Origin of the sequence: Pseudomonas sp. CC120222-01a (genome assembly GCF_003097235.1) — a bacterium.
In the GTDB taxonomy this organism is placed as follows: Bacteria; Pseudomonadota; Gammaproteobacteria; order Pseudomonadales; family Pseudomonadaceae; genus Aquipseudomonas.
Map to the genome: position 1 here is coordinate 114529 of NZ_QEQQ01000005.1, position 56846 is coordinate 171374.

The 56846-nt window shown below is 63.5% G+C and carries 53 protein-coding genes and 1 pseudogene (2 of these 54 only partly in view); 28 read left to right on the forward strand and 26 right to left on the reverse strand.

Annotated elements, in window-relative coordinates; translation table 11 throughout:
- Positions 1 to 54 carry the end of an MDR family MFS transporter gene (locus N430_RS08955; RefSeq protein ID WP_110636005.1) on the forward strand. 1398 nt of this gene lie to the left of the window's left edge, so only the last 54 of its 1452 coding nucleotides appear in the window; its start codon lies off the left edge, out of view; it ends in the stop codon at positions 52 to 54.
- A 79-nt stretch (positions 55 to 133) separates the two neighbouring features.
- On the opposite strand, the gene ttgR is transcribed toward N430_RS08955, so the two are convergent.
- A complete protein-coding gene (gene ttgR / locus N430_RS08960; protein WP_110636002.1) occupies positions 134 to 766 on the reverse strand; it encodes an efflux transport transcriptional regulator TtgR in 633 nt (210 codons plus the stop codon).
- 254 nt (positions 767 to 1020) lie between these two features.
- Between ttgR and ttgA the strand changes: the two genes are divergently transcribed.
- The 6 genes from ttgA to N430_RS08990 all read left to right on the forward strand — a co-directional run bounded on the left by ttgA (position 1021) and on the right by N430_RS08990 (position 9975).
- Positions 1021 to 2175: a toluene efflux RND transporter periplasmic adaptor subunit TtgA gene (gene ttgA, locus N430_RS08965; protein ID WP_110636000.1), complete on the forward strand. Its 1155-nt coding sequence runs from the start codon at positions 1021 to 1023 to the stop codon at positions 2173 to 2175.
- Between the two features lie 3 nt (positions 2176 to 2178).
- Positions 2179 to 5331 (forward strand): multidrug efflux RND transporter permease subunit TtgB, encoded by a 3153-nt coding sequence (ttgB, locus tag N430_RS08970; RefSeq protein WP_110635997.1) that lies wholly within the window; start codon positions 2179 to 2181, stop codon positions 5329 to 5331.
- Positions 5328 to 6782, forward strand: coding sequence for an AdeC/AdeK/OprM family multidrug efflux complex outer membrane factor (locus N430_RS08975; RefSeq protein WP_110635994.1), 1455 nt, complete (start codon positions 5328 to 5330; stop codon positions 6780 to 6782). Before ttgB ends, N430_RS08975 begins: the two co-directional genes overlap by 4 nt.
- Before the next feature lie 238 nt (positions 6783 to 7020).
- Positions 7021 to 8277: an OprD family porin gene (locus N430_RS08980; protein ID WP_110635991.1), complete on the forward strand. Its 1257-nt coding sequence runs from the start codon at positions 7021 to 7023 to the stop codon at positions 8275 to 8277.
- A gap of 190 nt (positions 8278 to 8467) precedes the next feature.
- Positions 8468 to 9391 carry a LysR family transcriptional regulator gene (locus tag N430_RS08985; protein ID WP_110635988.1) on the forward strand — a complete coding sequence of 308 codons (924 nt, stop codon included), beginning with the start codon at positions 8468 to 8470 and terminating at the stop codon, positions 9389 to 9391.
- A gap of 71 nt (positions 9392 to 9462) precedes the next feature.
- Positions 9463 to 9975 carry a DUF962 domain-containing protein gene (locus tag N430_RS08990; protein WP_110635984.1) on the forward strand — a complete coding sequence of 171 codons (513 nt, stop codon included), beginning with the start codon at positions 9463 to 9465 and terminating at the stop codon, positions 9973 to 9975.
- Here N430_RS08990 and pcaC read toward each other — a convergent pair.
- The 7 genes from pcaC to pcaR all read right to left on the reverse strand — a co-directional run bounded on the left by pcaC (position 9972) and on the right by pcaR (position 17880).
- Positions 9972 to 10364, reverse strand: coding sequence for a 4-carboxymuconolactone decarboxylase (gene pcaC / locus N430_RS08995; protein WP_085675148.1), 393 nt, complete (start codon positions 10362 to 10364; stop codon positions 9972 to 9974). The genes N430_RS08990 and pcaC overlap by 4 nt on opposite strands.
- Positions 10365 to 10374: 10 nt before the next feature.
- The gene (gene pcaD, locus N430_RS09000; protein WP_110635981.1) at positions 10375 to 11166 is read right to left on the reverse strand and encodes a 3-oxoadipate enol-lactonase; all 792 of its coding nucleotides are present in this window, start codon (positions 11164 to 11166) and stop codon (positions 10375 to 10377) included.
- An 11-nt stretch (positions 11167 to 11177) separates the two neighbouring features.
- Complete coding sequence (locus N430_RS09005; protein WP_110635976.1) at positions 11178 to 12530, reverse strand: 3-carboxy-cis,cis-muconate cycloisomerase; 1353 nt, start codon at positions 12528 to 12530, stop codon at positions 11178 to 11180.
- 9 nt (positions 12531 to 12539) lie between these two features.
- Positions 12540 to 13829, reverse strand: coding sequence for an MFS family transporter (locus N430_RS09010; protein ID WP_110635973.1), 1290 nt, complete (start codon positions 13827 to 13829; stop codon positions 12540 to 12542).
- Between the two features lie 181 nt (positions 13830 to 14010).
- A complete protein-coding gene (gene pcaF, locus N430_RS09015) occupies positions 14011 to 15216 on the reverse strand; it encodes a 3-oxoadipyl-CoA thiolase (RefSeq protein WP_178083378.1) in 1206 nt (401 codons plus the stop codon).
- A 152-nt stretch (positions 15217 to 15368) separates the two neighbouring features.
- Positions 15369 to 16712 carry an MFS transporter gene (locus N430_RS09020; RefSeq protein WP_110635967.1) on the reverse strand — a complete coding sequence of 448 codons (1344 nt, stop codon included), beginning with the start codon at positions 16710 to 16712 and terminating at the stop codon, positions 15369 to 15371.
- Between the two features lie 292 nt (positions 16713 to 17004).
- Entirely contained in the window at positions 17005 to 17880 is an 876-nt protein-coding gene (gene pcaR / locus N430_RS09025; protein WP_178083375.1) for a pca regulon transcriptional regulator PcaR, read from the reverse strand.
- Positions 17881 to 18339: 459 nt separating this feature from the next.
- Here pcaR and N430_RS09030 point away from each other — a divergent pair, with 459 nt between their 5' ends.
- Both N430_RS09030 and N430_RS09035 read left to right on the forward strand, forming a co-directional pair.
- The gene (locus tag N430_RS09030; protein ID WP_027917930.1) at positions 18340 to 18540 is read left to right on the forward strand and encodes a hypothetical protein; all 201 of its coding nucleotides are present in this window, start codon (positions 18340 to 18342) and stop codon (positions 18538 to 18540) included.
- A 315-nt stretch (positions 18541 to 18855) separates the two neighbouring features.
- Complete coding sequence (locus tag N430_RS09035) at positions 18856 to 20328, forward strand: inorganic phosphate transporter (RefSeq protein ID WP_079226693.1); 1473 nt, start codon at positions 18856 to 18858, stop codon at positions 20326 to 20328.
- Positions 20329 to 20485: 157 nt separating this feature from the next.
- On the opposite strand, the gene N430_RS09040 is transcribed toward N430_RS09035, so the two are convergent.
- Positions 20486 to 21961, reverse strand: coding sequence for a helicase HerA-like domain-containing protein (locus N430_RS09040; protein ID WP_110635964.1), 1476 nt, complete (start codon positions 21959 to 21961; stop codon positions 20486 to 20488).
- Between the two features lie 166 nt (positions 21962 to 22127).
- Here N430_RS09040 and N430_RS29970 point away from each other — a divergent pair.
- The 5 genes and pseudogenes from N430_RS29970 to N430_RS09060 all read left to right on the forward strand — a co-directional run.
- Positions 22128 to 23144 (forward strand): annotated as a pseudogene (locus N430_RS29970) (cache domain-containing protein); the annotation flags it as partial.
- Between the two features lie 93 nt (positions 23145 to 23237).
- The gene (locus N430_RS29975; RefSeq protein WP_371922770.1) at positions 23238 to 24002 is read left to right on the forward strand and encodes a methyl-accepting chemotaxis protein; all 765 of its coding nucleotides are present in this window, start codon (positions 23238 to 23240) and stop codon (positions 24000 to 24002) included.
- A gap of 196 nt (positions 24003 to 24198) precedes the next feature.
- Entirely contained in the window at positions 24199 to 25320 is a 1122-nt protein-coding gene (locus N430_RS09050; RefSeq protein ID WP_110635958.1) for a glycosyltransferase family 1 protein, read from the forward strand.
- A complete protein-coding gene (locus tag N430_RS09055) occupies positions 25313 to 26077 on the forward strand; it encodes a DUF2334 domain-containing protein (RefSeq protein WP_110635954.1) in 765 nt (254 codons plus the stop codon). Before N430_RS09050 ends, N430_RS09055 begins: the two co-directional genes overlap by 8 nt.
- Entirely contained in the window at positions 26074 to 27066 is a 993-nt protein-coding gene (locus N430_RS09060; RefSeq protein WP_110635951.1) for a lysylphosphatidylglycerol synthase transmembrane domain-containing protein, read from the forward strand. The genes N430_RS09055 and N430_RS09060 overlap by 4 nt, the downstream gene beginning before the upstream one ends.
- Positions 27067 to 27256: 190 nt before the next feature.
- On the opposite strand, the gene purU is transcribed toward N430_RS09060, so the two are convergent.
- A complete protein-coding gene (purU, locus tag N430_RS09070; protein WP_023378897.1) occupies positions 27257 to 28108 on the reverse strand; it encodes a formyltetrahydrofolate deformylase in 852 nt (283 codons plus the stop codon).
- Positions 28109 to 28404: 296 nt separating this feature from the next.
- Between purU and mvaT the strand changes: the two genes are divergently transcribed.
- The gene (gene mvaT / locus N430_RS09075) at positions 28405 to 28782 is read left to right on the forward strand and encodes a histone-like nucleoid-structuring protein MvaT (RefSeq protein ID WP_027917937.1); all 378 of its coding nucleotides are present in this window, start codon (positions 28405 to 28407) and stop codon (positions 28780 to 28782) included.
- Positions 28783 to 28852: 70 nt separating this feature from the next.
- Here mvaT and sbcB read toward each other — a convergent pair whose 3' ends face one another.
- The 3 genes from sbcB to N430_RS09090 all read right to left on the reverse strand — a co-directional run bounded on the left by sbcB (position 28853) and on the right by N430_RS09090 (position 31206).
- On the reverse strand, positions 28853 to 30289 hold the full coding sequence (gene sbcB / locus N430_RS09080) for an exodeoxyribonuclease I (protein ID WP_110635949.1): 1437 nt from the start codon (positions 30287 to 30289) through the stop codon (positions 28853 to 28855).
- 46 nt (positions 30290 to 30335) lie between these two features.
- Positions 30336 to 30695 carry a PilZ domain-containing protein gene (locus N430_RS09085; RefSeq protein WP_110635946.1) on the reverse strand — a complete coding sequence of 120 codons (360 nt, stop codon included), beginning with the start codon at positions 30693 to 30695 and terminating at the stop codon, positions 30336 to 30338.
- A 124-nt stretch (positions 30696 to 30819) separates the two neighbouring features.
- Entirely contained in the window at positions 30820 to 31206 is a 387-nt protein-coding gene (locus N430_RS09090; protein ID WP_110635943.1) for a tetratricopeptide repeat protein, read from the reverse strand.
- Between the two features lie 181 nt (positions 31207 to 31387).
- Between N430_RS09090 and pyk the strand changes: the two genes are divergently transcribed.
- On the forward strand, positions 31388 to 32842 hold the full coding sequence (gene pyk / locus N430_RS09095) for a pyruvate kinase (RefSeq protein WP_110635940.1): 1455 nt from the start codon (positions 31388 to 31390) through the stop codon (positions 32840 to 32842).
- 129 nt (positions 32843 to 32971) lie between these two features.
- Here pyk and N430_RS09100 read toward each other — a convergent pair whose 3' ends face one another.
- Positions 32972 to 33892: an iron-sulfur-binding ferredoxin reductase gene (locus tag N430_RS09100; RefSeq protein ID WP_110635938.1), complete on the reverse strand. Its 921-nt coding sequence runs from the start codon at positions 33890 to 33892 to the stop codon at positions 32972 to 32974.
- A gap of 250 nt (positions 33893 to 34142) precedes the next feature.
- Between N430_RS09100 and N430_RS09105 the strand changes: the two genes are divergently transcribed.
- On the forward strand, positions 34143 to 35666 hold the full coding sequence (locus tag N430_RS09105) for a fumarate hydratase (protein WP_110635935.1): 1524 nt from the start codon (positions 34143 to 34145) through the stop codon (positions 35664 to 35666).
- 104 nt (positions 35667 to 35770) lie between these two features.
- Here the strand turns inward: N430_RS09105 and N430_RS09110 are convergent, their stop codons facing one another.
- Entirely contained in the window at positions 35771 to 36643 is an 873-nt protein-coding gene (locus tag N430_RS09110) for a carbon-nitrogen hydrolase family protein (protein ID WP_110635933.1), read from the reverse strand.
- Positions 36640 to 37230, reverse strand: coding sequence for a GNAT family N-acetyltransferase (locus N430_RS09115; RefSeq protein ID WP_110635930.1), 591 nt, complete (start codon positions 37228 to 37230; stop codon positions 36640 to 36642). Before N430_RS09115 ends, N430_RS09110 begins: the two co-directional genes overlap by 4 nt.
- Positions 37231 to 37345: 115 nt before the next feature.
- On the opposite strand from N430_RS09115, the gene N430_RS09120 reads away from it, so the two are divergent.
- The gene (locus N430_RS09120) at positions 37346 to 37744 is read left to right on the forward strand and encodes a nuclear transport factor 2 family protein (RefSeq protein WP_110635927.1); all 399 of its coding nucleotides are present in this window, start codon (positions 37346 to 37348) and stop codon (positions 37742 to 37744) included.
- A gap of 142 nt (positions 37745 to 37886) precedes the next feature.
- Here the strand turns inward: N430_RS09120 and N430_RS09125 are convergent, their stop codons facing one another.
- From N430_RS09125 to N430_RS09150, 6 genes are all read right to left on the reverse strand, one after another.
- Positions 37887 to 38465 carry a DJ-1/PfpI family protein gene (locus N430_RS09125; protein ID WP_054885073.1) on the reverse strand — a complete coding sequence of 193 codons (579 nt, stop codon included), beginning with the start codon at positions 38463 to 38465 and terminating at the stop codon, positions 37887 to 37889.
- Positions 38466 to 38516: 51 nt separating this feature from the next.
- Positions 38517 to 39674: a phosphatidylserine/phosphatidylglycerophosphate/cardiolipin synthase family protein gene (locus N430_RS09130; protein ID WP_110635924.1), complete on the reverse strand. Its 1158-nt coding sequence runs from the start codon at positions 39672 to 39674 to the stop codon at positions 38517 to 38519.
- A 1-nt stretch (position 39675) separates the two neighbouring features.
- Complete coding sequence (locus tag N430_RS09135; RefSeq protein WP_110635921.1) at positions 39676 to 40257, reverse strand: YceI family protein; 582 nt, start codon at positions 40255 to 40257, stop codon at positions 39676 to 39678.
- 44 nt (positions 40258 to 40301) lie between these two features.
- On the reverse strand, positions 40302 to 40598 hold the full coding sequence (locus N430_RS09140) for an amidase (protein WP_110635916.1): 297 nt from the start codon (positions 40596 to 40598) through the stop codon (positions 40302 to 40304).
- Complete coding sequence (locus N430_RS09145; RefSeq protein ID WP_110635914.1) at positions 40595 to 41674, reverse strand: serine hydrolase; 1080 nt, start codon at positions 41672 to 41674, stop codon at positions 40595 to 40597. Before N430_RS09145 ends, N430_RS09140 begins: the two co-directional genes overlap by 4 nt.
- A gap of 171 nt (positions 41675 to 41845) precedes the next feature.
- Positions 41846 to 42733, reverse strand: coding sequence for an acyl-CoA dehydrogenase (locus N430_RS09150; protein WP_110635911.1), 888 nt, complete (start codon positions 42731 to 42733; stop codon positions 41846 to 41848).
- Positions 42734 to 42880: 147 nt separating this feature from the next.
- Here N430_RS09150 and olsB point away from each other — a divergent pair, with 147 nt between their 5' ends.
- Both olsB and N430_RS09160 read left to right on the forward strand, forming a co-directional pair.
- On the forward strand, positions 42881 to 43636 hold the full coding sequence (olsB, locus tag N430_RS09155) for an L-ornithine N(alpha)-acyltransferase (RefSeq protein WP_103449290.1): 756 nt from the start codon (positions 42881 to 42883) through the stop codon (positions 43634 to 43636).
- On the forward strand, positions 43636 to 44424 hold the full coding sequence (locus N430_RS09160; RefSeq protein ID WP_110635908.1) for a lysophospholipid acyltransferase family protein: 789 nt from the start codon (positions 43636 to 43638) through the stop codon (positions 44422 to 44424). The genes olsB and N430_RS09160 overlap by 1 nt, the downstream gene beginning before the upstream one ends.
- A 70-nt stretch (positions 44425 to 44494) precedes the next feature.
- Here N430_RS09160 and N430_RS09165 read toward each other — a convergent pair whose 3' ends face one another.
- Complete coding sequence (locus N430_RS09165; RefSeq protein ID WP_110635905.1) at positions 44495 to 45079, reverse strand: ACP phosphodiesterase; 585 nt, start codon at positions 45077 to 45079, stop codon at positions 44495 to 44497.
- Positions 45080 to 45231: 152 nt separating this feature from the next.
- Between N430_RS09165 and N430_RS09170 the strand changes: the two genes are divergently transcribed.
- Positions 45232 to 45534, forward strand: a complete 303-nt coding sequence (locus N430_RS09170) for a helix-turn-helix transcriptional regulator (protein WP_054885082.1) — start codon at positions 45232 to 45234, stop codon at positions 45532 to 45534.
- A 17-nt stretch (positions 45535 to 45551) separates the two neighbouring features.
- Complete coding sequence (locus N430_RS09175; protein WP_110635902.1) at positions 45552 to 46601, forward strand: alkene reductase; 1050 nt, start codon at positions 45552 to 45554, stop codon at positions 46599 to 46601.
- Positions 46602 to 46640: 39 nt separating this feature from the next.
- Here N430_RS09175 and N430_RS09180 read toward each other — a convergent pair whose 3' ends face one another.
- From N430_RS09180 to N430_RS09190, 3 genes are all read right to left on the reverse strand, one after another.
- Positions 46641 to 47462 (reverse strand): ATPase, encoded by an 822-nt coding sequence (locus tag N430_RS09180; protein ID WP_110635899.1) that lies wholly within the window; start codon positions 47460 to 47462, stop codon positions 46641 to 46643.
- 87 nt (positions 47463 to 47549) lie between these two features.
- Complete coding sequence (locus N430_RS09185; RefSeq protein ID WP_110635896.1) at positions 47550 to 48545, reverse strand: NAD(P)-dependent oxidoreductase; 996 nt, start codon at positions 48543 to 48545, stop codon at positions 47550 to 47552.
- Between the two features lie 45 nt (positions 48546 to 48590).
- The gene (locus tag N430_RS09190) at positions 48591 to 49481 is read right to left on the reverse strand and encodes a LysR family transcriptional regulator ArgP (protein ID WP_110635893.1); all 891 of its coding nucleotides are present in this window, start codon (positions 49479 to 49481) and stop codon (positions 48591 to 48593) included.
- 90 nt (positions 49482 to 49571) lie between these two features.
- Between N430_RS09190 and N430_RS09195 the strand changes: the two genes are divergently transcribed.
- The 6 genes from N430_RS09195 to N430_RS09220 all read left to right on the forward strand — a co-directional run.
- Positions 49572 to 50171, forward strand: coding sequence for a LysE/ArgO family amino acid transporter (locus N430_RS09195; RefSeq protein WP_110635890.1), 600 nt, complete (start codon positions 49572 to 49574; stop codon positions 50169 to 50171).
- 191 nt (positions 50172 to 50362) lie between these two features.
- On the forward strand, positions 50363 to 50959 hold the full coding sequence (locus N430_RS09200) for a superoxide dismutase (RefSeq protein ID WP_103449282.1): 597 nt from the start codon (positions 50363 to 50365) through the stop codon (positions 50957 to 50959).
- A gap of 237 nt (positions 50960 to 51196) precedes the next feature.
- Positions 51197 to 53248 carry a bifunctional diguanylate cyclase/phosphodiesterase gene (locus N430_RS09205; protein ID WP_110635887.1) on the forward strand — a complete coding sequence of 684 codons (2052 nt, stop codon included), beginning with the start codon at positions 51197 to 51199 and terminating at the stop codon, positions 53246 to 53248.
- A 159-nt stretch (positions 53249 to 53407) separates the two neighbouring features.
- Positions 53408 to 54745, forward strand: coding sequence for an imelysin family protein (locus N430_RS09210; protein ID WP_110635884.1), 1338 nt, complete (start codon positions 53408 to 53410; stop codon positions 54743 to 54745).
- A 278-nt stretch (positions 54746 to 55023) separates the two neighbouring features.
- Positions 55024 to 56451, forward strand: coding sequence for a di-heme oxidoredictase family protein (locus N430_RS09215; RefSeq protein ID WP_110635882.1), 1428 nt, complete (start codon positions 55024 to 55026; stop codon positions 56449 to 56451).
- A 19-nt stretch (positions 56452 to 56470) separates the two neighbouring features.
- A protein-coding gene (locus tag N430_RS09220; RefSeq protein WP_110635879.1) for an imelysin family protein crosses the window boundary here: on the forward strand, positions 56471 to 56846 show its 5' end (the start). It continues 689 nt past the right edge of the window; the window shows 376 of its 1065 coding nt (coding positions 1–376); the start codon lies at positions 56471 to 56473; the stop codon falls past the right edge of the window.

A 56846-nucleotide genomic window follows, 5' to 3' on the forward strand; every position in this document is an offset into this window, starting at 1 on the left:
CTGGGGCTGCTGGCGGCCTTGGCGCTGCCGGACCGGCAATTGCGCGGCCGTTAAGGGCTGCGCAATTGCCGTAAGGCATTAATACTCACTTAATACATGAGGGAAACACTCCCTCACAATCCTTAACAAAGTGTCATTTGCGTAGCGCGGGGCTCAAGCGCAGCATATCCAGCCCTGTGTCGACCCATTTTTCCGCGTCGCGCAGCAGATCGAAGCTGTCCGGTAGCAGCAACCAGCGCCCGATCAAGCCGTCAACATAGGCGAACAAGGCGACAGAAGCGCGCCCGACATCCAGCTCCGCCGGCAACTGACCACGGCGAACGGCATTGGCCAGCGCCAGGTCGATGCCCACATGGCAGTCCAGCACCGCGCCTTGGCGCTGCTGGCGAATTTCACACATGTCATCGGTGAACTCGCACTTGTGATGCAGGATTTCATTGATACGCCGGGTACGGGCGTCCAGTACCAGCTCGTTGAGCACCTGCAGCAACAGCTTGCGCATGCAGCCGAGCGGGTCCAGTTCGTCTTCGCTTTCACTGGCCCGCGCCAGGTGGTCATGGGTTTCATGCAGGCTGTCGAGCAACGCCTGCACCAGCTCCGCCTTGTTGTTGAAGTGCCAGTAGATCGCGCCCCGGGTCACGCCCGCCAGCTCGGCGATGTCGGCCAGTGTGGTTCGCGCAACCCCGCGCTTGTAGAAGGCCTTTTCCGCTGCCTCTATGATCTGGGCACGGGTCTCCTGGGCTTCTTCTTTGGTTCGACGGACCATGGCAGTACAACCTCATCTGGGCCCGCTACGCTTCGCGCACGGGGAATCCGCCGGGGTCACCTCTGCAGGGTGCCTTCCGGATGGGCTAATCAAGGGCTGTGGTAGTAGCCAAGTACTACCCAGCGGTATTTACAAACAACCATGAATGTAAGTATATTCCTTAGCAAGCTATTTATCCACCGGATAGTTTTTTTCTGACAAGACTCTTCCATTACTCTTGAGCGTCTCCCTGCTCTTGCGACCCGAGGATCCTCATGCAATTCAAGCCAGCCGTTACCGCTCTGGTTTCCGCCGTCGCCCTGGCAACCCTGCTAAGTGGCTGTAAGAAAGAAGAAGCCGCGCCCGCAGCGCAGGCTCCTCAGGTCGGCGTCGTGACCATCCAACCGCAATCCTTCACCCTGACCTCGGAACTGCCAGGGCGTACCACTGCCTTCCGCGTCGCCGAAGTGCGCCCGCAGGTCAATGGCATCATCCTCAAGCGCCTGTTCAAGGAAGGCAGCGACGTCAAGGAAGGCCAGCAGCTGTACCAGATCGACCCTGCCGTGTATGAAGCGACCCTGGCCAACGCCCAGGCGAACCTGCAATCCACCAAGTCGCTGGCCGAGCGCTACAAGCAGCTGGTCAACGAGCAGGCGGTATCGAAGCAGGAGTACGACGATGCCAGTGCCAAACGATTGCAGGCCGAAGCTTCGCTGAAAAGCGCACAGATCGACCTGCGCTACACCAAGGTCCTCGCCCCGATCAGCGGTCGCATCGGCCGCTCCTCGTTCACCGAAGGCGCCCTGGTGAGCAATGGCCAGACCAACGCCATGGCCACCATCCAGCAGCTCGACCCGATCTACGTCGACGTCACCCAGTCCACCGCCGAGCTGCTCAAGCTGCGCCGTGACCTGGAAAGCGGCCAACTGCAGAAGGCCGGCGAAAACGCCGCCTCGGTGCAGCTGGTGCTGGAAGACGGCAGCCTGTTCAAGCAGGAAGGCCGCCTGGAGTTCTCCGAAGTCGCGGTCGACGAGACCACTGGCTCGGTGACCCTGCGTGCGCTCTTCCCCAACCCTGACCACACCCTGCTGCCTGGCATGTTCGTGCATGCGCGGCTCAAGGCCGGGGTCAACGCCAACGCCATCCTGGCCCCGCAACAGGGCGTGACCCGCGACCTCAAGGGCGCGCCGACCGCGCTGGTGGTCAACCAGGAGAACAAGGTCGAACTGCGCCAGCTCAAGGCCAGCCGTACCCTGGGCAGCGACTGGCTGATCGAGGACGGCTTGAACCCGGGCGACCGCCTGATCACCGAAGGCCTGCAGTACGTGCGCCCTGGCGTCGAGGTCAAGGTCAGCGACGCCACCAACGTCAAGAAGCCAGGCAGCCCTGATCAGGCCAACGCGGCCAAAGCAGACGCCAAAGCGGAGTAAACCATGTCGAAGTTCTTTATCGATCGCCCGATCTTCGCCTGGGTGATCGCCTTGGTGATCATGCTGGTCGGCGCCCTGTCGATCCTGAAGCTGCCGATCAACCAGTACCCGAGCATCGCGCCGCCGGCCATCGCCATCGCCGTGACCTACCCGGGCGCCTCGGCGCAGACCGTGCAGGACACCGTGGTGCAGGTCATCGAGCAGCAGCTCAACGGTATCGACAACCTGCGTTATGTGTCGTCGGAAAGCAACTCCGACGGCAGCATGACCATTACCGCCACCTTCGAGCAGGGTACCAACCCTGACACCGCCCAGGTCCAGGTGCAGAACAAGCTGAACCTGGCCACCCCACTGCTGCCGCAGGAAGTGCAGCAGCAAGGTATCCGTGTCACCAAGGCAGTGAAGAACTTCCTGCTGGTGATCGGCCTGGTGTCCGAAGACGGCAGCATGACCAAGGACGACCTGGCCAACTATATCGTCTCCAACATGCAGGACCCGATTTCGCGGACTGCCGGTGTGGGTGACTTCCAGGTGTTCGGTGCGCAGTACGCCATGCGTATCTGGCTCGATCCGGCCAAGCTGAACAAGTTCCAGCTGACCCCGGTCGACGTCAAGACCGCGGTTGCCGCGCAGAACGTGCAGGTGTCCTCCGGCCAGCTCGGCGGCCTGCCCGCCATGCCGGGTACCCAGCTGAACGCCACCATCATCGGCAAGACCCGCCTGCAGACCGCCGAGCAGTTCGAGAAGATCCTGCTCAAGGTCAACACCGACGGTTCGCAGGTGCGTCTGGGCGATGTCGCCCAGGTCGGCCTGGGCGGCGAAAACTACGCGGTCAGCGCACAGTTCAACGGCAAGCCGGCTTCCGGCCTGGCCGTAAAACTGGCCACCGGCGCCAACGCCCTGGACACCGCCAAGGCCCTGCGCAAGACCATTTCCGACCTGGAACCGTTCTTCCCGCCTGGGGTGAAAGCGGTATTCCCGTATGACACCACCCCGGTGGTCACCGAGTCGATCAGCGGCGTGATCCACACCCTGATCGAAGCCGTGGTCCTGGTGTTCCTGGTGATGTACCTGTTCCTGCAGAACTTCCGCGCCACCATCATCACCACCATGACTGTCCCGGTGGTGTTGCTGGGTACCTTCGGCATCCTTGCCGCTGCGGGCTTCAGCATCAACACCCTGACCATGTTCGCCATGGTCCTGGCCATCGGCTTGCTGGTGGACGACGCCATCGTCGTGGTGGAGAACGTCGAGCGGGTGATGTCCGAAGAGGGCCTGCCGCCCAAGGAGGCGACCAAGCGCTCCATGGAGCAGATCCAGGGCGCCCTGGTGGGTATCGCCCTGGTGCTGTCGGCGGTACTGCTACCCATGGCGTTCTTCGGCGGCTCCACCGGTGTGATCTACCGGCAGTTCTCCATCACCATCGTCTCGGCCATGGGCCTGTCGGTGCTGGTGGCGCTGATCTTCACCCCGGCACTCTGCGCAACCATGCTCAAGCCGCTGAAGAAAGGCGAGCACCACACCGCCAAAGGTGGCTTCTTCGGCTGGTTCAACCGCAACTTTGACCGCAGCGTAAACGGTTACGAGCGTAGCGTTGGCGCAATCCTGCGCAACAAGGTGCCGTTCCTGCTGGCCTATGCGCTGATCGTCGTCGGCATGATCTGGCTGTTCGCTCGCATCCCGACCGCGTTCCTGCCTGAAGAAGACCAGGGTGTACTGTTCGCCCAGGTGCAGACGCCAGCCGGCTCCAGTGCCGAGCGCACCCAGGTGGTGGTCGACCAGATGCGTGAGTACCTGCTCAAGGATGAAGCCGACACTGTGTCGTCGGTATTCACCGTCAACGGCTTCAACTTCGCCGGCCGTGGCCAGAGCTCCGGTATGGCGTTCATCATGCTCAAGCCGTGGGGTGAGCGTTCGGCCGAGAACAGCGTGTTCAACCTCGCCCAGCGCGCCCAGCAGCACTTCTTCACCTTCCGCGATGCGATGGTGTTCGCCTTCGCCCCGCCTGCGGTACTGGAGCTGGGTAACGCCACCGGCTTCGACGTGTTCCTGCAGGACCGCGGCGGTGTCGGCCATGCCAAGCTGATGGAAGCACGCAACCAGTTCCTGGCCAAGGCCGCGCAAAGCAAGATCCTCAGCGCCGTGCGCCCGAACGGCCTGAACGATGAACCGCAATACCAGCTGACCATCGATGACGAACGTGCCAGCGCCCTGGGCGTGACCATTGCCGACATCAACAACACCCTGTCGATTGCCCTGGGTGCCAGCTACGTCAACGACTTCATCGACCGTGGCCGGGTCAAGAAAGTGTACATCCAGGGTGAACCCAACTCGCGGATGAGCCCGGAAGACCTGCAGAAGTGGTACGTGCGCAACGGCGCTGGCGAGATGGTACCGTTCTCTTCCTTCGCCAAGGGCGAATGGACCTACGGTTCGCCGAAGCTGTCGCGTTACAACGGCGTCGAAGCGATGGAAATCCTCGGTGCCCCGGCGCCGGGCTACAGTACTGGTGAGGCCATGGCCGAAGTCGAGCGCATTGCCGGCGAATTGCCAGCCGGTGTCGGCTTCTCCTGGACCGGCATGTCCTACGAGGAAAAACTCTCCGGCTCGCAGATGCCGGCACTGTTCGCCCTCTCGGTCCTGTTCGTGTTCCTCTGCCTGGCAGCACTGTACGAAAGCTGGTCGATCCCGATCGCCGTCGTGCTGGTCGTACCGCTGGGTATCATCGGTGCACTGATCGCCACCAGCCTGCGCGGGTTGTCCAACGACGTTTACTTCCTGGTCGGCCTGTTGACCACCATCGGCCTGGCGGCGAAGAACGCGATCCTGATCGTCGAATTCGCCAAGGAACTGCACGAGCAGGGCCGCAGCCTGTACGACTCGGCCATCGAAGCCTGCCGCATGCGTCTGCGCCCGATCATCATGACCTCGCTGGCGTTCATCCTCGGCGTGGTACCGTTGACCATCGCCAGCGGCGCTGGCGCCGGCAGCCAGCATGCCATCGGCACCGGGGTGATCGGCGGCATGATCAGTGCGACCGTGTTGGCAATCTTCTGGGTACCGCTATTCTTCGTCGCAGTGTCGTCGCTGTTCGGCAGCAAAGAGCCGGAAAAAGACGCCACCCCTGAAACTCCACGTTATGAGGCTGGGCAATGACCAAGTCTTTGTTGTCCCTGGCGGTAACCGCTTTCATTCTCGGCGGCTGCTCGCTGATCCCTGACTACCAGACCCCGGAATCGCCGGTGGCCGCGCAGTGGCCGCAAGGCCCTGCGTACTCGCCGACCCAGTCGGCCGACGTGGCCGCCGCCGAACAGGGCTGGCGCCAGTTCTTCCATGACCCGGCACTGCAGCAGCTGATCCAGACCTCGCTGGTGAACAACCGTGACCTGCGTGTGGCGGCGTTGAACATCGACGCCTACCGCGCCCAGTACCGCATCCAGCGTGCCGACCTGTTCCCGGCGGTTTCGGCCACCGGCAGCGGCAGCCGCCAGCGCGTGCCGGCAAACATGTCGACCACTGGTGAATCCAGCATCACCAGCCAGTACTCGGCCACCCTGGGCGTCAGCGCCTATGAGCTGGACCTGTTCGGCCGCGTCCGCAGCCTGACCGAGCAGGCCCTGGAAACCTACCTGTCCAGCGAGCAGGCGCGCCGCTCCACGCAGATCGCCCTGGTGGCCAGCGTGGCCAACGCCTACTACACCTGGCAGGCCGACCAGGCGCTGTTCAAGCTGACCGAAGAGACGCTCAAGACCTACGAGGAAAGCTACAACCTGACCCGTCGCAGCAACGAAGTCGGTGTGGCTTCGGCGCTCGACGTCAGCCAGTCGCGTACCGCGGTGGAAGGCGCACGGGTCAAGTACTCGCAGTACCAGCGCCTGGTCGCCCAGGACGTCAATAGCCTGACCGTGCTGCTGGGCACCGGCATTCCGGCCGACATGGCCAAGCCGCTGGAGCTCAATGCCGACCAGCTGGCCGAAGTGCCGGCCGGCCTGCCGTCCGACATCCTCCAGCGTCGCCCGGACATCCAGGAAGCCGAACACCTCCTCAAGGCCGCCAATGCCAACATCGGTGCAGCCCGCGCAGCGTTCTTCCCGAGCATCAGCCTGACCGCCAACGCCGGCAGCCTGAGCCCCGACATGGGCCACCTGTTCGCGGGCGGCCAGGGCACCTGGCTGTTCCAGCCGCAGATCAATCTGCCGATCTTCAACGCCGGCAGCCTGAAGGCCAGCCTGGACTACTCGAAGATCCAGAAGGACATCAACGTCGCCAAGTACGAAAAGACCATCCAGACTGCCTTCCAGGAAGTCTCCGATGGCCTGGCGGCGCGCAAGACCTTCGAAGAGCAGCTGCAGGCGCAACGCGACCTGGTGCAGGCGAACCAGGACTACTACCGCCTGGCCGAACGCCGCTACCGCATCGGGATCGACAGCAACCTGACCTTCCTCGATGCCCAGCGCAACCTGTACTCGTCGCAACAGTCGCTGATCACCGACCGCCTCTCGCAGCTGACCAGCGAGGTCAACCTGTACAAGGCGCTCGGCGGTGGCTGGTACGAGCAGTCTGGCCAGGCCAACCAGCAAGCTTCGGTGGACACACCGAAGAGCTGATCGACCGGCAACAGCCTCAAGCCCAGCCTCGCGCTGGGCTTTTTGTTGGGCAAAATTAACCAGGCGGAACATAGCGTTCGATTATCGCCCAATACCGTTTGCGGCGAATTGCCTCACCCCCGCCCAGCCCCGCACCATCCTCCACGCAACGCTTCGCAAGTTCATCAAAAGACCCGCGCCTGCAGGCCGCATCCTGCAGCGCAGCGGTTCGCCCATAAAAACAAGAGATTTACGACAGATGAGCACTTCGCAACCCGCACGCCAGCTGCTGCCCGGCCTGTTGGCCATTTCCTGCGCCCTGCCTGTATACGCCGCCGACAATGGCGGGTTCATGGAGGACGCCAAAGCCAGCCTCAACCTGCGCAACTTCTACATCAACCGCAACTTCGTCGACCCGGCCTACCCGCAAGGCAAGGGCGAAGAATGGACCCAGAGCTTCATCCTCGATGCCCGCTCCGGCTTCACCCAAGGCACTGTCGGCTTCGGCGTGGACGTGCTGGGCCTGTATTCGATCAAGCTCGATGGCGGCAAAGGCACCGCCAATACCCAGCTGCTGCCGGTGCATGACGACGGCCGCCCCGCCGACGACTTCGGCCGCCTGGGCGTGGCATTGAAAGCCAAGGTGTCCGAGACCGAACTGAAAGTCGGTGAATGGATGCCGGTATTGCCGATCCTGCGCTCGGATGACGGCCGTTCGCTGCCGCAGACCTTCCGTGGTGGCCAGCTCACCTCGAAAGAGATCGAAGGCCTGACCCTGTATGCCGGCCAGTTCCGCGGCAACAGCCCGCGCAACGACGCCAGCATGGAAGACATGTCGCTCAACGGCCGCGCGGCCTTCACCTCCGACCGTTTCAACTTCGGCGGCGGTGAATACACCTTCAACGACAAACGCACCATGATCGGCCTGTGGGACGCCCAGCTCAAAGACATCTACCGCCAGCAGTACCTCAACCTGGTGCACAGCCAGCCGTTGGGCGAATGGACCCTGGGCGCCAACCTGGGCTACTTCTGGGGCAAGGAAGATGGCGCAGAACGTGCCGGCCAGCTGGACAACAAGACCGCCTCGGCGATGCTGTCGGCGCGCTACAAAGGCAACACCTTCTACGTCGGCCTGCAGAAAGTCAGCGGTGACAATGCCTGGCTGCGGGTCAACGGCACCAGTGGCGGCACCCTGGCCAACGACAGCTACAACTCGAGCTTCGACAATGCCAAGGAGCGCTCCTGGCAGGTCCGCCACGACTTCAACTTCGTCAGCGTCGGCATTCCCGGCCTGACCCTGATGAACCGCTACATCAAGGGCGACAATGTCACCGCCAGTGGCGTAACCGACGGCAAGGAATGGGCGCGGGAGAGCGAGCTGGCGTATGTGATCCAGTCCGGCACCTTCAAGGACCTGTCGGTGAAGTGGCGCAACTCCACCATGCGCCGGGACTTCAGCACCAACTCGTTCGACGAGAACCGGTTGATCGTGAGCTATCCGCTGAATCTGCTTTGAATCCACTGGCCTCTTCGCGGCTAAAGCCGCTCCCACAGCTACTGCGTCAGACCTGTGGGAGCGGCTTTAGCCGCGAAGAGGCCAGCTGCCTTTTAAATAATTAAAAGACATAACCAAATCAATAAACCTTCTTTGACGACATATGAAGTAACCGCTTAAATCGAGCCCTGTTCCACCGCAGAGCCTCGACATGGACCTTCGCCAGCTGCGCTACTTCATCGCCCTCACCGAATACCGCAGTTTCGTCCGTGCCGCCGAAGCCATGGGCATCACCCAACCCGCCTTCAGCCGGGCCATCCAGGGCCTCGAACACACCTTCGGTTGCCCCCTGGTCGACCGCGCCAGCAAAGCCCTGCCCCCTACCCCCGAGGGCCTGGTAGTGCTGCAGCACGCCCGCCGCCTGGTGCAAGGCGCTACTCAGCTGAGCAACGAAGTGCTGCAGATGACCAAGCTCGACGCTGGCGAGCTGCATTTCGGCAGCGGCCCGGCCCTGGCCGTGCGCCTGGTCCCGCAAGCGCTGCAACATTTCCTCGCCAGCCACCCCGGCATCCGCACGGCGCTGGTGGTGGACAATGCCGAGCGCTTGGGCCAGGCCCTGCGCCGCGAGCAGATCGAGTTCTTCGTCGATGACATCCGCCCCTTCGAAGCCGACCCCAACTTCCACACCGAACCGCTCACGCCACGCCCCGGGCTGTTCTTCTGCCGTCCCGGCCACCCGCTGCTGGCCAAGGACAGCCTGTCGACCAACGACCTGTTCGCCTACCCTTTGGCCAGTGCCCTGCTCGCCCCCGGCGTGCGCAAGCGCCTGGCCAACCTGAGCGGGCGCAGCGATTTCATCCCGCACTTGCAGACCGAGCACCTGGCGGTGTTGCGCAGCGTGGTGCTGGCCAGCGATGCCGTGGGCACGGCCAGCGAAGAAGCCGTGGCCGACGACCTCGCCAGCGGGCGCCTGGTGCGCCTGCACTGGCGCAACCTGCCACCGGCCCTGGAGGTGCTGAGCGTGAGATGTGGGGTGGTCAGCCGCAGCGGCTACCGGTTGTCACCGGCGGCACGGGCCATGATCGAGACCCTGGTGAGGCTGGATGCACCAATGCGCGCTGCTGCCATTCGCTGAACTGATGATGGTGGTGACCGCGGGCTATTCTCAGCTATATCGAGACATCGGCCACCCAGGGAGGAACAACAATGAAAAACCTCGTCGAACACCTGAGCCAATACGCCAACTACCACCGCGACCCACGCAACATCGCCACCCACTTCGTCGGCATTCCGCTGATCGTCGTAGCAGTGACTGTGCTGCTGTCACGCCCCGGCTGGGACGTTGCAGGCATCTGGCTATCCCCCGCCCTGCTCGCCGCAGCCGCTGCCGTGCGATTCTACCTGCGCCTGGACCTGCGCTTCGGCCTGGTCATGGGCCTGCTGCTGGGCCTGTGCCTGTGGATCGGCCAGGCACTGGCCACGCAATCCACCGGCCTGTGGCTCAGCGCCGGCCTGGGTGCGTTCGTGGTGGGCTGGATCATCCAGTTCGTCGGGCATCATTACGAAGGCCGCAAGCCGGCGTTCGTCGACGATATCAGCGGGCTGATCATCGGCCCGCTGTTCGTTGTGGCTGAAGCGGCATTCATGCTGGGCCTGTGCCCGGCATTGAAACAGGCCGTGGAAGCCAATGCCGGGCCAGTAGCCGTGCGCGGGGTTTAACCCCGCGACTCTACGCCCAGTTCATCCCACACCGACTCGGCCATGTGGAAGGTGGCATTGGCTGCCGGGATGCCGCAGTAGATCGCGCTCTGCATCAGCACTTCCTTGATCTCGTCGCGGGTCACGCCGTTGTTGGCTGCCGCACGCAGGTGCAGCTTGAGCTCGTCGTTGCGGTTCATGCCGATCAGCATGGCGATGGTGATCAGGCTGCGGGTGTGACGCGGCAGGCCTGGGCGGGTCCAGATGTCACCCCAGGCATGGCGGGTGATCATTTCCTGGAACTCGCCGTTGAAGTCGTTGAGCTTCTCCAGGCTGCGGTCCACGTGGGCATCGCCCAGCACTGCGCGGCGAACCTGCATGCCGGCGTCGTAACGTTGTTTCTCGTCCATGGCCAATTCCTCAGCGAGCCAGCAGGAAGTCGAGCACGCGGCGGCTGAAGGCCTCGCCAATCTCGACGTTGGACAGGTGCGCCGCCGGGAACTCGGCGTAGGTGGCACCGATGATACCGGCCTGCATGAAGCGGCCATGCTCCGGCGTGGTGACCACGTCTTCGGTGCCGGCGACGATCAGCGTCGCCACCTGGATGCGGCCCAGTTGCTCACGGAAATCGGCGTCACGCACGGCCGCGCAGTTGGCGGCATACCCTTGCGGGCTGGTTTGCGCCAGCATCTGGCAGATGCGCTGGGCTTCTTGTGGCTGCTGCTGGGCAAACGCCGGGGTGAACCAGCGGGCGATGGAGGCATCGCGCAGGTCGACCATGGCCTGCTGGCCGCCCTTGAGCACGGTGTCGATACGGGTGTTCCACACTTCGTCGTTGGCGATCTTGGCGGCGGTGTTGCACAGGGTCAGGCTGTGCAGGCGCGCCCCGGCATGAATACCCAGCCACTGGCCGATCAGGCCGCCCATGGACAGGCCGACGAAGTGCGCGTGCTGAATGTCCAGCGCGTCGAGCAGCGCCAGTACATCCTGGCCCAGTTGCTCGATGCTGTAGGGGCCATCGCTTACCAGCGAAGCGCCATGGCCACGGGTGTCGTAGCGCAGCACCCGGAAGTGTTCGCTCCACAGCGGAATCTGGCTGTCCCACATGCCCAGGTCAGTACCCAGCGAGTTGGACAGGACCAGCACCGGCGCATCGGCCGGGCCGTCGAGTTGGTAGTTCAATACGCCATCGGCCAGTTGCAAGTGCGCCACAGCGGTCTCCTTCAGGCAGTCAAACGTTGATGTTCAGCCACGGCGCGCGCCACCCAGACGCGGGCCTGGCCGAGGTAATGAGCAGGGTCGAGCAGGCGGTCGAGTTCTTCCGCGCTCAGCTCGGCACTGACCTGCGGCTCTTCACCCAGCACGGCGCGCAAATGGCGCTGTTCGGCCACGGCCCGCTGGCAGCATTGCTCCAGCAAGTGGTGGGCACGGTCACGGCCCAGGCGCTGGGCGAGCACGATGCTGACTGCTTCGGCCAGCACCAGGCCTTGTGTCAGGTCGAGGTTGCGGCGCATGCGTTCGGCATCCACTTCCATGCCTTCGGCGATCACCTGGGCCTGGCGCAGGGCGCCAGAGACCAGGCAGCAGATGTCCGGCAAGGTTTCCCATTCGGCATGCCACAGGCCGAGGCTGCGCTCGTGTTCCTGGGGCATGGCGGCGAACAGTGTCGAAAGCAGGCCCGGCACGCGGGTTGCGGCGCCGATCAGCACAGCAGCACCCACCGGGTTGCGCTTGTGCGGCATGGTCGAGGAACCGCCCTTGCCCGGCGCGGAAGGCTCGAACACCTCTCCGGCTTCGGTCTGCATCAGCAGGCTGACATCACGGCCGAACTTGCCCAGGCTGCCGGCCACCAGGCCAAGCACCGAGGCGAACTCCACCAGGCGATCACGCTGGGTGTGCCACGGCTGCTCGGGCAAGGTCAGCTTGAGTTGTTCGGCCAGCGCTTCAGCCACCGGCAGGGCTTTGCTGCCCAGGGCTGCCAGGCTCCCGGAGGCACCGCCGAACTGCAGCACCAGCAGACGCGGGCGCAGCTCCTGCAGACGCTGGCGATGGCGGGTCAAGGCACCGAGCACACCCGCCAGCTTCATACCCAGGGTCACTGGCGTGGCATGTTGCAGCCAGGTGCGGCCAACCAGCGGCGTGTCGGCATGCTGCAAGGCTTGCCGTGCCAGGGTCTCGGCGAGCTTGCCGAGATCGGCTTCGATCAGCGCCAGTGCATCGCGCAACTGCAAGACCAGCCCGGTATCCATCGCATCCTGGCTGGTGGCGCCCAGGTGCACGTAGCGTTCGGCTTCGGGCACACCACTGGCGATCACCTTGCCCAGCGCCTTGACCAGCGGGATCGCCGAGTTGCCGGCGGTGGCGATGGCATCGGCCAGCGCCCTCACGTCATAGCGTTCGGCCTGGCAGGCCGCCTCGATGGCCGCCACGGCACTGTGCGGCACCAGGCCGGCAGCGGCCTCGGCACGGGCCAGCGCGGCCTCGAAGTCGAGCATGCCCTGCAGGCGGCCACGGTCGGAGAACACGTCGCGCATGGCCGGCGCGGTGAAGTAGGCGTCGAACAGTTGGTTGCTCATGCAACGTCCTTAATCATCGTGGTGCAGGTATTCCGCCTGCTTCGGCAGGCGCAGGCTGAACAGGAAGGCAATCGCCATCATGGCCGTCACGTACCAGTAGAAGGTGTTTTCCATGCCCATGGTCTTCAGCCCCAGGGCCACATACTCGGCCGAGCCACCAAACGCTGCGTTGGCCACTGCGTAAGCCAGGCCCACGCCCAGCGCACGGACCTGTGGCGGGAACATCTCGGCTTTCACCAGGCCACTGATCGAGGTGTAGAAACTGACGATGCACAGGGCCAGGGTGATCAGTACGAACGCCATGAACGGGCTGCTCACGGTCTTCAGCGCCATCAGCAGCGGTACGGTAAAGATCGTGCCCAACGCGCCGAACAGCAGCATCGAGTTACGCCGGCCGATGCGGTCGGAGAGCATGCCGAAGAACGGCTGCATCACCATGTACAGGAACAGCGCGCCGGTCATCACGAAACTGGCGGTCTTCGCCGGCATGCCTGCCGTGTTGACCAGGTACTTCTGCATGTAGGTGGTGAAGGTGTAGAAGATCAGCGAGCCACCGGCGGTGTAGCCCAGCACGGTAATGAACGCTGCGGTGTGGTGGCGGAACAGCCCCTTGATGGTGCCGGCTTCCTTGTCCTTGCGGGTTTCGGCGCTGCTGGTCTCGTGCAGCGAGCGACGCAGCATCAGCGAGATCAGCGCGGCAATGGCACCGACCACGAACGGAATGCGCCAGCCCCAGGCGCGCAGTTCTTCCTCGGTCAGCAGCTGTTGCATGATCACCACCACCAGTACTGCCAGCAACTGGCCACCGATCAGGGTCACGTACTGGAACGACGCGAAGAAGCCGCGCTGACCGCGCAGGGCCACTTCACTCATGTAAGTCGCGGTGGTGCCGTACTCGCCCCCCACCGACAGGCCCTGGATCAGCCGCGCCAGCAACAGCAGCGCCGGTGCCCAGGCACCGATGCTCGAATAGGTCGGCAGGCAGGCGATCATCAGCGAGCCGAAGCACATCATCAGCACCGAGATCATCAGGGAATTCTTGCGGCCATGGCGGTCGGCCAGGCGGCCGAAGATCCAGCCACCGATCGGGCGCATCAGAAAGCCCGCAGCAAATACGCCGGCCGTGTTGAGCAGCTGCACGGTAGGGTCGTCGGAGGGGAAGAAGGACGCAGCGAAGTAGATCGCGCTGAAGGCATAGACGTAGAAGTCGAACCATTCCACCAGGTTGCCCGAAGAGGCACCGACGATGGCGAAGATGCGCTTACTGCGCTCTTCACCGGTGTAATAGGTTGAGGTCATGGCGGTTTTACTCCTGGAGGGGTCCTAGGTAAGTCTAGACATACCTAGTAACACACTCGTTCCGCTTGGGGACTGGCAATTGGCCTCTTCGCGGGCAAGCCCGCTCCCACAGGTTCGCGTTGTGCAGTGGGCAACGACAATCCTGTGGGAGCGGGCTTGCCCGCGAAGAGGCCGGTACAGGTCAAACCCGCTCGATGGCCAGCGCCAACCCTTGCCCAACGCCCACACACATGGTCGCCAGGCCCTTGCGCCCGCCGCTCTTCTCCAGCTGGTGAAGCGCAGTCAGCACCAGGCGCGCACCGCTCATGCCCAGCGGGTGGCCCAGGGCGATCGCGCCGCCGTTGGGGTTCACCTGCGGCGCATCGTCGGCCACACCCAGCTCACGCAGCACCGCCAGGCCTTGGCTGGCGAAGGCTTCGTTGAGCTCGATCACATCGAAATCATTCACTGCCACACCCAGACGCTCGGTCAGCTTGCGCACCGCCGGTACTGGACCGATGCCCATGACACGCGGGGCAACACCGGCGCTGGCCATGCCCAGTACGCGGGCACGTGGGGTCAGGCCGTGTTTCTTCACCGCCTCGGCCGAGGCCAGGATCAATGCCGCAGCGCCATCGTTGACGCCCGAAGCGTTGCCCGCAGTGACGGTCTTGTCCGGGCCGTTGACCGGCTTGAGCTTGGTCAGCGCTTCGAGGGTGGTCTCAGGACGCAGGTGTTCGTCGCGCTCGACGATGGTTTCGCCCTTCTTGTGAGCGATACGCACGGGCACGATCTCTTCAGCGAAGAAACCGGCAGCCTGGGCCGCAGCAGCCTTCTGCTGGCTGCGCAGGGCAAAGGCGTCCTGGTCAGCACGGGAAACCTTGTAATCGTCAGCCACGTTGTCGGCGGTCTCTGGCATCGCATCAACGCCATACTGGCTCTTCATCAGCGGGTTGATGAAACGCCAGCCGATGGTGGTGTCTTCCAGCTTCATGTTGCGCGAGTAGCCGCTTTCGGCCTTGCCCATGACGAACGGCGCACGCGACATCGACTCGACGCCGCCGGCAATCACGAACTCCATCTCGCCACTGGCAATGGCGCGGAAGGCCGTGCCGATTGCATCCATGCCCGAGGCGCACAGTCGGTTCAGGGTCACACCCGGGACGCTCTCTGGCAGGCCAGCCAGCAGCAGGGCCATGCGCGCGACGTTGCGGTTGTCTTCACCGGCCTGGTTGGCGCAGCCGAAGAACACTTCGTCGAGCTGGTCCCACTGTACCGAGGGGTTGCGTTCGATCAGTGCCTTCAGCGGAACGGCTGCCAGGTCGTCGGCACGCACGCCGGCCAGGGCGCCGCCGAAGCGGCCGATCGGGGTGCGGATGGCGTCACAGATAAATACTTCACGCATCAGGCTTCTCCTGCCAGGGGTGCTACGTTGAGCCCAGATTAAGGAGACTGAGGGGTCGCTACAATTCGATAATCGACTAAATGTGCGGTTATCGAACCAAATGTTGCCCTGCTATTCATCTCCGATGAAGGGGCCGCAATGCAGCCCCCACCTGATCAGGTCGCGTCGGCGTGGCTCACCAACCCTTTGACGATCACGCCCACCGTCGCCAGCGCCGCCGGCACCAGCAAGGCGGTCAGTACCTGCTCGAAGTTCCAGCCCAGGCCCAGCAGCGTCGCTCCGCTCCAGGCCCCGAGGATCGCGCCGAAGCGGCCGATGCCCAGCATCCACGATACGCCTGTGGCGCGACCTTGGGTCGGGTAGAAGCGTGCGGCCAGCGATGGCATGGCCGACTGTGCACCGTTGACACACATGCCGGCCACCAGCACCAGGGTGGCGAGCACGGTGATGTTGCCCAGGCTCTGGCCCACGGCGTAGGCAAACACCCCGGCCAGCAGGTAGAAAATGCCGATGACCTTGTGCGGGTTGAAGCGGTCCATGGCCCAGCCTACCCCTACGGCACTGAGCACACCGCCGAACTGGAACAGCGCACCGATGAACGCGGCCTGCTCCATGCTGGCGCCGCTGTCGCGCATCAGCGTCGGCAGCCAGCTGGTCAGCAGGTAGACGATCACCAGGCCCATGAAGTAGGTCAGCCACAGCAATACCGTGCCCAGGCCGTAGGTCCCTGAGAAGATCACCGCAAACACGTTGCGCGCAGCCACGGCCTTCTGCTCCGGCACACTGAAGCTGGCCGCTTGTGCCACCACCGCTGGCGCGATCGGCGCCAGGGTCTTGCGCACCTTGTCGTTACCGCGGTTGCGCACCACCAGGAAGCGCGCCGATTCCGGCAGCCAGACCATCAGCACCACGGCCAGCAGCAGCGGCAGCACGCCACCGATCACCAGCAGGCTGTGCCAACCGTAGGCCGGGATCATCTTCGCCGAGATGAAACCACCACCGGCCATGCCCAGGTTGAAGCCGCAGAACATGCTGGTCACCAGCAGCGACTTGAGGCGCTCCGGGGTGTATTCGGACAGCAGCGTGGTGGCATTGGGCATCCCCGCCCCCAGCCCCAGGCCCGTCAGGAAGCGCAGCACCAGCAGTTGGTCGACATTACTGGCATAGGCCGAGGCCAGGCTGAAACCACCGAACACCAACACCGCACCGACCAGCACGCCCTTGCGCCCGAAACGATCGGCCAGCGGCCCGGAGCCCAGGGCACCGAACACCATGCCGATCAACGCGGCACTCATCACAGGGCCAAGGCTGGCACGGTCGATGCCCCACTCCTGCGACAAGGCAGGCGCGATAAAGCCCATGGCCGCAGTATCGAGGCCATCGAGGAAAACGATCAGGAAGCACAGGATCACCACGCGCCACTGATAGCGCGACAGCGGTTGTTCATTGATGAACGACTGGACGTCGAGATTATTCCCGACAGCGTGAGGTTGGTTCATTGTTGTTATCCAGAAAGGGGGCACGGTCGGGCCACTGCACTTGGGTCAAGAGCACAGGGCTTGAATATCGAATAAGTGCGGCCTGAATCAGCCTGGATACAACGGTACTGCGAACGGGTGCGGCCGCGGCAGTCGAGTGACAGTGGTCATGGGATGCGCCTCTTATGTTTTTCTTGTATCGGTCGGCAGAGCCGACCGTTGCGAGAGACATTAATCAGCGATGGCGGGTGGCGCAATTCACCCGGAGCGACACTGTGCGTTTATCGAACAGGAAACAGTGTCGCCAACACCGTCAACCGAACAACTGGTGACAAAGGTCGCGGCTGGCCGCCAGCAGAATTGGCAGGAAGCGCTGCTCCAGCTCGCTGCGCGTCACCCGCCCGACGTGGGTGCTCACGTTCAGCGCTGCCAGCACCTGCCCGGACGCATCATAGATAGGCACGGCGATCGAGCGCAGCCCCTGCTCCAGTTCCTGGTCGACCACGCACCAGCCCTGCTCCCGCACCTGCTGGATGCAGGCGAACAATGACTCGGGGTCATTCAGGGTACGGCTGGTGCGCGCCTTGAGGTCGGCGCGGTCGAGGTATTCGCGCAGGCTGGTGTCGTCCATCGCTGCCAACAGGATGCGGCCCATGGACGTGCAATAGGCCGGCAACCGCCCACCAACCGACAGGTCGACCGAAATCAGCCGCTCCACCGTGGCCGAGCGGGCTATATAAAGAATGTCGTCGCCTTCGAGGGTGGCCATGTTGGCGGCCTCGTGCAACTGGTCGCTGATGCGGTCCAGATAAGGCTGGGCCGACACCGCCAGCGGCGTCGACGACAGGTAGGCATGGCCCAGGGTCAGCACTTTCGGCAACAGCGAATAGGTGCGCCCATCGGTGGTGGCGTAACCGAGCTTGATCAGTGTGTGCAGGCAGCGGCGCACGGCAGCCCTGGGGATTTCGGTGCGATGGCTGATCTGGGCGATGGTCAGGTGGCGCTTGCGCTCCTGGAAGGCCTGGATCACCGCCAGGCCACGCGCCAGGGAGGTCATGAAGTCAGGGTCACCGGTAAACGCCTGAATGCGCTTGGCCGGCGAGGCCACGATCGGCGGTGCCAGAGCGGGTGCGCTCGGGCGTATCGCCTCTGGGTTGGCAGATTCGTTGGCCGTACTTTCGTCGTTCATCGCTCACCTCAAAAAAATCGCTGGCTCGTGCGATTATCGAACGAACGGCCGATAATCGCAATTGACCGCCGACAAATTTACTTATACCTTTCTCCTGCCACATGTGGCTTCTTTGGAGAGACTGGTCAGGTACCCACCGTAGAAGTCCCCAGGCAACGGCCTCGCCTCGTGCGGGGCCGTTTTATTTCTGCTTTGCGGCAAAAATGTCAGCGAACTATTCAAGGTGTTGGTTGCTCAAAGTTTGTACAGGCCACCTGTGGCCTTGAAACTTTGCACGCTATTACATAAATATCCCTGTTTGGCGATTTACCGATTGCTATAATCGATTCCGCTGGCCCGGATCGACACTCCGGCAATGGAATACTGGCCCGGCTTTCATCCGCCAACCAGCACGTCGTGTGCATGGGCAACTTGCACCTGCATGCAACATCAGCCACTTCTACTCATTCAGGTATTACTGTGACGAAAGATGAACTGCGCGCGGAACTCGAGCGCCAGGCAGAACGTTACAAGGAAGTTTACGGTGGTGAAGTCACCACCTATGCCGCGCAACCGGAACCGGAACGCAAGCCTTGGCGCAAACGTGCCACCGTCCAGGACCAGGCCTTCAGCCAGGAACTGGAAAAAATGGAAAAGGAACTGCGCAGCGAGCAACCCTGAGCTGCCCGCTGCACCGCCCTCTCGTCGCAGGCCTTGCGCCCTCGACGCGGCCGATCTTTACCGAATGGCCGAGGATGAAATGGAATTACACAAATTTCATACGACCGTTTGAAGCCTTGCGGCGCCGAGCTTTTTCCAGAAATTTAACGAATTTTTGGCGATTTCTTGCTTTTTAACGGAACTTTTTCCGCCAGATCACGTCACCTGCTGGGCTGAGAGGGCGCTCACAAAGCTGCCATCGGTCAGCAGTGGGTGCATCGATTGCCAAGGTTTTCTGGCATAATCCCGCCCCCCTATGACCGCCAGACAACCTTCATGATCGATTTATTCAGCGGACTGGATGCCTGGGTATTGGTGAGCCTGCTGCTCGCCCTGACCTTCGTGCTCGCATTCGAGTTCATCAATGGCTTTCATGACACCGCAAACGCGGTAGCCACCGTCATCTATACCAAAGCCATGCCACCACACCTGGCCGTGTTCTTCTCCGGGGTGTTCAACTTCCTCGGCGTTCTGCTCGGTGGTGTCGGGGTGGCCTACGCCATCGTGCACCTGCTGCCGGTCGAGCTGCTGATCAATGTGAATACCGGGCATGGCCTGGCCATGGTCTTCTCGCTGCTGGCCGCTGCCATCACCTGGAACCTCGGGACCTGGTACTTCGGCATCCCCGCTTCCAGCTCGCACACCCTGATCGGCTCTATCCTCGGCGTGGGCCTGGCCAACGCACTGATCAACGACATCCCGCTGGGCGATGGCGTCAACTGGCAGAAAGCGATCGACATTGCCATGTCGCTGGTGGTCTCGCCGATTGCCGGCTTCGCTGTCGCCGCCCTGGTGCTGGTCGGCCTGAAATGGTGGCGCCCGCTGTCGAAGATGCACAAGACCCCGGACCAGCGCCGCAAGCTCGACGACAAGAAGCACCCGCCGTTCTGGAACCGCCTTGTCCTGGTGATCTCGGCCATGGGCGTGAGCTTCGTGCACGGTTCCAACGATGGCCAGAAAGGCATCGGCCTGATCATGCTGGTGCTGATCGGTATCGTCCCGGCCAAGTTCGTCCTCGACCTGAACAGCACCACCTACCAGATCGAGCGCACCCGCGACGCTACCCTGCACATGAGCCAGTTCTACCAGCGCAACGCCGCCACCCTGGGCGAGTTCCTGGCACTGGGCAAGGCCAAGTCGACCGACCTGCCGGAGCAGTTCAGCTGCAACCCGCAGCAGACCGAACCGACCATCGCCGCCCTGCAATCCTCCCTGCAAGGGGTGACCGACTACCACGCACTGGATGCCGAGAAGCGTGTCGAAGTGCGCCGCTATCTGCTGTGCCTGGACGACACCGCGAAGAAGGTCGGCAAGCTGCCTGGCCTGGACGCCCGTGAAAAGGCCGACCTCGAGAAGCTGCGCAAGGACCTGACCGCCACCACCGAGTACGCCCCGTTCTGGGTGATCGTGGCCGTCGCCCTGGCCCTTGGCCTGGGTACCATGGTCGGCTGGAAGCGTGTGGTGCTGACCGTCGGTGAGAAGATCGGCAAGCAGGGTATGACCTATGCCCAGGGCATGTCGGCGCAGATCACCGCGGCCTGCGCCATCGGCATGGCCAACGTGTTCGCCCTGCCGGTGTCGACCACCCACGTGCTGTCGTCCGGCGTTGCCGGCACCATGGTCGCCAACAAGAGCGGCCTGCAAGGCGGCACTGTGAAGACCATCCTGCTGGCCTGGGTCCTGACCCTGCCGGCCTCGATGGGCCTGGCGGCCGGCCTGTTCTGGCTGGCGTCCAAGGCACTGGCCTGAGCGATTCCGCTGCACTGAAAAAGGCCCTGTGGGATCGGCCTTGTGTCGCGATAGGGGTGCGAAGCGGCCCCAGGATCTATGCAAAAGCACAGATTGCTGGGGCCGCTAGGCGGCCCTTTCGCGACACAAGGCCGCTCCCACAAAGGCCGCGCTGCCTTCACTTCTTCTTGCCACCCAGCAACGACCCCATCAATCCACGCACCAGCTGTCGCCCCAACTGATTGGCCGCCTGGCGCACCGCCGACTTGATCGCCTGCCCCGCCGCACTCTGCAAAAACTCACCCGCCTTGTCAGTGAAACTCTCTTCGTCCGCCTTTGGCACTGGCGCCGGCTCCACCGCCTCACCTTTGCGCTGACTCAGCATTTCATAGGCCGACTCCCGGTCGATTGCCTTGTCATACCGCCCCAGCAAGGGTGACGCCGCAATCAAGGCACTGCGCTCTGCCGCACTCAACGGCCCGATACGCGATTGCGGGGGGGCGATCAGCACCCGCTGGACCATCGCTGGCGTGCCCTTGTCTTCCAGGGTGCCGACTAACGCTTCGCCAATCCCCAGTTCGGTCAGCACCGCCAGGCTGTCGAACGCCGGGTTCGGGCGGAAGCCATCCGCCACGGCCCGGAGCGACTTTTGCTCTTTGGCGGTGAACGCGCGCAGACCGTGCTGGATACGCAAGCCCAATTGGGCCAATACGCTATCGGGGAGATCGCCCGGCGACTGGGTGACGAAATACACGCCAACGCCCTTGGAGCGGATCAGACGAACCACCTGCTCCAGGCGGTCCTGCAGCGCTTTGGGCGTGCCGTTGAACAACAGATGTGCCTCATCGAAGAACAGCGCCAGCACCGGCTTGTCGGCATCACCACGTTCCGGCAACTGCTCGAACAGTTCAGCAAGCAGCCACAGCAAGAAGGTCGCGTACACCTTCGGTGCCTCATGCACCAGTCGGCTGGCATCAAGCAGGTGGATACGCCCACGGCCATCGGCATCCGGCCGCAACAGGTCCTCCAGTTGCAGCGCCGGTTCGCCAAACAACGCCTCGGCGCCCTGCTGCTCCAAGGTTGCCAGCCGGCGCAGCAAAGCCTGGGTCGAGCCAGTGGTCATCAACGCGCTGTCTTCGCCGAGCAGTTGCGGGTTGTCCTTCAGGTGCGCCAACAAGGCCTTGAGGTCTTTCAGGTCAAGCAGCAGCAAACCTTCGCGATCCGCCACCTTGAACGCCGCATACAGCGCGGCCTGCTGGCTGTCGGTCAACTCCAACAGATTGCCGAGCAGCAACGGGCCCATTTCACTGAGCGTGGTACGCAACGGATGGCCAGACTGCCCCGCCACATCCCAGAGCGTTACCGGATAGGCTTTTGGCGTGTGTCCCAGCCAAGGCATGCCAACGATCCGCTCGGCCACTTTGCCTTGTGGCGCACCGGCCGCACCCAAACCGCAGAGGTCGCCTTTGACGTCTGCTGCGAACACCGCCACGCCAGCATCGCTGAACACCTCCGCCAGGTGCTGCAAGGTCACGGTCTTGCCGGTACCGGTGGCACCGGCGACCAAGCCATGGCGATTGGCCAGGCGCATGGCTTGCTGAACTGGCTGACCGTTCGGGTCAGCGCCTACAACTATGGTCGAAGTATCCGACATCTCTCTAATCCCCCGCTCAAGCTTTGGCTTAATTCGGCCGATACCTTTGGGTGATATTCGCCTTAATAGACAGGAGCAACCGAAAAAGGACTTTTCGGGATGTTGCACTGTTTGCAGCGACACCGTGCGAACGCCCGATAAAAACCTTAGCGGAACCGATTACGCCATGAACAAAAACCTGCGTTTCAGCCACAAGATCCTTTTGGCTGCGTCATTGATCGTGATACTCGCCTTCAGCCTGTTCACCCTTTACAACGATTACCTCCAGCGTAATGCGATCCGCGAGAATCTGGAGAATTATCTGGCTGAAATGGGCGAATCTACTTCGACCAACATCCGCAACCTGTTCGATGGCCGTATCAAGCTGGTGGAAAACCTGGCGCAGAACATTGCCCAGCAACCGGCCAACGCCGAAACGCTGATGGGCCAGAATGCCCTGATTTCGAGCTTCCTCACGGTCTACCTGGGCAAGGTCGATGGTGGTTTCAGCGTACGACCGGACGCCAAGATGCCCGATGGCTATGACCCGCGCACCCGGCCTTGGTACAAGGACGGCATGAACGCCCAGGGTGCGATTCTTACCGAGCCCTACATCGACCTGACCACCAACAAGATGGTCATCGGCATCCTCAGCAAGGTTTCCAGCAGCGTCGGTGTGGTCGGTGGCGACCTCGCCCTCGATGGCCTGGTGCAGATCATCAACTCGCTGAACTTCGGCGGCATGGGTTACGCCTTCCTGGTCAACGACCAGGGCAAGATCCTGGTCCATCCGGACAAGGAACTGGTAATGAAGTCGCTGTCGGACCTGTTCCCGCAGCACACGCCGAAACTGTCCGGCGAGCTGACCGAAGTCGACGCCAACGGCAAGGCTCGCCTGCTGACCTTCACCCCGATCAAGGGCCTGCCCTCGGCCAACTGGTACATCGGCCTGTCGGTGGACAAGGACAAGGCCTTTGCCATGCTCAGCACCTTCCGCACCTCGGCGGTGATCGCCACCCTGGTAGCAGTGGTGATCATCATCGGCCTGCTCGGCCTGCTGATCCGCGTGCTGATGCAGCCACTGCACACCATGACCCGCGCCATGGAAGACATCGCCGAAGGTGAAGGCGATCTGACCAAGCGCCTGAGCATCCATAACCACGACGAGTTCGGCATTCTCGGCAAGGCCTTCAACCGCTTCGTCGAACGTATCCACGGCTCGATCCGCGAAGTGTCGTCGGCGACCGAGCAGGTCAACGAAGTGGCCTTGCGCGTGATCAGCGCCTCGAACTCGTCGATGGCCAATTCCGACGAGCAATCCAACCGCACCAACAGTGTCGCTGCGGCCATCAACGAGCTCGGCGCCGCCGCCCAGGAAATCGCCGGCAATGCCGCCCAGGCCTCGCAGCACGCCAGCTCCGCGCGCCTGCTGGCCGAGGAAGGCCAACAGGTGGTGGAGCGCAACATCGCCGCGATGAACCGCCTGTCCGACCTGATCGTCACCTCGAGCGCGCACATCGAGACGCTCAACAGCAAGACCGTGAACATCGGCCAGATCCTCGAAGTGATCACCAGCATTTCCCAGCAGACCAACTTGCTGGCGCTCAATGCCGCGATCGAAGCGGCCCGCGCCGGTGAGGCCGGGCGTGGTTTTGCCGTGGTCGCCGACGAAGTCCGCAACCTGGCGCATCGCACCCAGGAGTCGGCGCAGCAGGTGCAGACCATGATCGAAGAGCTGCAGGTCGGTGCCCGCGAGTCGGTCGACACCATGGGCCAGAGCCAGCGTCACAGCCAGGACAGCATGCAGATCGCCAACCAGGCCGGCGAGCGCCTGGACAGCGTGACCGTGCGCATCGGCGAGATCGACGGCATGAACCAGTCGGTGGCCACCGCCACCGAAGAGCAGACCGCCGTGGTTGACTCGATCAACATGGACATCAACGAGATCAACATGCTCAACCAGGAAGGTGTCGAGAACCTGCAGGCCACCCTGCGCGCCTGCTCGGACCTGGAACAGCAGGCCTCCCGCCTGAAGCACCTGGTCGGCAGCTTCCGCATCTGACCGTCAGACCGCGTCGCCTGCTTCGCGGCTGAAGCCGCTCCTACAGGATTGTGGAAATCCCTGTGGGAGCGGCTCCAGCCGCGAAGAATCCAGCACTGCCCTCCCGCCCAACCCGATCGAACAAACTATCCTTCAGGTAGGTCAACCTTTAGGCGCGTCATCGCCAGATGACACACCCGAAGACGATCCCGGAGGGATGCTGATCGTGCACATCGCCGACATCACCATGTTCTACGCCCCGGCCAGCGGCGGCGTGCGGACTTACCTCGACGCCAAACACCATCGCCTCGACGCGCTTCCAGGCGTACGCCACAGCCTCCTCATCCCCGGCCCCAGCGCCAGCCATGCCGATGGCATCTACCAGGTCCCTGCACCGCCCCTGCCGTTTGGCAAAGGCTACCGCTTCCCGGTTCGCCTGGCGCCCTGGTGCAACGTGCTACGCCGCCTCAAGCCCGACCTGATCGAAGTCGGCGACCCGTACCTCACCGCCTGGGCCGCCCTGGAAGCCCGGCGCAAGCTCGACGTGCCGGTGATCGGCTTCTACCACTCCGACCTGCCGCTGCTGGTGAGCAACCGCATGGGTAACTGGTTCACGCCCAATGTCGAGGCCTATGTCAGCAAGTTGTATGGCAATTTCGACCGGGTACTGGCGCCCAGCCTGGTGATGGCCGACAAGCTACGCCGCCTGGATGTACGTGACGTGCATGTGCAACGCCTGGGTGTCGACCTGCAGACCTTCCATCCTGGCCATTGCGACCCGCATCTGCGCGCCCAGTTGGGCATAGCCGATACCAGCCGCCTGCTTATCTATGCCGGGCGCGGTTCACGGGAAAAGAACTTGCCGGTGCTGCTCGAATGCATGCAACACCTCGGGCAGCCCTATCACCTGTTGCTGGTTGGTTCCAACATGCCAGCCAGCGTGCCCGGGAACGTCAGCGTCATCGACCAGTTCCGCCCGCCGCAGGAAGTTGCCCGCCTGATGGCCAGCGCCGACCTGCTGGTGCACGCCGGCGATCAGGAAACCTTCGGCCTGGTCATCCTCGAAGCCATGGCCAGCGCCACACCGGTGGTCGCGGTACGCGCCGGGGCCTTCGGCGAGATCGTCAACGAACATTGCGGGCGCTTGTGCCGGCCCAACGATAGCCAGGCCATGGCCCTGGCCGTACGCGAAGCGTTCGAAACAGGGGTACGCAAGCTCGGCGCCCAGGCCCGCCTGCATGTGGAGCAGCACTATTCGTGGGACAACGTGGTGGCTGGCCTGCTGCAACACTACCAGGCGGTACTTGGCCACCAACCCCAGGTACGCGCCCATGGCTGAGCCTGCAGGGGCCTCGGGCAGCCTGATGCTGGTGCTGCACGATATCGCGCCCGAAACCTGGCCGGACTACCAGCCGTTCGTGCAGGCCGTGGACGAAATGGGCAATGTGCCGATGACCTGGCTGGTGGTGCCAGACTTTCATCACCGCAACCCGCTGACCCGCTCACCAACCTTCTGCCGCCTGCTCGAACGGCGCCTGGCCCGGGGTGACGAACTGGCGTTGCACGGCTTCTACCACGCCGACGACGGGCCCACGCCGCGCAGCCTCGGCGAGTACTTCATGCGCCGTATCTACACCCACGAAGGCGAGTTCTATGCCCTTGACCAGGCGCAAGCCCTGCAGCGCCTGGAACAAGGCCTGGCCCTGTTCGCCGGGCAAGGCTGGCCGGTGGCCGGTTTCGTCGCTCCGGGCTGGCTGATGAGCCAAGGCACCCGGCAGGCCCTGAGCCAACTGCCGCTGCGCTACACCAGCACGCCCCAGCACCTGTATCGCTTGCCGGACTTCACCGCGTTCGAGGCCCCGGGGCTGGTATGGAGCGCACGCAGCGCGTGGCGCCGGGGGCTGTCGAGGGTGGTCTGCGACTGGCAGTGCCGGCACTGGCGCACCGCTGAAACCCTGCGACTTGGCTTGCACCCGGTGGACATGCGCCACCGCTCAGCGCGCAACTATTGGCTGCGCACCCTCGACAACCTGCTGCTGCAAGGCCGTGAGCCGCTGACCAAGTTGGCCTGGCTGGAGCGCCAGGTGATCGCATGAACCGCTTCGGCTGGCTGGCCCTGGCACTGGCTGGCGCCTTGCTGGTGCCAGCGCTGCTCGGCGGCAACGAGCTGCTGCCCAGGCTGGCGACCTTCGACACCACGCTGCTGATGACCCTGCTCGGCATGATCCTGCTGTGCTGGGTGATCAATGCCATGCGCTTGCGCCTGCTGCTCGGCGAGCAAGCGACGCAGCTTGGCCGTGTGCGCAGCCTCGGCGTGGTGATGGCCACCGAGTTCGCGATCTGTACCACGCCTGGCGGCAGCGGCGGCCCGATCACCCTCATGGCCCTGCTCGCCCGTGACCGCATCGGGCCGGCCCGCAGTGGTGCGGTATTTGCCATGGATCAGTTGAACGACCTGCTGTTCTTCTTCTGCGCGATGCTGGCGATTGCCGGTTATGCCCTGTTCCACAGCCTTGGGCGCAGCCAGCAAAGCATGCTGCTGGGCAGCGCGCTGCTGCTGTGCGTTGCGCTGGCCACGATCGTCGTGCTGCTGCGTTATCGGCGGGCGCTGATGCGCTTCAACGGGCGGGTGCTGCAGCGCCTGGGCATGCCTGGCAAGCGCAGACGTCGCTGGGCGCGCAAGGTCCTGCATTTCATCGACGCCCTGGCACAGACCTGGCAGCTGCCAAAACGCACCCTGGCGATGGTGTTCACCCTCACCTGCCTGCACTGGAGCCTGCGCTACAGCGTGCTGTACCTGGTACTGCAGGGCTTGGGGGTAGAGCTGTCGTGGATCCCGAGCTTCCTGGTGCAGATGCTGTCACTCAGCGCCGGGCAATTCAGCCTGCTGCCAGGTGGCGCCGGTGCCGCCGAGCTGACCTCGGCCAGCCTGCTGTCACCGCTGGTGGGCAGTTCGACAGCCGCAGCGGCGATCCTGATCTGGCGGGCGATCACTTACTACTTTTATCTGCTGGCGGGTGGGCCGGTGTTTGTCTGCCTGCTGGCGCGTCCTTTGCTGGAGCGCTGGCGGCGTCAGGCGGGTTGAGCTGGCGCCACAATTCGGCGGCATCGGGGAAGTCGGTGCCGTCGTCGTCGCTCAGGGCTTCGGGGTCGTAGCGGGCCAGGCAGCCTTCGCCGAGGGTGGGGGGAGCTGAGGCAGTGGGTTTGTTGCGTGAGATTGCCATCTTGTTCTCCGCAAAAGCATTGGGGGCCGCCATGCAGCCCCCGCAGTGGTATCAATCGAATACCACGGTCTTGTTGCCATGCACCAGCACGCGGTCTTCCAGGTGATAGCGCAGGCCACGGGCCAGCACCATCTTCTCGACGTCACGGCCGAAGCGGACCATGTCTTCGATGCTGTCGGCGTGGCTCACACGCACCACGTCCTGCTCGATGATCGGGCCGGCATCCAGCTCTTCGGTCACGTAGTGGCAGGTCGCACCGATCAGCTTCACGCCACGCAGGGCGGCCTGGTGATACGGCTTGGCGCCGACGAACGACGGCAGGAAGCTGTGGTGGATGTTGATGACCTTCTCGGCATAGTCCTGGCACAGTTGCGGCGGCAGGATCTGCATGTAACGCGCCAGCACCACCACGTCAGCCGCATGCTCCTGGACCAGGCGCGACACTTCGGCAAAGGCCGGAGCCTTGTCTTTCGGATCGACCGGCACGTGGAAGAATGGAATGCCGTGCCACTCGACCATGCTGCGCAGGTCGTTGTGGTTGGAAATCACACACGGGATCTCGCAATCCAGCTCATCCGTGTGCCAGCGGTGCAGCAGGTCGGCCAGGCAGTGCGATTCGCGGCTGGCCATCAGTACCACGCGCTTCTTCTGCGCCGAGTCGGTGATACGCCAAGTCATGGAGAACTCTTCGGCGATCGGCGCGAAGGCTTCGCGGAACGCCTCGATACCGAATGGCAGCGATTCGGCGCGGATTTCATGGCGCATGAAGAACCAACCGCTCTGCTCATCAGAGTGGTGGCTGGCTTCGTTGATCCAGCCATTGTACAAGGCCAGGAAATTACTGACTTTCGCCACGATGCCAACACGGTCGGGGCAGGCGATCACCAGACGATAGGTGCGCATGAATTAAGACTCCAGAACTTCGCAAAGGCGCTCATTCTAGCGGCACGACCAGAAAAACGCAGTAATCATTACGCCGGCCGGTAGCGACATGCCCGGCAGACCTGGCGGTAACCCCGGCTACTACAGCCTGATGACAATCAGGACGAAGCGCAGGGCCATATGTAAATTTTTCTTAATCTTGAGATAATTTGTCACAGGGCTAATAACAGTTAAGTGTCGAATAATAGGTTTACTTGAGAGTATCGCCTGTCTATTATTGCCTCACACATTTCTGAACACGCATTAAGGAACACTCCATGTCCCTGATCAACGAATACCGCGCTACCGAAGAAGCCATCAAGGAACTTCAGGCCCGCCTGGCCAACCTGTCGCAGGATGACAAGCTGAAGAAAGAACTGGAGTTCGAAGGCAAACTGCGCACCCTGATGGGCGAGTACTCCAAGTCGCTGCGCGACGTCATCGCCCTGCTCGACCCAGAGTCGAAACTGAGCAAAGCCCCACGCGGTGCAGCGAAACCAGTTGCTACCAAGCGTGCGCGCAAGGTCAAGCAATACAAGAACCCGCACAACGGTGAAGTGATCGAAACCAAAGGCGGCAACCACAAGACCCTGAAAGAATGGAAAGCCAAATGGGGTGGTGACGTGGTTGAAAGCTGGGCGACCCTGCTGGACTGATTGTCCACAGCAACGCTTTGTATATACAAACAAGAACGCCGGCATGATGCCGGCGTTTTTGTTTGCTCATTCAAAGGCTGATAGCAAACTGCTCACTCAAGTTGCGAGCATGCACCTGCCAGGCGTCCAGCACCCGCCGCCCGGCCTCGTCGGCGTTGGCCCAGGCGCTCTGCCTGGCCTGCTCGAAATCACCCAGCGTGTTCGGTGCACCCCATTGCGGGTCACTCAGACGCTGCTGGCAGAAGCCATACCAGCGCTGGCGCTCTTCGCTGTTCAAGGTTTCCGGGAAGTTACGCGCGCGGTAGCGGAACAACAACTCCGGCAGGCGCGGATCATCGAACATCCAGTGGCCATGCCCTAATTGCGCAGGGTCCAGCGTGCGAACTTGCTCGCACAGGCGGCGGTCACGGTCACCGATGAATCCGTCATACAACTGCTGTTCCGGGTCTTCAACCGCAGCAAAGTCCTCCTTGCCGTAGATAAGCTCAAGCTTGTCCTGCCATTCAGCCTGTTGATTAGCCAACTGTTCAGCGCGTGATTGCATCAGTGCCAGATCGATGCCCAGTCGCTGCTGATCGGCAGGGCGCAATACCGAAAGCGGAGCGACTACCGGGCAGCGATTGATCTGTACCAACTTGAGCGGCACCGGTAATTGTCCTTCAGATAATTCCTCATGCCGCGTGTACAAACGCTCGCGCAGTACCTCGGCACTTTCCCTTATCAACGGTAGGGTTTCCTGATGCAGGTCGCACACAATCAGTGCATTGCGATTACGCGGGTGCCAGGCCAATGGCAGGACCACCCCCAGATAATTACGCGCCGCAGAAAAGCGCCCGGATATATGTACCAGAGGCTGCAACAGACGGATCTGTTCCATCACTTTGTGCTTGCTGCGCAACTGGAACAGCCACTCGTACAACTTCGGTTGTTTCTGCCTTATCAGGCGTGCCAGAGCAATCGTGGCCCGTACGTCGGAAAGCGCTTCATGGGCATGCCCGTGGTCGATGCCATTGGCCTGGCTGAGCAACTCCAGACGCAGGCTGGTGCGCCCATCCTGTTGCGGCCAGACGATGCCTTCCGGACGCAGGGCGTAGGCAGTGCGCACGACGTCGATCAGGTCCCAGCGGCTGTTGCCGCCCTGCCACTCGCGGGCATAAGGGTCGAAGAAGTTGCGGTACAGGCTGTAGCGGGTCACTTCGTCGTCGAAGCGCAAGGTGTTGTAGCCGGCACTGCAGGTGCCGGGGCGCGCCAGTTGCTGGTGGACCCGCGTCATGAACTCGGCCTCGCACAGGCCCTGGCTGGCGAGTTGCTCGGGGGTGATGCCAGTGACCAGGCAGGCGGCCGGGTGCGGCAGGATATCGTCCGAAGGGCGGCAATAGAGGTTGATCGGCTCTTCGATCTCGTTGAGTTCGAAATCGGTGCGCACACCAGCGACCTGCAACGGCCGGTCGCAGCGTGGGTTGATGCCAGTGGTTTCGTAGTCGTGCCAGAAGATGCTGGAAGTCACGGGGTCGTCCTGTTTCGAGGTCGACCCGATTTTAGCGGAGACAGGCTCAGGCGGAAGCGTTGGCGGGGCGGAAACTGAAATAGTCGCGCAGCGAGCGGACGAATTCATCGTATTCGCGCGGCGCCTGCAGCAGCATGAAACCGGAATCGTAGTGGCCCGGGGTCTGGTCTTCGCGGCACCACAGGCAACTGGCGGTCAGGTTGATGAACTGAAATCCGCCACCGGCCAGCGGGATGCGCAATTGCAACTCGAAGTCCGGCCCGACCAGCACAGGCAGCGAGCTGATCAGCATGATCCCGTCTTCGGAGGCATTGCCCAGCTGACCGATCGGCTGATCGGTAAAGCGGTTGTAGACCTTGAGCACACAAGGCAACTGATGGCGTTCGATATGGCGCTGGATGAACATGATCGCGAGTGCAGTCCCGTACCTGATGCCAGGAATGCAAGGTACTGGCGGTTGTTGTAACAGCTGGGTTACAGATTAGCGCAGCGCGCCGGTCAAATCCCGTGAAATTAATGACACCTTGGTGTTAACGCCAAGTAGGGGTATTGACCGGGTTAGCCACCGCCGCCTCTGCACCACGGTAGTGCCCGAGCTTCTGCAGGGTCTCCAGGCGCGCCTTGGCCCGGTAGGCGTATTCATTGCCCGGGTACTGCTGGATCAGGTACTCGTAGGTCTGCGCCGCATCCACATAAAGCATGTCGCGTTCCAGGCACTGGCCGCGCAGCAGCGACACTTCCGGGTGGATGAACGGCCGCGCACGGCTGGTGCGGTCGACCTGCGACAGCTCCAGCATGACCTTCGAACAATCGCCCCGGTCATAGGCGCGGTAGGCGTTGTTCAGGTGGTGGTCCATGGACCAGCGGGTGCAGCCGACAGTGCTGGCCGCCAGGGCGATTATGATCAGGGCGCGCATGGGGTATCTCCTTTGATGCCTGTTTATCGGCCATTGCCGGCAAATCTTCACAGCCATTTGCAAGGATACTCCCACCCGTTCAAATGCCACCCTGCATTGGTCGCAGGTAGTGCAACGGAACAATGACTACAGCGCAATTGAGGAGTAGCCTTTCGCTGCGCTTCACTATAGGAGTCTGTGCATGAGCATCCGCCGTACCAAAATCGTCGCCACCCTTGGCCCCGCCAGCAACTCGCCGGAAGTGATCGAACAGCTGATCCTCGCCGGCCTTGACGTGGCACGCCTGAACTTCTCCCACGGCACGCCGGACGAGCACAAGGCACGCGCCCGCCTGATCCGTGACATCGCCGCCAAGAACGGCCGCCATGTCGCACTGCTGGGCGACCTGCAGGGTCCGAAGATCCGCATCGCCAAGTTCGCCAACAAGCGCATCGAACTGAAGATCGGTGACAAGTTCACCTTCTCCACCGCCCACCCGCTGACCGAAGGCAACCAGGACATCGTCGGTATCGACTATCCCGACCTGGTCAAGGATTGCGGCGTTGGTGACGAACTGCTGCTCGACGACGGCCGCGTGGTCATGCGCGTCGAGACCGCCACCGCAGACGCCCTGCACTGCGTGGTGATCATCGGTGGCCCGCTGTCGGACCACAAAGGCATCAACCGCAAAGGTGGCGGCCTGACCGCGCCGGCCCTGACCGAAAAAGACAAGGCCGACATCAAGCTCGCCGCGGAAATGGACCTGGACTACCTGGCCGTCTCCTTCCCGCGTGACGCCAGCGACATGGAATACGCCCGCAAGCTGCGTGACGAAGCCGGCGGCAGCGCCTGGCTGGTGGCCAAGATCGAGCGCGCCGAGGCCGTTGCCGACGACGAAACCCTCGACAAGCTGATCCTCGCTTCCGATGCCGTGATGGTTGCTCGTGGCGACCTGGGCGTGGAAATCGGCGACGCCGAGCTGATCGCCATCCAGAAGAAGATCATCCAGCACGCCCGCCGCAACAACAAGGCGGTGATCGTCGCGACCCAGATGATGGAGTCGATGATCCAGAACCCGATGCCGACCCGTGCCGAAGTGTCCGACGTGGCCAACGCCGTGCTCGACAACACCGACGCGGTGATGCTGTCGGCCGAGAGCGCCGCCGGTTCTTACCCGATCGAAGCCGTACAGGCCATGGCCCGTATCTGCTCCGGTGCCGAAAAGCACCCGACCAGCCAGAAGTCCAGCCACCGCCTGCACACCACCTTCGAGCGTTGCGACGAAAGCATCGCCCTGGCGGCCATGTACACCGCCAACCACTTCCCGGGCGTGAAGGCGATCATCGCCCTGACCGAAAGTGGCTACACCCCGCTGATCATGTCGCGCCTGCGTTCGCACGTGCCGATCTTCGCACTGTCGCCGCACCGCGCCACCCAGGCCCGTGCCAACATGTTCCGCGGCGTCTACCCGATCGCCTTCGACCCGGCGTCGCTGCCGGCCGACAAGGTCAGCCAGGCGGCCGTCGACGAGCTGCTCAAGCGCGGCCTGGTGGAGCAAGGTGACTGGGTAATCCTGACCAAGGGTGACAGCTACCACACCATCGGTGGCACCAACGGCATGAAGATCCTGCACGTCGGTGATCCGCTGGTCGGCTGATTGCTCCAAATGGGGCCGCTTTGCGGCCCTTTCGCGACGCAAGGCCGCTCCCACAAAGGAATGGCGTACACCGCCCTATGTGGGAGCGGCCTTGCGTCGCGATAGGAGGGCAAAGCCCTCCCAGCTCACTCAAGCATGCTCGACGAACACATCAGCAAACACCTGCCCCCGCGGCACCCCGGCAATAAACAGCCGACGGGCAAACCGCTCGACACTCCCCGGCGCCCCGCACACCAGCGCCACTGTCTGCCGCGATGACGGCCGCAACCCCGCCAACGCTTGCTCCATCTGCTCCGCCAGCACCCGCTCGACCTTCACACCCTTCAGTTGCATCAACGGCTCGGCCAGATAGTGCCCAGCGCTATCCCGCGCCACATGCACCACCCGAATCTCCCCTTGATGCCCCTGCCGCAATGCCTCACGCAAGATGCCCCACAACGGCGCCAGGCCGGTGCCCGCTGCCAGCAACCAGAGCGGCCGCGCCTGCCAGTCCGGGTCGTAGTGCAACGCCCCGCCCCTGAACTCACCCAGGCGCAACTCATCGCCCGCCTTCAGCCCACGGGCCTGGTCGCAAAAGGCCCCTGCGCGCTGGCAATCGATATGAAATTCGAGGTAATCATCTTCCCCCGGCAGGCTGGCCAGGGAATAAGGCCGAGCTACCGCACCCAACCACAACACCACATGTTGCCCCGCCTGATAACGCAACGCCCGCTCGGGACGCAGGCGCAAACGCAGCACGTCGCCAAACCAGTCCACCGCGCAAACTCGCGCCGGCACGCCGTCCTGCTGCGGGTCGAACACAGCCACGCGCAGGTCGTCGACTACCCGGCACTGGCAGGCCAGGCGCCAGCCCTGGGCGTGCTTGTCCAGCGCCAGGGCCTCGGGCAAGGCATCCGCCGGCTGCCCATCCAGGCAATGCACCAGGCAGGCGTGGCAACTGCCAGCACGGCAACTGTAGGGCACGTTGAAACCGGCCTCGTTGAGGGCATCGAGCAGGTTGCTGCCGGTCGGCACCGTCCAGCGGCGCGCGCCCACGCAAAGTTCGGGCATGGTAAGTCTGTCTCCATCGATCACCGGGTCACTGTATGCCAAGCGCGCATTGGCAGCAAAAAGGATGCCTGGCTCCTGCCGACCATGGTCCAGACCACGCGCAGGTGTTTCGCGCGGTGAGGCGCGCTATACTGCCGCGCCCTTTTGCGTCGGCCAGCCTGCCGGCGCGCCTTGCAAGGCGCTTCGACACGCTGGTCGGCACCGTCGAGCGTCTTTTTGAATGTTCCCGTCTTTAAGAGGAGCGCGCTGCATGACCGTGATCAAGCAAGACGACCTGATTCAGAGCGTCGCCGACGCCCTGCAATTCATCTCGTACTACCACCCCGTCGATTTCATCCAGGCGATGCACGAAGCCTACCTGCGTGAAGAGTCGCCCGCTGCACGCGATTCGATCGCCCAGATCCTGATCAACTCGCGCATGTGCGCCACCGGCCACCGCCCGATCTGCCAGGACACCGGTATCGTCACCGTGTTCATCCGCGTGGGCATGGACGTGCGCTGGGATGGCGCCACCATGAGCGTCGACGACATGATCAACGAAGGTGTGCGTCGCGCCTACAACCTGCCTGAAAACGTCCTGCGCGCTTCGATCCTGGCCGACCCGGCCGGTGCCCGCAAGAACACCAAGGACAACACTCCGGCCGTCATCCACTACTCCATCGTCCCGGGCGACAAGGTCGAAGTCGACGTCGCAGCCAAAGGCGGCGGCTCGGAGAACAAGTCGAAGATGGCCATGCTCAACCCGTCCGACTCGATCGTCGACTGGGTGCTGAAGACCGTTCCGACCATGGGCGCTGGCTGGTGCCCGCCTGGCATGCTCGGCATCGGCATCGGCGGTACCGCCGAGAAGGCTGCGGTCATGGCCAAGGAAGTGTTGATGGAGTCCATCGACATCCACGAACTGAAAGCCCGTGGCCCGCAGAACCGCCTCGAAGAGATCCGCCTGGAGCTGTTCGAGAAGGTCAACCAGCTGGGCATCGGCGCCCAGGGCCTGGGTGGCCTGACCACCGTGCTCGACGTCAAGATCATGGACTACCCGACTCACGCCGCCTCGCTGCCGGTGTGCATGATCCCGAACTGCGCCGCCACCCGTCACGCCCACTTCGTGCTCGACGGCAACGGCCCGGCCGAGCTGGAAGCTCCGTCGCTGGACGCCTACCCGGAAATCGTCTGGGAAGCCGGCCCGAGCGCCCGCCGCGTGAACCTCGACGACATCACCCCGGAAGAAGTTGCCAGCTGGAAGCCGGGCGAGACCATCCTGCTCAACGGCAAGATGCTCACCGGCCGCGATGCCGCACACAAGCGCATGGTCGAGATGCTCAACCGCGGTGAAGAACTGCCGGTGGACCTCAAAGGTCGCTTCATCTACTACGTCGGCCCGGTCGACCCGGTCGGTGACGAAGTGGTAGGCCCAGCCGGCCCGACCACTGCCACCCGCATGGACAAGTTCACCCGCCAGATCCTCGAGCAGACCGGTCTGCTGGGCATGATCGGCAAGTCCGAGCGTGGCCCGACCGCGATCGAAGCGATCAAGGACAACAAGGCCGTGTACCTGATGGCCGTGGGTGGCGCTGCCTACCTGGTTGCCCAGGCCATCCGCAAGTCGAAGGTCCTGGCCTTCGCCGAGCTGGGCATGGAAGCGATCTACGAGTTCGAGGTCAAGGACATGCCGGTGACCGTCGCTGTCGACAGCAACGGTGAGTCGGTGCACATCACTGGCCCTGCCCTGTGGCAGAGCAAGATTGCCCAGAGCCTGGCAGTCGAAGTGAAGTAAGCCTGCTGCAACCGTGTTGACTTCTTCGCGGGTGAACCCGCTCCCACAAGGGATCGCAATCCCCCTGTGGGAGCGGGTTTACCCGCGAAGAGGCCGCAACGGTTCTACACAATTCTGTCAAATTGCTCCGGCCAGTCCCTGCGGGTAAACACCTGCCCCTCCTGCCTCACCCGCCGCACTTCCTCAAGATTCACCTCGCACACCAGCCACTGGCTGCTCACCGGGCTCAACGCCTCACTCAACGCGATCACCCCGTCCCCCGGCATCCCGTGATCCGGCGGAACGAACAGCCCAGCCCGGCCGATGTTCTCATCCAGTGCCGGCGACCAGGGTGCCACCCCTACCGTCGGGCTTTGCAACACGGCAATCTGGTTTTCCAGTGCCCGTGCCTGCGCACCAATGCGCACCCGGTGGTAGCCCGCCTCGGTGTCGGTGCAGCTCGGCGCCAGGATCAGGTCGGCACCACCCTCAGCCAGGCGCCGCGCCAGCATCGGGAACTCGTTGTCATAGCAGATCAGGATGCCCAGGCGCCCAAGATCGGTGTCGAACACCTGCAACCCTTGACCTGCAGCAATGCCCCACTGCTCCCGCTCGAAGCGGGTCATCATCAGCTTGTCCTGATAGCCGAGCACACCCTTGGGGCCGAACAGCCAGGCACGGTTACGGTACCGCCCATCAAGGTCGAGCACCGGCAGGCTGCCTGGTTGCAGGTAGATGCCCCAGCGCCGGGCAATTCCTTCGCACAACGCCAGCCACGGCTCGATCAGCGGCTGGATGCCGGCGATCGAAGCCAGGAGGTCGCCACGCTGCTCGGCCGGTAACTGGCCGCTAAGCACCAGCCCGGCGTATTCCGGCATGAGCAGCAGTTCAGCACCCGCCTCCACTGCCTCGGCGCACAAGGCCTGCAGGTGGTCAGCATACGCATCCCAGGTTTCATGCAGCTCGATGGCGTACTGGCAGGCCGCGAGGCGGATCAAATCGGCAGTTCCTTGGTCCAGAACGACAGGATCTTTTCCGAGCTTTCCTGCTCGTCCAGGTCGCGCCAGGCGTAGCGAGTGCGCAGGGAGGGGTCATGCAGGAAGCCACGATTGCGCCAGAACCCGTGCAGCGGTTTGTAGTCGGCAGGCCGGCGCGGGTGCACACCTGGGCGCTCCACGGCACAGAACGCGCAGAAGTCGAATTCGGCCAGTTTGTGGGCATAGGACTCGCGCTCGATGAAGAAGCGCACGCCCAGGCCTCGGCCACGGTACTCCGGCAGTACCAGCGACTCACCGAAATAGTAGACGCTGGCCGGGTCGCGCCCCAGGGCCAGGAACGGCTGCTGGAACTCAGAGGCTACATCCACCAGCGGCAGGCCGGTCGAGGCGCCCACCACCTGGCCGTCGTCCAGGGCCAGCACCACCAGGCTGCGCCCAGAGCGGGCATAGCTGGCCAGGTAGTCGGCCTCGTACTCCGGGGTGCCGTCGTAAAGGTAGGGAAACTCGCGAAACACGGTCAGGCGCAGGCGAGCGAGGTCATCGATGTAAGGCGCGATAGCGGCGCCGTGCAACAGGCGTATTTCCATGCTTGGCGGTCGTTTTGTCGATGTGGATGACGCGCTCGGCTAAGCCGGGCTTGAGGGGAAACCCTATCATCCGAGCCAGCACACCGCCTTTTCCCTACACGACAGGTATTGTTCCATGACCGCTACCGAACTGGTAAATGCTTACTACGCCGCCTTCAATGCGGGCGACATGCCCGCGTTCCTGGCACTGCTCAGCGAAGACGTGATCCACGACATCAACCAGGGCGAGCGGCACATGGGCAAAGCGAAATTCGCCGCGTTCATGGACAAGATGAACCGCTGCTACCGCGAACGCCTGGCCGACATCGTGGTGATGCAGAACGCCGACGGCAGCCGGGCGGCGGCGGAGTTCACCGTGCATGGCGAATACCTGGCCGACGACGAAGGGTTGCCTGCGGCCAATGGGCAGACCTACGTGCTGCCGGCGGGGGCCTTTTTCTACATTCATTGCGGCAAGATTGCCCGGGTCACCAACTACTACAACCTCAATGATTGGGTTGAGCAAGTTGCCTAAGCGCTGCGATCCTTGTAGGAGCGGCCTTGTGTCGCGAAAGGGGCGCGCAGCGGCCCCAAGATGTGAGCTCCGCCGCTGATATCGCCGGGGCTGCTTCGCAGCCCTTTCGCGACACAAGGCCGCTCCTACAAGGCCAGGTCAATCAGGCGATACGGGTGCCCAGCACCTTGAGGAAGGCCGCCAGCCACGCCGGGTGTGCAGGCCAGGCGGGCGCGGTCACCAGGTTGCCATCGACATGCGCCTGGTCCACCGCGATATCGATGAACGTGCCCCCGGCCAGGCGCACCTCCGGCGCACAGGCCGGATACGCACTGCACTCGCGCCCTTCCAGCACACCCGCTGCCGCCAGCAGCTGCGCGCCATGGCACACCGCCGCAATCGGCTTGCCGGCCTGGTCGAACGCTCGCACCAGCTCCAGCACCTTCTCATCCAGGCGCAGGTACTCCGGTGCCCGGCCGCCGGGGATCAGCAACGCGTCGTAACCCTCGGCCCGCACCCGTACGAAGTCGTAGTTCAGGGCGAAATTGTGCCCAGGCTTCTCGCTGTAGGTCTGCTCGCCTTCGAAATCATGAATCGCCGTGCGCACGGTCTGCCCCGCGACCTTCTCCGGGCACACCGCATGCACCGTGTGGCCGACCATGCTCAGTGCCTGGAACGGCACCATGGCTTCGTAATCTTCGACATAGTCGCCAACCAGCATGAGAATCTTCTTCGCCGTCATCGCATCCACTCCTTCGATAGCTTAGGGACAGTCACTGCACGATAGCCGCTCTCAGTCGCGCCGGTCGAGCAAGTTGACCACCAGCCGGTCCAGCCAGCCCCATACGCGCTGCTTCACCCGACGCCACAGCGGCCGGGCATGCCAGTGGTCCAGGTCGACCACCTCGCTCAAGGCAAAATCACGCTCGAAGCTGGCCTGCACGGCAGCCGTCAACGGCGGGTCGAGCGCCTCGATGTTGGCCTCCAGGTTGAAGCGCAGGTTCCAGTGATCGAAGTTGCACGAACCGATACTGACCCAGTCGTCGATCAGCACCATCTTCAGGTGCAGGAAGCAAGGCTGGTATTCGTAGATGCGCACCCCGGCACGCAGCAATCGAGGGTAATAGCGGTGCCCGGCATAACGCACCGAAGGATGGTCGGTGCGTGGCCCGGTCAACAGCAAACGCACGTCGACGCCTTTGCTGGCGGCACGGCGCAACGACCGGCGCACGCTCCAGGTCGGCAGGAAGTAAGGCGTGGCCAGCCACACCCGCTGCTTGCCACTGTTGATCGCCCGGACCAGCGAATGCAGGATGTCCTGGTGCTGACGGGCGTCGGCATAGGCCACCCGGCCCATGCCCTGGCCTTGCGCCGGCACCTTGGGCAGGCGCGGCAGGCCGAAGCCCTCGGCCGGGCGCCAGGCGGTGCGGCGGTTGTTGGCTTGCCACTGGCGGTCGAACAGCAACTGCCAGTCGTTCACCACTGGTCCTCGCATCTGTACCATCACCTCGTGCCATTCACTGGCTGTCTCACCCGGCGTCCAGAACTCGTCGGTGACGCCCGTGCCACCCACCACCGCCCAGCGCTCGTCCACCAGCAACAGCTTGCGGTGGTCGCGGTACAGGTTGCGAAAACCCCGTTTCCAGCGCAGGCGGTTGTACCAGCGCAAGTACACCCCGGCCTCCAGCAAGCGCTGGCGCAGCGCTGCGGTAAAGGCCAGCGAGCCATAGTCGTCGAACAGGCAACGCACCCGTACACCCCGCAATGCTGCCTGCTCCAGCGCCTCGACCACCGCCTCGGCGCAGGCACCGGCTTCGACCAGGTACAGCTCAAGGTCGACCTGGAACTCGGCGCGCAGGATTGCCTGCAGCATGCGCGGAAAAAACTCGGGGCCGTCGATCAGCAGTTCGAACTCATTGCCGCCCCGCCAGGGGAAGACCGGCCCCGGCATGTCAGCGAGCGTTGAAGATCAGTACCGCATTGACCGGTACCGACGGGTTGATGGATTTCAGCTTGGCGAACTTGCGCAGGCTTTCCAGCCCTGGCAACAGACCGAAGTCCGAGGCTCGCAGCACCAGCGGTTCGAGCGTCACCACCTGAAAGCGCCGCTCATCCAGGCGAGTGGCCAGCAGCAGCGCGTTGTAACTGTGCGATTGGCCATGCAGGGTGACGGTCAGCGGCAGGCGCAGTTCGATCTGTGCGCCATCAGCCAGGTCATTGATTGGCCGCAGCTCGATCTGCGCCTTCACGCTCGCCTCGGCGAAGCGCTCCACCTCGAACAGGTTGTCGCGCATCTGCTCGTCACGCAGCGGGATACCGCTGCTCACCGAGTCCATCTCGATGCTCAGCGCAGCCGTACCCTTGCGGTCGACGCTGCCGTGCAATACCAGAAAGCGATGTACCTCGGCGGTATCGCCGTTCTTGCCGGTGACGAATGACAGGCGTGAAGACTCGCCATCGAGGTGCCAGTTGGCGTGGGCGGGCAGGCACAAAGCCAGCAACAGGGCAGGCAGGAAACGGGGCAGCTTGAACATGACAGGTCTCGTGAAACTTGACCGCCAACCTTACCCGCCCGCCCTCACGGCAGCAAGCGGCAGCCTGCCTGCGCGCCTTGCCAGGCCGCCTGGTTGCGCTGGCCCAGGCCCTCGGCGGTAACCCGTCGTTGTGGGCCGTCTTCTTCCAGCCGGCTCAGGGGCAACCATTGCTTCACATAGCCCCGGCAATAGGCCTCGTCAAAGCCCATGACGAAGCGGCACGAGCAGTACTCCTTGGCCGAATAGGCCGACAGGATGCCCGGGAAGTCCGCCAGCGCCTGGCGCTCCAGCCAGGCCCAGCCGAGCAAGGCGACGATCACCAGCAACAGCACGCGCTTCATGCGCCCTCCTTGGCCAGCGCCGCCAGCACCCGCTTGAGCAGTTCGTTGTGCTGGTAGCTGCCGTCACGGTCATCGGCATAGCGCACGATCAGCAGTTTCTGCGACGGCACGATATACAGCGCCTGGCCCCAATGACCGAGCGCGGCGTAGGTATCGGTCGGGGCGTCAGGCCACGGTGTCGGGCTGCCCGGCAATGGCAGGTTGAGCCACCAGTGTCCGCCCGGGTTGGCTTCGCCGGGCATCGCCGCGGCCTGGGTAAACGCTGTGCGGTTGAAGGCAACCCAGCTCGGCGGCAGCAGCTGGCGACCTTGCCAGCGGCCATCGCGCTGCATCAGCAAGCCGATGCGCGCCAGGTCCCGGGCACTGAGATAGAGGTAGGAAGAGCCAACGAACGTACCTGCGCCATCACGCTCCCAGACCGCGCTGTCGATACCCAGCGGAGTGAACAGTGCCTGCCAGGGGTAGTCGGCATAGGTGCCGGCATCGAGCATGCCGCGCAAGGCGGCTGCCAGCACGTTGCTGTCGCCGCTGGAGTAAAGAAAGCGCTGGCCCGGCTTTTCGGCGCCGGCGCGGGCGGCGGTATAGGCCGCCATGTCGTCGCGCCCACGGGTATAGAGCATGGCCACGACGGAGGACTTCAACGGTGCGTACTCGTAGTCTTCCTGCCAGTCCAGGCCGCTGGCCCAGTGCAGCAGGTCGGCCAGGTGTACGTCAGGATGGGCCTGCATCGGCGGGTAGAAGCGTGCGGCCGGGTCTTGCAGCTGGAAACGGCCTTCACCCTGGGCGACGCCGAGCACGGTGGCCAGCACGCTCTTGCTGACCGACCAGGTCAGGTGCGCGGTATTGGCGGTGGAGGGGGCACTGTAACGTTCGTGGAGGATGCGACCGTCACGGATAATCAGCAGGGCGTCGGTGCGGATGCCGCTGCGTTCGCCAGCGTCGCGCTCCGGGAAGGCGTAGGCGTCGACGGCCTGCCAGTCGAGGGCGGTGTTGTCGATTGGCCAGTCCGGTTCGGGCCAGACTTCGGCCCAGGCGGGACTCACCGTTAAAGCAAGAAGCAACGCAAATGCTTTCATCTTCATCGCCTGCTGTGGGGCCGCTGCGCGCCCCTTTCGCGACACAAGGCCGCTCCCACAGGAGTAGTGCAAATCCTGAGGTCTGCGCTGTTCCTGTGGGAGCGGCCTTGTGTCGCGAAAGGGCCGCAAAGCGGCCCCGGGATCTAAAAGATCACACAGTTTCTCAGGCCTTCATGACAACCCTGCTGCCAACCAAGCCTTGGCCAGACGCTTTTCCCGGGCCGCAGTGGCCAATGCCAATACGCCCTGATCCCGCTGCCACAGCTGCGCCCATTGCTCCGGCCCCGCCAGCAGCGCTTTGTCGATCGCCCCGCGCAGTTCCTGAAACTGCGAGAACAATCCCCCCAGCAACAAATGGCAGCCAACACTGTCGGCACACTGCCGGCTGCCCTCGGCACATCCCGCCAACAAACCCAGCAGACGCAGGCGAAGCTCCTGCGGCCAGCCGCACTCCTGCCCCACCCCATAGAGCCAGGCGGTCAGCGCCGCGAGCACGTACAAGTCCTCCAGCGAGCGGAACGGTTTGACGTATGCATCCCAACCATCGCCAGCCAGCAGCTCACAGGCCGCGTCCTGCAAGTGCAAGCGGCCATGCCCCACCTCGGGCATCAGCGGCAGGGTCGGCAGTGCCTCCAGCGACACCCCAGCCTCCCCCGGGTAAACCACCGCCAGGCTCAGCCGTGGCGCTTCACCCAGCGCTTCGCTGCGTGCGGCCACCAGCAGCCACTCGGCATCCAGGCCGGCGGTGACGAAATCCTTGTTGCCGTTCAGGCGCAAACCGACCAGCCGGGTATGCATGTCCGCCGGGCGCACGCTGCGCCGCTCGGTGGCGCACAACGCGCCAAGGCTGGCGGGTGCACTGGGCCACAGCACGCGCAGGGCGGCCTGGTAACCGATGAGAAAGGCCAGGCCCGGCGTGGCCATCGCGCGCCCGCCCAGCACCGCCAGTTCGAACGGGGCAACCGCGCCAAGGCGCTCGAGCTGCGCGGTATAGGTCTCGCCCAAGGTGCCGGCCAGGGGCTGGCGGAGGGGGTCGTTGAGTCGTTGCAACCAGGCCATCGGACGCTCCTTCAAGGGGGCTGTTCTGGGGTGTCATGCAAGCATCACCAAAGAGTCACAGGGGTGACACCGCGCCTACCTAGGCTGACTTTGCACAACAAAGCCGACCGGCCGCAACCCTTCATGGCTGGCTTATGGAGACTCGTAATGACTCGGATCGCTCACTCTGGCGACAACAGCACTGAACGCCGTCTGCAAGCCGAACGCCTGGTGGGCGCCGCGGCCCTGCAGGAAGCCCAGGCCCTGCGCTACAAGGTGTTCAGCGCAGAATTCAAGGCCAAGCTCAAAGGCGCCGAACTGGGCCTGGACATGGATGACTACGACGTACATTGCCGCCACATCGGCGTGCGCGACCTGAGCACTGGCGAGCTGGTAGCCACCACCCGCCTGCTCGACCACCAGGCCGCCAGCAGCCTGGGGCGCTTCTACAGCGAAGAAGAATTCAGCCTGCACGGCCTGCTGCAACTGCAGGGCCCGATCCTCGAACTGGGCCGCACCTGCGTCGCTGCGGAGTACCGCAACGGCGGCACCATCGCCGTGCTCTGGGGCGAACTGGCCGAAGTGCTCAACGAGGGCCGCTACAGCTACCTGATGGGTTGCGCCAGCATCCCCATGCAGGACGGCGGCGTGCAGGCCCACGCGGTCATGCAGCGCCTTCGCGAGCGCTATCTGTGCACCGAGCACCTGCGTGCCGAGCCGAAAAACCCGTTGCCCAGCCTGGCCCTGCCGAACAACGTCATCGCCGAAATGCCACCGCTGCTCAAGGCCTACATGCGCCTGGGCGCGAAGATCTGCGGCGAGCCGTGCTGGGACGAGGATTTCCAGGTGGCCGACGTGTTCATCCTGCTCAAGCGTGACGACCTCTGCCCGCGTTACGCCCGCCACTTCAAGGCAGCGGTCTGATGCCTGGCCTGCGGGTGCTCGCCCGCCTCTCGCGGCTGCTGCTGGTGCTGTCGCTCGGCATGCTCATGGCCGCTGTCATCGCCGTAGGCGAGCGACTGGGGATCAAGGCATCCATTGAACTTCGCCAGCGCTGGTCCTGCTGGTTCATGAAGCGACTGGTCGGCGCCCTGCCCTTCGAGGTGCGGGTGATCGGTGAACTGCCACAACGGCCGATGCTGTGGGTCAGCAATCACGTATCCTGGACCGACATTCCCCTGCTCGGCATGCTGCTGCCGTTGTCGTTCCTGTCCAAGGCCGAGGTCCGCCATTGGCCGGTGGCCGGCTGGCTGGCGGAGAAGGCCGGGACGTTGTTCATCCGCCGCGGCGGTGGTGACGGCCAGCGCCTGCGCGAACAGATCAGCGACCAGCTGGGGCAGGCACGGCCGCTGCTGATCTTCCCCGAAGGCACCACCACCGACGGGCGCCAGCTGCGCACCTTCCACGGCCGCCTGCTGGCCGGTGCCATCGACCAAGGCGTGGCCGTGCAGCCAGTGGCCATTCAGTACCTGCGCAATGGCGAGGCAGACCCGATTGCGCCGTTCATTGGCGACGATGACCTGGTTTCGCACCTGATGCGCTTGTTTGCCGAGCCTCGGGGTGAAGTGTGCATTCACATGTTGAAGCCGATAGGCAGCGTCGAGAAGGAACGTGCGGCGCTGGCGTTTCAGGCGCAACAGGCGATTCACATGGCGTTGTTCGGAGTCGAGGAAGTGGCGGTGGCTCCAAGGCGTCAAGCGCGCGCGGCTTGATTCTTTTATTACCTTTACTGGCCTCTTCGCGGGCTTGCCCGCGAAGAGGCCAGTACAGACAACACAAGGCTCAGCTGTCAGACAGTCTTCCTGCCGCAGCAAACGCCTGCAACTGTGGATAAAACTCGCGAAAATCCGCCAGCAACGGCTCATACAACCGCTCCAGCTCATCCATCACCCCAACCATCCCCTCCGGCCGTGACAAGCGTCGGGCAATGCCGTTGAACACCTGCTCCAACGTGGCGAAATCGCCATACGCTCCCAGCCAGTCATCCGCCGCCATGAACGGCGCAATCCGCGCCAGCCGCCCCGGAAGCTCGGGCTCGGCCAGCAGCACCTGATAAAAATCCCCGGTGAACTGCGCCAGCGGCTGCTCGGCGTAATCCCCCCAGTGCCGCGCCAGGCAATGGTCGAAAAACACGTCCAGGACGATCCCGGCAAAACGCCGCCGCTCCCGCGGAAAACGCGCCAGCGCCGCCAGCACCAAGGGATGCTGGTCGGTGTAGCTGTCGATATGCCGGTGCAGCCGGATCGCCGCCTCCAGCGCAGGCGGGAAGCGCCCCTCCAGCGAGCCTTTGACAAAGTCGCCATACAGGCTGCCGAGCAGTTGTTGCGGCGCCGGGCCGCCCAGGTGCAGGTGTGCGAGGTAGTTCATGGACGCAGTCTAGCACCGCCGTCACGTATATCGTTATAACGCGATATAGCGATTCGTGCTCAGCTCAGAACGTCTTCATATTTGTATATCGCGAAATACCGATGTACGTTTCGCCCTATCGCGATATACCGCTACAGCACGAGCCTCAACCCATGCCACTCGATCTCGACGAAATCATAAAAGCACTGGCCCACCCGGTCAGGCGAGAAATCCTCAGCTGGCTGAAAGACCCGGCAACGCAATTCCCCGACCAGTACCACAGCACCGAGAACGGCGTCTGTGCCGGGCAGATCGACCAGCGCTGCGGGCTGTCGCAATCGACCGTCTCTGCCCACCTGGCCACCTTGCAGCGGGCCGGCCTGATCAGCAGCCAGAAGGTCGGCCAGTGGCACTTCTTCAAACGCAACGAAGCCACCATCGAGGCGTTCCTCGAACAACTGCGCCAAGCGCTTTGACAAGGCAGGTAACCGTTATGACCACGCTTTTCGATCCGATCCAACTGGGCGACGTGCAACTGCCCAACCGCATCATCATGGCCCCGCTGACCCGCTGCCGCGCCGATGAAGGCCGCGTGCCCAATGCGCTGATGGCCGAATACTACGTGCAGCGTGCCAGTGCCGGCCTGATTCTCAGCGAGGCGACATCGGTCAGCGCGATGGGCGTCGGCTACCCCGACACCCCCGGCATCTGGAATGACCAGCAGGTACGTGGCTGGCACAACGTCACCCAGGCCGTGCACGGCGCTGGCGGGCGCATTTTCCTGCAGCTGTGGCACGTTGGCCGTATCTCCCACCCCAGCTACCTCAATGGTGAGCTGCCGGTGGCCCCCAGCGCGATCCAGGCCAAAGGCCACGTCAGCCTGGTGCGCCCGCTGAGCGGCTACCCGACCCCGCGTGCACTGGAAACCGAAGAGATCGCCGACATTGTCGAGGCCTACCGCAGTGGTGCCGAGAACGCCAAGGCCGCTGGCTTCGATGGCGTGGAGATTCACGGCGCCAACGGCTACCTGCTCGACCAGTTCCTGCAGAGCAGCACCAACCAGCGCACCGACCGCTACGGCGGCTCGCTGGAAAACCGCGCACGGCTGCTGCTGGAAGTGACCGATGCGGCCATTGAAGTCTGGGGAGCAGGCCGCGTCGGCGTGCACCTGGCGCCACGGGCCGATGCCCACGACATGGGCGATGCCGACCGCGCCGAGACCTTCACCTACGTGGCGCGCGAGCTGGGTAAACGCGGCATTGCCTTTATCTGCTCGCGGGAGAAGGAAGCCGACGACAGCATCGGCCCACTGATCAAAGCGGCATTTGGCGGGCCTTACATCGTCAACGAGCGCTTCGACAAGGCCAGTGCCAATGCTGCATTGGCGGCGGGCAAGGCCGATGCGGTGGCATTTGGCGTGCCGTTTATCGCCAACCCTGATCTGCCGGCGCGGCTGGCGGCGGATGCGCCGTTGAATGAGGCACATCCGGAGACCTTCTATGGCAAAGGGCCGGTGGGTTACATCGACTACCCGCGCCTGTAATTGAGATCGCCGGGGAGGGCAAAGCCCTCCCCTGCACTTTCAAGGCCGGGAATTGATCTGCTGTTGCAGGTTCTGAATCTGGCTTTGCAAGGTGTTGAGGTTGCGCGTGGTCTGCCCGCGGAACGCATCGAACTCCTGCACCGACGCCCCGCTCGACGATGCCGTGCGGTTTTCCATCTGGGTCTTGAGCACCAGCACATCCTGCTCCAGGCTGTCGATCGCGGCTTTCTGATTGCCCTGCTTCTTCAGTGCAGCCACCTCATCGTTAAGGCTCTTGAACTGACCATCGAGCTTGCCGCCATCCACCTGCCCCGACTTCAGCGCCGCCAGCTCGCCGTTCACCGCTTTCAACTGTGCCTGCAACTGGGTCTGCAGCTCGGTCACCGCCTTCTGCTGCTCACGGGTATCGGCCAGCACCTGCTCCAGGCGCTTGCCCAGGTCACCCGCCTGCCCTGCCACACCTTGCTGCTGCTTGCCCTGCTCGGCCAGGCTGGCCTGCAACTGACGGATCTGCAACTTCAGTGCTTCACTGCCGGTGGTACTCGTGGTCTCGCTGGCATCGACCTTGCCGCTGATTGCCTGCAAACGCCCGGCGGCTTCTTCGCTGATCCGCGCAAAGCTTTCCTGGGTAGCCACCAGTTGCTGCTCCATCAGCGAAATCTGCTGGAAGCTCCACCAGCCAAGCCCCGCCAAGGCGATGAACGCTGCCCCCAGCAATGCCCACAGCGGCCCGTTGCTGGCCGGTTTGGCGGCCTTCTGGCGGCTGCGCGAGACGTGCGCCGGGAGCAACTCGTCGTCATCGGGAGTACCTGCCCGCAAGGTGGGCACATCATTGAAATCGTCGTTGGCATCGTTACGCATAGGTGGCTTCAACCGCGGTGGTAGCAAAGAGACATGAGTATAAACCGCTCGTGCGGCGCACTGATGACCAACATCTGCGCATCTGGTTCACTGACCGTGCGGTTGATGCTTCCACCAGGCGCAGAATTCATCCAGCGCGGTCCACAGGCTGACCTTGGGCTGGTAATCCAGGTATTGGCGGGCACGGCTGATATCCAGGGTGAAATCACGGCTCATGACTTGCATGCCCAAACGCGACAAGGTCGGCTGTGGGCGCCCGGGCCAAAGCATGCAGGCCGCTTCGTTCAAGGCCGCCAGGCTGTAGGCCAAGCCATAGGAACGGTAACGGGTAACCTGTGGCAACTGCATCTGGCGCATCACGTAGTTGACCACGTCCCACAGCGGCAGCGGCTGGCCGTTGCTGATGTTGTAGGCCTGGCCCAAGGCGCGGTCTTCAGCGAACAGCGCGCTGAGCAGTGCCTCGTTGAGGTTGTGCACGCTGGTGAAATCGACTTTGTTCAGGCCGTTGCCGATGATCGCCACCCGGCCCTTGCGCTGCATCTGCATCAAGCGCGGGAAGATGCTCGCATCACCGGCCCCGGTGACGAAACGTGGGCGCAGCGCCAGCACTTCCAGGCCGAACTCCTGAGCACCGAAGACTTTCTGCTCGGCGATATGCTTGGTTTGCCCATAGTGGTCGTGAAAACGGCGCGGCACCTGGTCTTCACGGATACCCACGCGCGAACGGCCGTTGAAATAGATCGACGGCGACGACAAATGCACCAGGCGCCGCACATGCTCCTTGAGGCAGCCCTCGACGACGTTTTCCGTGACCACCACGTTGCCTTGGTAGAAGTCCTGATAACGCCCCCAGTTACCCACCGCGCCCGCGCAGTGCACCACGGCCTCGACCCCCTGGCAAAGGCGACGGGCCAGTTCAGGGTCACCCAGGTCGCCAGGGATGAACTGCGCACCTCGCTTGACCAGGTGCTCCACGCCTTCGGCACGCCGGCCGCTGACCCGCACAGCCAGGCCTTGCTCCAGGGCATAGCGCGCAAAGCGCCCGCCAATGAAGCCGCTCGCGCCGGTGACCAGAATTTGCATGTATGACTCCGCCTTGATTTCAGATGCAACAGACGCCAGCCGCCGCTACAAGGGCACCAGCCAATGCCGTGCCGTGTGCCGCAGGTGTTCGGTCAGTTGCGCGAGCAGGTGCCCGCCGTTGCGCCAATGATGCCAGTACAACGGCACATCGATGGGGGTATCGCTGCAGATTTCCACCAACTGGCCGTTGGCCAACTGTTCACGCGCCTGCAACTCGGGTACCAGGCCCCAGCCCAGACCAGCCTCGGTCATGCGCAGAAAGCCTTCGGACGACGGGCACAAGTGATGCAGAAAGCCGTCCTGAATTCCCAGCGAAGCCAGGTAACGGTGCTGCAGGAAATCGTCCGGCCCATAGACGATGGCCGGCGTGCGGGCCAGCCGCTGCGCCGCGAAACCCTGCGGGAAATACCGCGCCATGAACCCTGGGCTGGCCAGCGCCCGATAGCGCATGGCCCCCAACGGCAGGCTGCGTGCACCCGCCACTGGCCGTTCGCTGCCACACAGGCAGGCTGCCACTTCACCGGCACGCATGCGCTTGAGGCCGACCTCCTGGTCTTCCACCACCAGGTCGGTGAGCAACTGATGCTCGGCGCAGAATGCCCCCACCGCACCGGACCACCAGGTCGCCAGGCTGTCGGCGTTGAGGGCGATGCGCAGACGCTCGGGCATGCCCTCCTCGTCCAGCGCCGGTACCTGGCGCTGCAGGTCACGTTCAAGCAGCCGTACCTGTTGCACATGGTTGAGCAATTGCCGGCCGACCTCGGTCGGGCTCGGCGGTGCAGCACGCACCAGCACCGGTTGGCCGACCCGCGCTTCAAGCAACTTGATGCGCTGCGAAATGGCCGACTGTGACAGCCCCAGCACCTGCGCGGCACGTTCGAAACCGCCTTGCTCGATCACCGCCGCGAGGGCAGCCAGCAGCTTGTAGTCGAACATCGATTTTCCTAATGACGGATCAGCTCTATTTGTTTTTCTTATACAGCGACACTCGCCACAATATCCAGCATCTTGTTTGGAGTATTCGCCATGTGGCAAAGCTATCTCAACGGCATGCTGGTGGCCTTCGGCCTGATCATGGCCATCGGTGCACAAAACGCCTTCGTCCTCGCCCAGAGCCTGCGCCGCGAGCACCACTTGCCAGTGGCCGCGCTGTGCATCGTCTGTGACGCCATTCTGGTGGCAGCCGGGGTGTTTGGCCTGGCCACGGTGCTGGCGCACAACCCGACATTGCTTGCCATCGCCCGCTGGGGTGGCGCAGTGTTCCTCATCTGGTACGGCGCCAAGGCCCTGCGCAGTGCCTTTTCCAAACAGAGCCTGCAGCACCAGGAAGGCCAGGGCATGCGCTCGCGCCGGGCGGTATTGCTGAGCGCATTGGCGGTTACCCTGCTCAACCCGCACGTGTACCTCGACACCGTGCTGCTGATCGGCTCGCTCGGTGCCCAGCAGACTGTGCCTGGCGCCTATGTGGCGGGCGCCGCCAGTGCCTCGCTGCTGTGGTTCTCGACCCTGGCGATCGGTGCCGCGTGGCTGGCACCGTGGCTGGCTCGCCCGGCCACCTGGCGGATGCTCGACCTGATGGTGGCGGTGATGATGTTCGCCGTGGCCGCGCAGCTGATCTTCAATTGAAGGCCGCCGGTCGGCGGCCGCCAACCGCTCTGGAACCTCTATTCCCTATCTTTGTTGCGTGGTTATGCGCCGGGCCCGGTGCTATGATCCAGCCCTTGCGTCGCAAAGAGTACAAACTCGCCGACGTACATCGGGCCGCCCGTGATCGGCCTTGCGCAAACCGCAAACAGACCTGAATCAGGAGATCCACCATGGCTTTTGAATTGCCGCCGCTGCCGTACGCCCACGATGCCCTGCAGCCGCACATCTCCAAGGAAACCCTGGAGTTTCACCACGACAAGCACCACAACACCTATGTCGTGAACCTGAACAACCTGGTCCCAGGCACCGAATTCGAAGGCAAGACCCTGGAAGAGATCGTCAAGAGCTCTTCGGGCGGTATCTTCAACAACGCCGCTCAAGTCTGGAACCACACCTTCTACTGGAACTGCCTGGCACCTAACGCCGGTGGCCAGCCGACCGGCGCCCTGGCTGATGCCATCAACGCCGCTTTCGGTTCCTTCGACAAGTTCAAGGAAGAGTTCTCCAAGACTTCGATCGGCACCTTCGGTTCCGGCTGGGGCTGGCTGGTGAAGAAAGCTGACGGTTCCCTGGCCCTGGCCAGCACCATCGGCGCCGGCTGCCCGCTGACCAGCGGCGACACCCCGCTGCTGACCTGCGACGTCTGGGAACACGCCTACTACATCGACTACCGCAACCTGCGTCCGAAGTACGTCGAGGCGTTCTGGAACCTGGTCAACTGGAAATTCGTTGCCGAGCAGTTCGAAGGCAAGACCTTCAAGGCCTGATTCATTCAGCCCTGAACGAAAAGCCCGGCCATGTGCCGGGCTTTTTCTTGCCTGACAGTTTTCCCGCAGGGTCTTGCTCAGCGCGTATAGCACGCTAACATCAACCGTCTGGAAGTTTGATACCGCGCACTCAAGTTGCAGGGTCGGGCAACCGATACACTACCCAAGGTCGGCCGATAGTGTATTGCCAACGTTAATGGCAAAATGATGTCATGCGCATGGATTAAGGAAACCCCATTGAAGCTGGAATTGCGGAACAGCTTGTCGGTCAAGTTGCTCAGGGTCGTGCTCCTTTCGGCGCTGGCGGTCGGCGTCGTCCTCAGTTGCGCGCAGATCGTCTACGACACCTACAAGACCCGCCAGGCCGTCAACAACGACGCCCAACGCATTCTCGACATGTTCCGCGACCCCTCCACCCAAGCGGTGTACAGCCTCGACCGGGAAATGGGCATGCAGGTGATGGAAGGCCTGTTCCAGGACGAGTCGGTGCGCATGGCCTCGATCGGCCACCCCAACGAAACCATGCTGGCGGAAAAGTCCCGCCCGTTGCAGGACATGTCGATGCGCTGGCTGACCGACCCGATCCTCGGCCAGGAACGCACCTACACCACCCAGCTGGTCGGCCGTGGCCCGTACAGCGAATACTACGGCGACTTGAGCATCACCCTCGATACGTCGTCCTATGGCGAAGATTTCCTGGTCAATGCGGTGATCATCTTCATTTCCGGGGTGCTGCGCGCCCTGGCCATGGGCCTGGTGCTGTACCTGGTCTACCACTGGCTGCTGACCAAACCGCTGTCGAAGATCATCGAGCACCTTACCCAGATCAACCCTGACCGCCCCAGCCAGCACCAGATCCCGCTGCTCAAGGGCCACGAGAAGAACGAGCTGGGCATCTGGGTCAACACCGCCAACCAGCTGCTGGCCTCGATCGAGCGCAACACCCACCTGCGCCACGAAGCCGAGAACAGTCTGCAGCGCATGGCCCAGTACGACTTCCTCACCGGCCTGCCCAACCGTCAGCAATTGCAGGAGCAGCTCGACAAGATCCTCGCCGACGCCGGCCGCCTGCAGCATCGCGTGGCCGTGCTGTGCGTGGGCCTGGACGACTTCAAAGGCATCAACGAGCAGTTCAGCTACCAGACCGGCGACCAGCTGCTGCTGGCCCTGGCCGACCGCCTGCGCGCGCACAGTGGCCGCCTCGGTGCCCTGGCGCGGCTGGGTGGCGACCAGTTCGCCCTGGTCCAGGCCAATATCGAGCAGCCTTACGAGGCGGCGGAACTGGCCCAGAGCATCCTCGACGACCTGGAACTGCCATTCGGCCTCGACCACCAGCAGATCCGCCTGCGCGCCACCATCGGCATCACCCTGTTCCCTGAGGACGGTGACAGCACCGAGAAGCTGCTGCAGAAAGCCGAGCAGACCATGACCCTGGCCAAGGCCCGCTCGCGCAACCGCTACCAGTTCTACATTGCCAGCGTCGACAGCGAAATGCGCCGCCGCCGCGAGCTGGAAAAGGACCTGCGCGAAGCACTGCCGCGCAATCAGCTGTACCTGGTCTATCAACCGCAGATCAGCTACCGCGACCACCGCGTGGTCGGCGTCGAGGCCTTGCTGCGCTGGCAGCACCCGGAGCTGGGCATGGTTCCGCCCGACCAGTTCATCCCGCTGGCCGAACAGAACGGCAGCATCATCAGCATCGGCGAGTGGGTACTCGACCAGGCCTGCCGGCAGTTGCGCGAATGGCACGACCTGGGCTTCAGCGAACTGCGCATGGCGGTCAACCTGTCCACCGTGCAACTGCACCACAACGAGCTGCCACGGGTGGTCAACAACCTGCTGCAGGCCTACCGCCTGCCGCCACGCAGCCTGGAGCTGGAGGTGACCGAAACCGGCCTGATGGAAGACATCAGCACCGCCGCCCAGCACCTGCTGAGCCTGCGCCGCTCCGGGGCGATGATCGCCATCGACGACTTCGGTACCGGCTACTCGTCGCTCAGCTACCTGAAGTCACTGCCGCTGGACAAGATCAAGATCGACAAGAGCTTCGTCCAGGACCTGCTCGACGACGATGACGACGCCACCATCGTTCGCGCCATCATCCAGCTGGGCAAGAGCCTGGGGATGCAGGTGATCGCCGAAGGCGTGGAAACCGCCGAGCAGGAAACCTACATCATCGCCCAGGGTTGCCATGAAGGTCAGGGCTACCACTACAGCAAGCCGCTGTCGGCCCGCGAACTGACCAATTTCCTCAAACAAGCCCAGCGCAATCAGGTCTCCGCGCTGTAACGCTTGCCCCCCGATTACCGGCCGTGACGCGCATTTACATGAATTGCGCGCCCACCCCTTTACAGCAAATGCAAATCTTTCGCATGATGTTGCCGTTTCGCGTGCCACGGCGCACGGCCTAACCCCTTGGTCCAACCACACGACGCAGGAAAACCAATAATGATTCGTATGCCTCTGGCCTCCGCCAGTCTGCTGGCCATCGCCATCGCTCTCGCCGGTTGTGGCGAAAGCAAGGATGACAAGGCCGCCGCTCCGCAAGCTCAGGCACCTGCTGCTGCCAGCACCACCGCTGCGGCGCCCGGGGCTGTCGACGAAGCGGCCGGCAAAGCCGTGGTCAAGCATTACGCCGAAATGGTCTATGCCGTGTACGGCGACGCGCTGAGCACCGCCAAGACCCTGCAGACCGCCGTCGACGCATTCCTTGCCAAGCCCAACGACGAAACCCTGAAGGCCGCCAAAGAGGCCTGGGCCGCCGCACGCGTTCCGTACCTGCAGAGCGAGGCGTTCCGCTTCGGCAACACCATCATCGACGACTGGGAAGGCCAGGTGAACTCCTGGCCGCTGGACGAAGGCCTGATCGACTACGTCGACAAGAGCTACGAGCACGCCCTGGGCAACCCGGCGGCCAGCGCCAACATCATCGCCAACACCGAGATCCAGGTCGGCGAAGAGAAGGTCGACGTCAAGGACATCACCCCTGAGAAGCTGGCCAGCCTGAACGAACTGGCAGGTTCCGAAGCCAACGTCGCTACCGGCTACCACGCCATCGAATTCCTGCTCTGGGGCCAGGACCTCAACGGCACCGGCCCAGGCGCAGGCAACCGCCCGGCGTCCGACTACCTGGAAGGCAAAGGCGCCACCGGCGGCCACAACGACCGTCGCCGTGCCTACCTGAAAGCGGTCACCGAGCTGCTGGTCAAGGACCTCGAAGTGATGGTCGGCAACTGGGCACCGAACGTCGCCGACAACTACCGCGCCACCCTGGAAGCCGAACCGGCTGCCGATGGCCTGCGCAAGATGCTGTTCGGCATGGGCAGCCTGTCGCTGGGCGAACTGGCCGGCGAGCGCATGAAGGTTTCGCTGGAAGCCAACTCGCCGGAAGACGAGCAGGACTGCTTCAGCGACAACACCCACTACTCGCACTTCTACGACGCCCTGGGCATCCGTAACGTCTACCTGGGTGAGTACACCCGCGTCGACGGCACCAAGATGACCGGCCCGAGCCTGTCGTCGCTGGTGGCCAAGGCTGACCCGGCTGCCGACACCACCCTCAAGGCCGACCTCGACGCCACCCAGGCGAAGATCCAGGTCATGGTCGACCACGCACTCAAGGGTGAGCACTACGACCAGCTGATCGCTGCCGACAACGCTGCCGGCAACCAGATCGTGCGCGACGCCATCGCCTCGCTGGTCAAGCAGACCGGCTCGATCGAGCAGGCTGCTGGCAAGCTGGGTATTGCCAACCTGAATCCGGACACCGCCGATCACGAATTCTGATTCGCGGCACGAGTGTCAAACAGAGGCGGCCTTCGGGTCGCCTTTTTTCTGTGCCGGCCCTTTCGCGGGACAAGCCCGCTCCCACAAGACCTCCACAGGCTCAGGCCTTGTGCGGTCCCTGTGGGAGCGGGCTTGCCCCGCGAAAGGGCCGGCACAGCACATGAAAATGCTGGCATTTCACATCCTTTTCACCCCCGTAATTGCAAATTGCTCTTATTCAAATTACGCCGGCCTGCTAAGCTTGCACGCCGGTTTTTCGTCCACGCCCAGGATTTTGCATGTCCTCGTCGCTGTCCCGACTCTTCCCTCTGCTGCTGGCCCTCGCCCTTGCCGCCTGTGACGACGCCCCGCGTTTCACCCAGGCCGAGCCCGGCGAAGCAATGTCTGGCGGCCAGGCAACGGTCCAGCGCGACGACCGCAAGGCATTCTCCCTGCCTTCGGCCAACCTCTCGGCCGAGCGTCGCCTGGACTTCGCCGTGGGCAACAGCTTCTTCCGCAGCCCTTGGGTGATCGCCCCCTCCACTACCACCGCGCGAGACGGCCTGGGCCCGTTGTTCAACACCACGGCCTGCCAGAACTGCCACGTGCGCGATGGCCGCGGGCACCCGCCGGAGCCGGGCGACAGCAATGCCGTGGGCATGCTGGTGCGCCTGTCGATCCCCGATCAGCCTTACCTGGCCAAGGAGATCGAGCGCCTGGGCGTGGTCCCCGAGCCCGTCTACGGCACGCAGTTGCAGGACATGGCCATTCCCGGCGTGGCACCAGAGGGCAAGGTGCGGGTGAACTACACCACCCAGACCGTCACCTTCAAGGACGGCCACCCGGTCGAGCTGCGCCGCCCGGCCCTGCAGATCACTCAGCTTGGCTACGGCCCCATGCATCCCGACACGCGCTTCTCGGCCCGCGTCGCCCCGCCGATGATCGGCCTGGGCCTGCTCGAAGCCATCCCCGAAGCCGACATCCTGGCCAACGAAGACCCGGACGACCGCAACCACGACGGTATCCGCGGCCGCGCCAACCGGGTCTGGGATGACGCACAGGGCAAGACCGTGATCGGCCGCTTCGGCTGGAAGGCCGGGCAGCCCAACGTCAACCAGCAGAACGTGCATGCCTTCAACGGTGACATGGGCCTGACCAGCACCTTGCAGCCAAAGGACGACTGCACCCCGGCCCAGGTCGACTGCCTGGCCGCGCCCAATGGCAACGGCGAAGGTGACGAGAAGGAAGTCAGCGACAACATCCTGCGCCTGGTCACCTTCTACACCCGCAACCTCGGCGTGCCTGCCCGTCGAGACGTCGGCGCACCGCAAGTGCTGGCCGGCAAGAACCTGTTCTTCCAGGCCGGCTGCCAGGCCTGCCACATCCCGCAGTTCACCACCGCTGCCAACACCGCCGAAGCGGAGCTGGCCAACCAGGTGATTCGCCCCTACAGCGACCTGCTGCTGCACGACATGGGCCCAGGCCTGGCCGACGAGCGCACCGAATTCGCCGCCAATGGCCAGGACTGGCGTACCCCGCCGCTGTGGGGCATCGGCCTGACCGAAACCGTCAGTGGCCACACCCAGTACCTGCATGACGGCCGCGCCCGCAACCTGCTCGAAGCCGTGCTCTGGCACGGCGGCGAAGCCCAGGCGGCGCGCGACCATGTGTTGACCTTCAATGCCGAGCAGCGCGCCGCGTTGCTGGCTTTCCTGAACTCACTTTAAAACGCGCAAGGAGCCGGGCATGTTCCGACCCAAACTGTTGTTCACCAGCCTCGCCGCACTCGCCCTGGGTGCCTGCTCGCCGCAGGACCCGCAGGCGGTGACTTCCGCCGCCATCGCCAAGCAGGTGATCCTGCCGACCTACAGCCGCTGGGTCGAAGCCGACCGCCAGCTGGCTGCCAGCGCCCTGGCCTACTGTGAAGGCAAGGAAAGCCTGGACACCGCACGTGCCGACTTCCTCAATGCGCAAAAAGCCTGGGCCGAACTGCAACCGCTGCTGGTCGGCCCGCTGGCCGAAGGCAACCGCGCCTGGCAGGTACAGTTCTGGCCTGACAAGAAGAACCTGGTCGGCCGCCAGGTCGAGCAGTTGGTCAACGGCGACAAGCCGGTCGATGCCG

What these genes read in the sequence shown, in the direction of transcription:
- pcaC (WP_085675148.1), bottom strand. Translation starts at nt 10,364, where the DNA reads ATGGACGAGAAACAACGTTACGACGCCGGCATGCAGGTTCGCCGCGCA.
- N430_RS08985 (WP_110635988.1), top strand. Translation starts at nt 8,468, where the DNA reads ATGGACCTTCGCCAGCTGCGCTACTTCATCGCCCTCACCGAATACCGC.
- N430_RS09020 (WP_110635967.1), bottom strand. Translation starts at nt 16,712, where the DNA reads ATGAACCAACCTCACGCTGTCGGGAATAATCTCGACGTCCAGTCGTTC.
- N430_RS09210 (WP_110635884.1), top strand. Translation starts at nt 53,408, where the DNA reads ATGATTCGTATGCCTCTGGCCTCCGCCAGTCTGCTGGCCATCGCCATC.
- N430_RS09005 (WP_110635976.1), bottom strand. Translation starts at nt 12,530, where the DNA reads ATGAGCAACCAACTGTTCGACGCCTACTTCACCGCGCCGGCCATGCGC.
- N430_RS09060 (WP_110635951.1), top strand. Translation starts at nt 26,074, where the DNA reads ATGAACCGCTTCGGCTGGCTGGCCCTGGCACTGGCTGGCGCCTTGCTG.
- N430_RS09195 (WP_110635890.1), top strand. Translation starts at nt 49,572, where the DNA reads ATGTGGCAAAGCTATCTCAACGGCATGCTGGTGGCCTTCGGCCTGATC.
- pyk (WP_110635940.1), top strand. Translation starts at nt 31,388, where the DNA reads ATGAGCATCCGCCGTACCAAAATCGTCGCCACCCTTGGCCCCGCCAGC.
- N430_RS09115 (WP_110635930.1), bottom strand. Translation starts at nt 37,230, where the DNA reads ATGGAAATACGCCTGTTGCACGGCGCCGCTATCGCGCCTTACATCGAT.
- ttgB (WP_110635997.1), top strand. Translation starts at nt 2,179, where the DNA reads ATGTCGAAGTTCTTTATCGATCGCCCGATCTTCGCCTGGGTGATCGCC.
- N430_RS09130 (WP_110635924.1), bottom strand. Translation starts at nt 39,674, where the DNA reads ATGCCGGGGCCGGTCTTCCCCTGGCGGGGCGGCAATGAGTTCGAACTG.
- N430_RS09215 (WP_110635882.1), top strand. Translation starts at nt 55,024, where the DNA reads ATGTCCTCGTCGCTGTCCCGACTCTTCCCTCTGCTGCTGGCCCTCGCC.
- N430_RS29975 (WP_371922770.1), top strand. Translation starts at nt 23,238, where the DNA reads ATGGCCAATTCCGACGAGCAATCCAACCGCACCAACAGTGTCGCTGCG.
- ttgA (WP_110636000.1), top strand. Translation starts at nt 1,021, where the DNA reads ATGCAATTCAAGCCAGCCGTTACCGCTCTGGTTTCCGCCGTCGCCCTG.
- N430_RS09145 (WP_110635914.1), bottom strand. Translation starts at nt 41,674, where the DNA reads ATGAAAGCATTTGCGTTGCTTCTTGCTTTAACGGTGAGTCCCGCCTGG.
- N430_RS09200 (WP_103449282.1), top strand. Translation starts at nt 50,363, where the DNA reads ATGGCTTTTGAATTGCCGCCGCTGCCGTACGCCCACGATGCCCTGCAG.
- N430_RS09165 (WP_110635905.1), bottom strand. Translation starts at nt 45,079, where the DNA reads ATGAACTACCTCGCACACCTGCACCTGGGCGGCCCGGCGCCGCAACAA.
- N430_RS09035 (WP_079226693.1), top strand. Translation starts at nt 18,856, where the DNA reads ATGATCGATTTATTCAGCGGACTGGATGCCTGGGTATTGGTGAGCCTG.
- N430_RS09055 (WP_110635954.1), top strand. Translation starts at nt 25,313, where the DNA reads ATGGCTGAGCCTGCAGGGGCCTCGGGCAGCCTGATGCTGGTGCTGCAC.
- N430_RS08990 (WP_110635984.1), top strand. Translation starts at nt 9,463, where the DNA reads ATGAAAAACCTCGTCGAACACCTGAGCCAATACGCCAACTACCACCGC.
- N430_RS09185 (WP_110635896.1), bottom strand. Translation starts at nt 48,545, where the DNA reads ATGCAAATTCTGGTCACCGGCGCGAGCGGCTTCATTGGCGGGCGCTTT.
- mvaT (WP_027917937.1), top strand. Translation starts at nt 28,405, where the DNA reads ATGTCCCTGATCAACGAATACCGCGCTACCGAAGAAGCCATCAAGGAA.
- N430_RS09135 (WP_110635921.1), bottom strand. Translation starts at nt 40,257, where the DNA reads ATGTTCAAGCTGCCCCGTTTCCTGCCTGCCCTGTTGCTGGCTTTGTGC.
- purU (WP_023378897.1), bottom strand. Translation starts at nt 28,108, where the DNA reads ATGCGCACCTATCGTCTGGTGATCGCCTGCCCCGACCGTGTTGGCATC.
- N430_RS09010 (WP_110635973.1), bottom strand. Translation starts at nt 13,829, where the DNA reads ATGACCTCAACCTATTACACCGGTGAAGAGCGCAGTAAGCGCATCTTC.
- N430_RS09100 (WP_110635938.1), bottom strand. Translation starts at nt 33,892, where the DNA reads ATGCCCGAACTTTGCGTGGGCGCGCGCCGCTGGACGGTGCCGACCGGC.
- N430_RS09050 (WP_110635958.1), top strand. Translation starts at nt 24,199, where the DNA reads ATGCTGATCGTGCACATCGCCGACATCACCATGTTCTACGCCCCGGCC.
- N430_RS09105 (WP_110635935.1), top strand. Translation starts at nt 34,143, where the DNA reads ATGACCGTGATCAAGCAAGACGACCTGATTCAGAGCGTCGCCGACGCC.
- N430_RS09170 (WP_054885082.1), top strand. Translation starts at nt 45,232, where the DNA reads ATGCCACTCGATCTCGACGAAATCATAAAAGCACTGGCCCACCCGGTC.
- N430_RS09120 (WP_110635927.1), top strand. Translation starts at nt 37,346, where the DNA reads ATGACCGCTACCGAACTGGTAAATGCTTACTACGCCGCCTTCAATGCG.
- N430_RS09190 (WP_110635893.1), bottom strand. Translation starts at nt 49,481, where the DNA reads ATGTTCGACTACAAGCTGCTGGCTGCCCTCGCGGCGGTGATCGAGCAA.
- ttgR (WP_110636002.1), bottom strand. Translation starts at nt 766, where the DNA reads ATGGTCCGTCGAACCAAAGAAGAAGCCCAGGAGACCCGTGCCCAGATC.
- N430_RS09180 (WP_110635899.1), bottom strand. Translation starts at nt 47,462, where the DNA reads ATGCGTAACGATGCCAACGACGATTTCAATGATGTGCCCACCTTGCGG.
- N430_RS09125 (WP_054885073.1), bottom strand. Translation starts at nt 38,465, where the DNA reads ATGACGGCGAAGAAGATTCTCATGCTGGTTGGCGACTATGTCGAAGAT.
- N430_RS09085 (WP_110635946.1), bottom strand. Translation starts at nt 30,695, where the DNA reads ATGTTCATCCAGCGCCATATCGAACGCCATCAGTTGCCTTGTGTGCTC.
- N430_RS09140 (WP_110635916.1), bottom strand. Translation starts at nt 40,598, where the DNA reads ATGAAGCGCGTGCTGTTGCTGGTGATCGTCGCCTTGCTCGGCTGGGCC.
- pcaR (WP_178083375.1), bottom strand. Translation starts at nt 17,880, where the DNA reads ATGAACGACGAAAGTACGGCCAACGAATCTGCCAACCCAGAGGCGATA.
- olsB (WP_103449290.1), top strand. Translation starts at nt 42,881, where the DNA reads ATGACTCGGATCGCTCACTCTGGCGACAACAGCACTGAACGCCGTCTG.
- N430_RS08975 (WP_110635994.1), top strand. Translation starts at nt 5,328, where the DNA reads ATGACCAAGTCTTTGTTGTCCCTGGCGGTAACCGCTTTCATTCTCGGC.
- N430_RS09175 (WP_110635902.1), top strand. Translation starts at nt 45,552, where the DNA reads ATGACCACGCTTTTCGATCCGATCCAACTGGGCGACGTGCAACTGCCC.
- N430_RS09040 (WP_110635964.1), bottom strand. Translation starts at nt 21,961, where the DNA reads ATGTCGGATACTTCGACCATAGTTGTAGGCGCTGACCCGAACGGTCAG.
- N430_RS08980 (WP_110635991.1), top strand. Translation starts at nt 7,021, where the DNA reads ATGAGCACTTCGCAACCCGCACGCCAGCTGCTGCCCGGCCTGTTGGCC.
- N430_RS09090 (WP_110635943.1), bottom strand. Translation starts at nt 31,206, where the DNA reads ATGCGCGCCCTGATCATAATCGCCCTGGCGGCCAGCACTGTCGGCTGC.
- N430_RS09150 (WP_110635911.1), bottom strand. Translation starts at nt 42,733, where the DNA reads ATGGCCTGGTTGCAACGACTCAACGACCCCCTCCGCCAGCCCCTGGCC.
- N430_RS09160 (WP_110635908.1), top strand. Translation starts at nt 43,636, where the DNA reads ATGCCTGGCCTGCGGGTGCTCGCCCGCCTCTCGCGGCTGCTGCTGGTG.